This is a genomic window from Microlunatus ginsengisoli (genome assembly GCF_039537205.1).
Lineage (GTDB): Bacteria > Actinomycetota > Actinomycetes > Propionibacteriales > Propionibacteriaceae > Microlunatus > Microlunatus ginsengisoli.
This window is the reverse complement of the sequence record NZ_BAABAB010000005.1, coordinates 255,315-310,603: the sequence shown is the minus strand read 5'-3', so window position 1 is coordinate 310,603 and position 55,289 is coordinate 255,315. Positions and strand designations below refer to the sequence as shown.

The 55,289-nt window shown below is 70.1% G+C and carries 54 protein-coding genes and 4 tRNA genes (2 of these 58 cut by a window edge); 26 read left to right on the top strand and 32 right to left on the bottom strand.

Annotated features, from left to right (window positions below; translation table 11 throughout):
- Both ABD747_RS03720 and ABD747_RS03715 read left to right on the top strand, forming a co-directional pair.
- Positions 1-1,090, top strand: partial view of an FAD-binding and (Fe-S)-binding domain-containing protein gene (locus ABD747_RS03720; protein WP_425562477.1) — the 3' portion only. The gene continues 1,724 nt to the left of window position 1, outside the view; the window shows 1,090 of its 2,814 coding nt (coding positions 1,725-2,814); its start codon lies beyond the left edge, outside the window; it ends in the stop codon at positions 1,088-1,090.
- 43 nt (positions 1,091-1,133) lie between these two features.
- Positions 1,134-1,526 carry a RidA family protein gene (locus ABD747_RS03715; RefSeq protein WP_344801737.1) on the top strand — a complete coding sequence of 131 codons (393 nt, stop codon included), beginning with the start codon at positions 1,134-1,136 and terminating at the stop codon, positions 1,524-1,526.
- 26 nt (positions 1,527-1,552) lie between these two features.
- Here ABD747_RS03715 and ABD747_RS03710 read toward each other — a convergent pair whose 3' ends face one another.
- The 6 genes from ABD747_RS03710 to ABD747_RS03685 all read right to left on the bottom strand — a co-directional run bounded on the left by ABD747_RS03710 (position 1,553) and on the right by ABD747_RS03685 (position 10,209).
- Positions 1,553-2,314 carry an SDR family NAD(P)-dependent oxidoreductase gene (locus ABD747_RS03710; protein WP_344801736.1) on the bottom strand — a complete coding sequence of 254 codons (762 nt, stop codon included), beginning with the start codon at positions 2,312-2,314 and terminating at the stop codon, positions 1,553-1,555.
- 128 nt (positions 2,315-2,442) lie between these two features.
- A complete protein-coding gene (locus tag ABD747_RS03705; RefSeq protein ID WP_344801735.1) occupies positions 2,443-2,904 on the bottom strand; it encodes a hypothetical protein in 462 nt (153 codons plus the stop codon).
- Positions 2,905-3,133: 229 nt separating this feature from the next.
- The gene (gene ettA, locus ABD747_RS03700) at positions 3,134-4,813 is read right to left on the bottom strand and encodes an energy-dependent translational throttle protein EttA (RefSeq protein ID WP_344801734.1); all 1,680 of its coding nucleotides are present in this window, start codon (positions 4,811-4,813) and stop codon (positions 3,134-3,136) included.
- Positions 4,814-5,196: 383 nt separating this feature from the next.
- Positions 5,197-5,724 carry a single-stranded DNA-binding protein gene (locus ABD747_RS03695; protein ID WP_344801733.1) on the bottom strand — a complete coding sequence of 176 codons (528 nt, stop codon included), beginning with the start codon at positions 5,722-5,724 and terminating at the stop codon, positions 5,197-5,199.
- Positions 5,725-5,889: 165 nt separating this feature from the next.
- Positions 5,890-8,919 carry an alpha-mannosidase gene (locus tag ABD747_RS03690; protein WP_344801732.1) on the bottom strand — a complete coding sequence of 1,010 codons (3,030 nt, stop codon included), beginning with the start codon at positions 8,917-8,919 and terminating at the stop codon, positions 5,890-5,892.
- 69 nt (positions 8,920-8,988) lie between these two features.
- A complete protein-coding gene (locus tag ABD747_RS03685) occupies positions 8,989-10,209 on the bottom strand; it encodes an ROK family transcriptional regulator (protein ID WP_344801731.1) in 1,221 nt (406 codons plus the stop codon).
- Positions 10,210-10,414: 205 nt separating this feature from the next.
- On the opposite strand from ABD747_RS03685, the gene ABD747_RS03680 reads away from it, so the two are divergent.
- Genes ABD747_RS03680 through ABD747_RS03670 form a run of 3 tightly spaced genes read left to right on the top strand, consistent with a single transcriptional unit; the run spans position 10,415 to position 13,607 of the window.
- On the top strand, positions 10,415-11,806 hold the full coding sequence (locus ABD747_RS03680; RefSeq protein ID WP_344801730.1) for an extracellular solute-binding protein: 1,392 nt from the start codon (positions 10,415-10,417) through the stop codon (positions 11,804-11,806).
- Positions 11,806-12,720 (top strand): carbohydrate ABC transporter permease, encoded by a 915-nt coding sequence (locus ABD747_RS03675; protein ID WP_344801729.1) that lies wholly within the window; start codon positions 11,806-11,808, stop codon positions 12,718-12,720. Before ABD747_RS03680 ends, ABD747_RS03675 begins: the two co-directional genes overlap by 1 nt.
- Positions 12,717-13,607, top strand: coding sequence for a carbohydrate ABC transporter permease (locus ABD747_RS03670; protein ID WP_344801728.1), 891 nt, complete (start codon positions 12,717-12,719; stop codon positions 13,605-13,607). The genes ABD747_RS03675 and ABD747_RS03670 overlap by 4 nt, the downstream gene beginning before the upstream one ends.
- A 174-nt stretch (positions 13,608-13,781) precedes the next feature.
- On the opposite strand, the gene ABD747_RS03665 is transcribed toward ABD747_RS03670, so the two are convergent.
- From ABD747_RS03665 to ABD747_RS03655, 3 genes are read right to left on the bottom strand one after another with little or no spacing between them, the layout of a single operon-like run.
- On the bottom strand, positions 13,782-15,440 hold the full coding sequence (locus tag ABD747_RS03665; RefSeq protein ID WP_344801727.1) for a GTPase: 1,659 nt from the start codon (positions 15,438-15,440) through the stop codon (positions 13,782-13,784).
- Positions 15,440-17,326 carry a GTPase family protein gene (locus ABD747_RS03660; RefSeq protein WP_344801726.1) on the bottom strand — a complete coding sequence of 629 codons (1,887 nt, stop codon included), beginning with the start codon at positions 17,324-17,326 and terminating at the stop codon, positions 15,440-15,442. Before ABD747_RS03660 ends, ABD747_RS03665 begins: the two co-directional genes overlap by 1 nt.
- Before the next feature lie 58 nt (positions 17,327-17,384).
- Positions 17,385-18,869 (bottom strand): PrsW family intramembrane metalloprotease, encoded by a 1,485-nt coding sequence (locus ABD747_RS03655; RefSeq protein WP_344801725.1) that lies wholly within the window; start codon positions 18,867-18,869, stop codon positions 17,385-17,387.
- Between the two features lie 118 nt (positions 18,870-18,987).
- On the opposite strand from ABD747_RS03655, the gene ABD747_RS03650 reads away from it, so the two are divergent.
- The 5 genes from ABD747_RS03650 to ABD747_RS03630 all read left to right on the top strand — a co-directional run bounded on the left by ABD747_RS03650 (position 18,988) and on the right by ABD747_RS03630 (position 21,685).
- A tRNA-Arg gene (locus ABD747_RS03650) sits at positions 18,988-19,060 on the top strand.
- An 18-nt stretch (positions 19,061-19,078) separates the two neighbouring features.
- The gene (locus ABD747_RS03645) at positions 19,079-20,326 is read left to right on the top strand and encodes an MFS transporter (RefSeq protein ID WP_344801724.1); all 1,248 of its coding nucleotides are present in this window, start codon (positions 19,079-19,081) and stop codon (positions 20,324-20,326) included.
- Between the two features lie 80 nt (positions 20,327-20,406).
- Positions 20,407-21,024: an oligoribonuclease gene (gene orn, locus ABD747_RS03640; protein WP_344801777.1), complete on the top strand. Its 618-nt coding sequence runs from the start codon at positions 20,407-20,409 to the stop codon at positions 21,022-21,024.
- Between the two features lie 103 nt (positions 21,025-21,127).
- Positions 21,128-21,203, top strand: a tRNA-His gene (locus ABD747_RS03635).
- 281 nt (positions 21,204-21,484) lie between these two features.
- The gene (locus ABD747_RS03630; RefSeq protein ID WP_344801723.1) at positions 21,485-21,685 is read left to right on the top strand and encodes a S1 domain-containing protein; all 201 of its coding nucleotides are present in this window, start codon (positions 21,485-21,487) and stop codon (positions 21,683-21,685) included.
- Positions 21,686-21,793: 108 nt separating this feature from the next.
- Here the strand turns inward: ABD747_RS03630 and ABD747_RS03625 are convergent, their stop codons facing one another.
- Both ABD747_RS03625 and ABD747_RS03620 read right to left on the bottom strand, forming a co-directional pair.
- Positions 21,794-22,276, bottom strand: a complete 483-nt coding sequence (locus ABD747_RS03625; RefSeq protein WP_344801722.1) for an anthrone oxygenase family protein — start codon at positions 22,274-22,276, stop codon at positions 21,794-21,796.
- The gene (locus tag ABD747_RS03620) at positions 22,273-23,151 is read right to left on the bottom strand and encodes an NmrA family NAD(P)-binding protein (protein WP_344801721.1); all 879 of its coding nucleotides are present in this window, start codon (positions 23,149-23,151) and stop codon (positions 22,273-22,275) included. Before ABD747_RS03620 ends, ABD747_RS03625 begins: the two co-directional genes overlap by 4 nt.
- Before the next feature lie 147 nt (positions 23,152-23,298).
- Here ABD747_RS03620 and ABD747_RS03615 point away from each other — a divergent pair, with 147 nt between their 5' ends.
- From ABD747_RS03615 to ABD747_RS03580, 8 genes are all read left to right on the top strand, one after another.
- Positions 23,299-24,318 (top strand): AraC family transcriptional regulator, encoded by a 1,020-nt coding sequence (locus ABD747_RS03615; protein ID WP_344801720.1) that lies wholly within the window; start codon positions 23,299-23,301, stop codon positions 24,316-24,318.
- 83 nt (positions 24,319-24,401) lie between these two features.
- Positions 24,402-24,974: a superinfection immunity protein gene (locus ABD747_RS03610; protein WP_344801719.1), complete on the top strand. Its 573-nt coding sequence runs from the start codon at positions 24,402-24,404 to the stop codon at positions 24,972-24,974.
- Positions 24,975-25,180: 206 nt separating this feature from the next.
- Complete coding sequence (locus tag ABD747_RS03605) at positions 25,181-26,329, top strand: DUF1727 domain-containing protein (RefSeq protein ID WP_344801776.1); 1,149 nt, start codon at positions 25,181-25,183, stop codon at positions 26,327-26,329.
- 49 nt (positions 26,330-26,378) lie between these two features.
- Positions 26,379-27,122 (top strand): type 1 glutamine amidotransferase, encoded by a 744-nt coding sequence (locus tag ABD747_RS03600; protein WP_344801718.1) that lies wholly within the window; start codon positions 26,379-26,381, stop codon positions 27,120-27,122.
- Between the two features lie 270 nt (positions 27,123-27,392).
- Positions 27,393-28,070, top strand: a complete 678-nt coding sequence (locus ABD747_RS03595) for a lysoplasmalogenase (protein WP_344801717.1) — start codon at positions 27,393-27,395, stop codon at positions 28,068-28,070.
- A 10-nt stretch (positions 28,071-28,080) separates the two neighbouring features.
- Entirely contained in the window at positions 28,081-28,968 is an 888-nt protein-coding gene (locus tag ABD747_RS03590; protein ID WP_344801716.1) for an aldo/keto reductase, read from the top strand.
- 1 nt (position 28,969) lies between these two features.
- Positions 28,970-30,514, top strand: a complete 1,545-nt coding sequence (locus ABD747_RS03585) for a phytoene desaturase family protein (protein ID WP_344801715.1) — start codon at positions 28,970-28,972, stop codon at positions 30,512-30,514.
- Between the two features lie 61 nt (positions 30,515-30,575).
- Positions 30,576-30,648 (top strand) — tRNA-Lys (locus tag ABD747_RS03580).
- Positions 30,649-30,711: 63 nt separating this feature from the next.
- Here the strand turns inward: ABD747_RS03580 and ABD747_RS03575 are convergent.
- Positions 30,712-31,833 carry a Gfo/Idh/MocA family protein gene (locus ABD747_RS03575; RefSeq protein WP_344801714.1) on the bottom strand — a complete coding sequence of 374 codons (1,122 nt, stop codon included), beginning with the start codon at positions 31,831-31,833 and terminating at the stop codon, positions 30,712-30,714.
- A gap of 144 nt (positions 31,834-31,977) precedes the next feature.
- On the opposite strand from ABD747_RS03575, the gene ABD747_RS03570 reads away from it, so the two are divergent.
- A complete protein-coding gene (locus ABD747_RS03570) occupies positions 31,978-32,352 on the top strand; it encodes a VOC family protein (protein ID WP_344801713.1) in 375 nt (124 codons plus the stop codon).
- A 16-nt stretch (positions 32,353-32,368) separates the two neighbouring features.
- Here ABD747_RS03570 and ABD747_RS03565 read toward each other — a convergent pair whose 3' ends face one another.
- A complete protein-coding gene (locus ABD747_RS03565) occupies positions 32,369-32,962 on the bottom strand; it encodes a carboxymuconolactone decarboxylase family protein (protein WP_344801712.1) in 594 nt (197 codons plus the stop codon).
- A gap of 75 nt (positions 32,963-33,037) precedes the next feature.
- On the opposite strand from ABD747_RS03565, the gene ABD747_RS03560 reads away from it, so the two are divergent.
- On the top strand, positions 33,038-33,670 hold the full coding sequence (locus ABD747_RS03560) for an IMPACT family protein (RefSeq protein ID WP_344801711.1): 633 nt from the start codon (positions 33,038-33,040) through the stop codon (positions 33,668-33,670).
- 70 nt (positions 33,671-33,740) lie between these two features.
- Positions 33,741-34,313 carry a DedA family protein gene (locus tag ABD747_RS03555; RefSeq protein ID WP_344801710.1) on the top strand — a complete coding sequence of 191 codons (573 nt, stop codon included), beginning with the start codon at positions 33,741-33,743 and terminating at the stop codon, positions 34,311-34,313.
- Between the two features lie 95 nt (positions 34,314-34,408).
- Here ABD747_RS03555 and ABD747_RS03550 read toward each other — a convergent pair whose 3' ends face one another.
- The 5 genes from ABD747_RS03550 to ABD747_RS03530 all read right to left on the bottom strand — a co-directional run bounded on the left by ABD747_RS03550 (position 34,409) and on the right by ABD747_RS03530 (position 38,689).
- A complete protein-coding gene (locus ABD747_RS03550) occupies positions 34,409-35,218 on the bottom strand; it encodes a carbohydrate ABC transporter permease (RefSeq protein ID WP_344801775.1) in 810 nt (269 codons plus the stop codon).
- 122 nt (positions 35,219-35,340) lie between these two features.
- Positions 35,341-36,405: a carbohydrate ABC transporter permease gene (locus ABD747_RS03545; RefSeq protein ID WP_344801709.1), complete on the bottom strand. Its 1,065-nt coding sequence runs from the start codon at positions 36,403-36,405 to the stop codon at positions 35,341-35,343.
- Between the two features lie 103 nt (positions 36,406-36,508).
- Positions 36,509-37,843 carry an ABC transporter substrate-binding protein gene (locus ABD747_RS03540; protein ID WP_344801708.1) on the bottom strand — a complete coding sequence of 445 codons (1,335 nt, stop codon included), beginning with the start codon at positions 37,841-37,843 and terminating at the stop codon, positions 36,509-36,511.
- 185 nt (positions 37,844-38,028) lie between these two features.
- Positions 38,029-38,325 (bottom strand): GroES family chaperonin, encoded by a 297-nt coding sequence (locus ABD747_RS03535; protein ID WP_344801774.1) that lies wholly within the window; start codon positions 38,323-38,325, stop codon positions 38,029-38,031.
- Between the two features lie 46 nt (positions 38,326-38,371).
- Positions 38,372-38,689 carry a DUF3618 domain-containing protein gene (locus tag ABD747_RS03530; RefSeq protein ID WP_344801707.1) on the bottom strand — a complete coding sequence of 106 codons (318 nt, stop codon included), beginning with the start codon at positions 38,687-38,689 and terminating at the stop codon, positions 38,372-38,374.
- 179 nt (positions 38,690-38,868) lie between these two features.
- Here ABD747_RS03530 and bcp point away from each other — a divergent pair, with 179 nt between their 5' ends.
- Together bcp and ABD747_RS03520 are read left to right on the top strand one after the other, a co-directional pair.
- Positions 38,869-39,348 (top strand): thioredoxin-dependent thiol peroxidase, encoded by a 480-nt coding sequence (gene bcp, locus ABD747_RS03525; RefSeq protein ID WP_344801706.1) that lies wholly within the window; start codon positions 38,869-38,871, stop codon positions 39,346-39,348.
- 49 nt (positions 39,349-39,397) lie between these two features.
- Positions 39,398-39,479 (top strand) — tRNA-Leu (locus ABD747_RS03520).
- Positions 39,480-39,604: 125 nt separating this feature from the next.
- Here the strand turns inward: ABD747_RS03520 and aqpZ are convergent.
- The 14 genes from aqpZ to clpS form a co-directional block, all read right to left on the bottom strand.
- Entirely contained in the window at positions 39,605-40,411 is an 807-nt protein-coding gene (gene aqpZ, locus ABD747_RS03515) for an aquaporin Z (RefSeq protein ID WP_344801705.1), read from the bottom strand.
- Between the two features lie 110 nt (positions 40,412-40,521).
- Positions 40,522-41,040 (bottom strand): dihydrofolate reductase, encoded by a 519-nt coding sequence (locus ABD747_RS03510; RefSeq protein ID WP_344801704.1) that lies wholly within the window; start codon positions 41,038-41,040, stop codon positions 40,522-40,524.
- Positions 41,041-41,051: 11 nt separating this feature from the next.
- A complete protein-coding gene (locus ABD747_RS03505) occupies positions 41,052-41,846 on the bottom strand; it encodes a thymidylate synthase (RefSeq protein WP_344801703.1) in 795 nt (264 codons plus the stop codon).
- A 19-nt stretch (positions 41,847-41,865) separates the two neighbouring features.
- Entirely contained in the window at positions 41,866-42,501 is a 636-nt protein-coding gene (gene rdgB / locus ABD747_RS03500) for an RdgB/HAM1 family non-canonical purine NTP pyrophosphatase (RefSeq protein ID WP_344801702.1), read from the bottom strand.
- A gap of 4 nt (positions 42,502-42,505) precedes the next feature.
- Positions 42,506-43,240 carry a ribonuclease PH gene (gene rph, locus ABD747_RS03495; RefSeq protein ID WP_344801701.1) on the bottom strand — a complete coding sequence of 245 codons (735 nt, stop codon included), beginning with the start codon at positions 43,238-43,240 and terminating at the stop codon, positions 42,506-42,508.
- A gap of 68 nt (positions 43,241-43,308) precedes the next feature.
- Positions 43,309-47,670: a LamG-like jellyroll fold domain-containing protein gene (locus ABD747_RS03490; protein WP_344801700.1), complete on the bottom strand. Its 4,362-nt coding sequence runs from the start codon at positions 47,668-47,670 to the stop codon at positions 43,309-43,311.
- Positions 47,671-47,865: 195 nt separating this feature from the next.
- Positions 47,866-48,645, bottom strand: coding sequence for an MBL fold metallo-hydrolase (locus tag ABD747_RS03485; protein WP_344801699.1), 780 nt, complete (start codon positions 48,643-48,645; stop codon positions 47,866-47,868).
- Between the two features lies 1 nt (position 48,646).
- Positions 48,647-49,456: a glutamate racemase gene (gene murI, locus ABD747_RS03480; protein ID WP_425562472.1), complete on the bottom strand. Its 810-nt coding sequence runs from the start codon at positions 49,454-49,456 to the stop codon at positions 48,647-48,649.
- 32 nt (positions 49,457-49,488) lie between these two features.
- Positions 49,489-50,148 (bottom strand): YoaK family protein, encoded by a 660-nt coding sequence (locus tag ABD747_RS03475; RefSeq protein WP_344801697.1) that lies wholly within the window; start codon positions 50,146-50,148, stop codon positions 49,489-49,491.
- 302 nt (positions 50,149-50,450) lie between these two features.
- Positions 50,451-51,401, bottom strand: coding sequence for a PLP-dependent cysteine synthase family protein (locus ABD747_RS03470; RefSeq protein ID WP_344801696.1), 951 nt, complete (start codon positions 51,399-51,401; stop codon positions 50,451-50,453).
- Between the two features lie 39 nt (positions 51,402-51,440).
- On the bottom strand, positions 51,441-51,716 hold the full coding sequence (locus tag ABD747_RS03465) for a MoaD/ThiS family protein (protein WP_344801695.1): 276 nt from the start codon (positions 51,714-51,716) through the stop codon (positions 51,441-51,443).
- Between the two features lie 58 nt (positions 51,717-51,774).
- Entirely contained in the window at positions 51,775-52,194 is a 420-nt protein-coding gene (locus ABD747_RS03460; protein WP_344801694.1) for a M67 family metallopeptidase, read from the bottom strand.
- An 82-nt stretch (positions 52,195-52,276) separates the two neighbouring features.
- Positions 52,277-52,834, bottom strand: coding sequence for a DUF2017 domain-containing protein (locus ABD747_RS03455; protein ID WP_344801693.1), 558 nt, complete (start codon positions 52,832-52,834; stop codon positions 52,277-52,279).
- 9 nt (positions 52,835-52,843) lie between these two features.
- Positions 52,844-53,170, bottom strand: coding sequence for an ATP-dependent Clp protease adapter ClpS (gene clpS / locus ABD747_RS03450; RefSeq protein WP_344801692.1), 327 nt, complete (start codon positions 53,168-53,170; stop codon positions 52,844-52,846).
- A gap of 69 nt (positions 53,171-53,239) precedes the next feature.
- On the opposite strand from clpS, the gene ABD747_RS03445 reads away from it, so the two are divergent.
- The 3 genes in view from ABD747_RS03445 to ABD747_RS03435 are tightly spaced (each overlapping or abutting the next) and all read left to right on the top strand, a layout consistent with a single transcriptional unit that may run on beyond the window.
- Entirely contained in the window at positions 53,240-54,505 is a 1,266-nt protein-coding gene (locus ABD747_RS03445) for a nicotinate phosphoribosyltransferase (RefSeq protein ID WP_425562476.1), read from the top strand.
- Positions 54,498-55,094 (top strand): isochorismatase family protein, encoded by a 597-nt coding sequence (locus tag ABD747_RS03440; RefSeq protein WP_344801690.1) that lies wholly within the window; start codon positions 54,498-54,500, stop codon positions 55,092-55,094. Before ABD747_RS03445 ends, ABD747_RS03440 begins: the two co-directional genes overlap by 8 nt.
- On the top strand, positions 55,066-55,289 hold the beginning of the coding sequence (locus ABD747_RS03435) for an oxidoreductase (protein ID WP_344801689.1). It continues 670 nt past the right edge of the window; only the first 224 of its 894 coding nucleotides appear in the window; it begins with the start codon at positions 55,066-55,068; the stop codon falls past the right edge of the window. The genes ABD747_RS03440 and ABD747_RS03435 overlap by 29 nt, the downstream gene beginning before the upstream one ends.

The following is a 55,289-nucleotide window of genomic DNA, read 5'->3' as shown; positions in this document are numbered from 1 at the left end:
TTCCTCCGGGCTGGCGCCCGGGGGCACCCTGGTCGACGGCTGGCGCTCGCCGGAGGTGCACGCCGCGCTCGACCTCTGCCTGTCCTGCAAGGGCTGCGCCCGGGACTGCCCGACCGGGATCGACATGGCGACGTACAAGTCGGAGGTGCTGGACCGGACCTGGAAGGGACGGCTGCGCCCACGCAGCCACTACGCGCTCGGCTGGCTGCCGCGCTGGGGACGGTTGATCACCCGCGCCCGGGTGCTGGCGCCGCTGGTCAACGCCGTCACCGCGACCCCGGGACTGCGCAACCTGGTCCGCTGGAGCGCGGGGGTGGACCAGCGGCGGAACCTGCCGCGGTTCTCGGCGCGATCGGCCCGGTCCCGGATGCCCAAGATGGTCGGCGAGGGTACGCCGGTGGTGGTCTGGGTCGACTCGTTCTCCGACTGCTTCACCGGCGGCGGTGTCGAGGCGGTCGTCGCGGTGCTGGAGTCGGCGGGCTATGCGCCGCGGTTCCTCGAGCGAAACGCCTGCTGCGGGCTGACCTGGATCTCGACCGGTCAGCACGACGGGGCCCGGCGCCAGCTCCGGCACGCGCTGGACGTGCTGCACCCGATCGCGGCCGCCGGCACCCCGATCGTCGGCCTCGAGCCGTCCTGTACGGCGGTCTGGCGCAGCGACGCGGCGGAGTTGCTGCCCGGTGATCCGCGCGTGCCGACCGTCGGTTCGGCGGTCGTCACCCTGGCCGAGCTGCTCAGCGCCACGCCGGCCTGGGCGCCGCCGGACCTGTCCGGGGTCGAGCTGGTGGTGCAGCCGCACTGCCACCACGCGTCGATCCTGGGCTGGCAGACCGATGCCGCGCTGCTCGCCCGGACCGGGGCAACCGTCACCACCGTCGGCGGCTGCTGCGGGCTGGCCGGCAACTTCGGGGTCGAGAAGGGGCACTACGAGGTGTCGGTCAAGGTGGCCGAGCACGACCTGCTGCCCGCCGTGCGCGCCCGGCCCGATGCCGTGGTGCTCGCCGACGGGTTCTCCTGCCGGACCCAGCTCGCCGAGCTCGCGGACCGCACGGCCGTCACGCTGGCCGAACTGCTGGCGGGCCGGTTCTGAGCGCGGTCGCACAAGTGTCGGCGCCGTCGGGAAGAGTGTCGGGATGTCCATCACGAGGATCAATCCCGACGGTCTGCACAAGAGCCCGGCGTTCGCCCAGGGCGTCCTGGTCGAGGGTGGCCGCACCCTCTACATCGGCGGTCAGAACGGCACCGACGCCTCCGGGGCCATCACCGGCGATCTCGCCGCCCAGTCCGAGCAGGCGGCGCGCAACGTGCTCGCCGTGGTGGAGGCGGCCGGCGGCGGGCAGGCCGACATCGTCAAGCTGACCATCCTGCTGGTCGAGGGCAGCGACGTGATGGCGGGATACCAGGCGTCGTCGACGGTGCTCGGCGACGTGAACGCGGCTGTCACGGTGGCGATGGTGCGCTCGCTCGGCCGGCCGGAGGCGCTGGTCGAGATCGAGGCGATCGCGGCGCTGGCACACGTGCTCTGAGCCGCACCGGGCGGCCCGGGTCGAGCTCAGTCGACGAGCGCTCCGCAACTCACGTTGACGGTGGCGGCCGTCATCGTCGCGGCCCGGTCGGAGGCGACGAAGGCCGCTACGGCGGCCACGTCCGCGAGCGTGGCCGTGCGCCCGAGCAGCGAGTCCTGGGCCATCGATGCGACGATCGCCTCCCGTCCCTCGAAGTCGGCGGGCAGCGACTCCGGGATGCCGCCGGTGCGCAGCGAGACGACCCGGATGCCGTCGCGGCCGAGCTCGCTGGCCAGCTGCCGCCGCATCGCCTCGACGGCCTCGAACGCGGTCAGCACGCCGCCGATGTAGTAGTCGGTGAACGGTGCCCGGTTGGGAGCGCCGCCGAAATAGAGGATGACTCCGCTCCGCTGCGCCCGCATCGGCCGCGCGGCGGCTCGCGCCGTGATGAATTTGGACCGGACGTTGGTGACGATCGGCGCGAGGTAGTCCGCGACGTCCATCTCCACCATCGGCGTGCCCTGGACGTCGTTGTCGGCGATCGCGGTGAAGGAGATGTCCAGCCCGCCGGACGTGGCGACCACCCGCGCGACGTGGGCATCGACCGCCGTCTCGTCCAGTGCGTCGACGACATCGGCCTGCGCCTGCCCGCCGCCGGCCCGGATCTCCTCGGCGACGACCTCCAACGACTCCAGGGTCCGTCCCGCCAGGAACACGCGGGCACCCTCACGGGCGAATCCACGGGCCACCGCGCCGCCGATGGAGCCGGCGCCGCCGTACACGATCGCGGTCTTTCCCTCGAGCATCATCGCGGCTCCTCACTCGTCGGTTCTCGGTGTGGACCCGCCGGACGCCCAGAACTCATCGAGCCCAGAACTCATCGAGCCCAGAACTCATCGCCCGTGCTCCCGCCCCACCGTGCCGGGCAACGGCCGGCTCAACGTTCGGGCGGTGTGGCCTCGTGACCCGGCTCGCCCACGGTTCGCTCGAACTCCTTCAACCGCGCCTCGTAGAGGTGCCGGATGCCACCGGCCAGCTCGTCCCGCGCCGTGCGTTCCAGGTCGCGGAACAGGCTCCAGTACTCGTCGTCGTATTCCTCGACCACCTGGAACGTCCACCGGCCGGCGATGACGTTGCGGCCGACCAGTTCGTGCTCGAGCCGCTCCGCGATCTCGACATGACCCGCCTCCCGGAGGGCAGCGACGGCCTGACCCAGCTTGTAGTCCGCCGAGCCGGTCAGCTGGTGGAACGCGTACAGGTGGCCGCGAGCCCGTTCGCACGTCTCGAGCGCCTCGGACAGCTTGCCCAGGGCGCCGACCGTCGCGTCGCTCACCCCCGCCGGCGTCGTGTGGCGCGGGTCGGGCAGGTCGTCGTGCGGTACGTCCGGCAGCTCGCTCATGCCCTCCAGCCTGCCGCACCTCGGCAATGCCGGGGGAAGCCCCAGCGCGGGTGCTCCACGCCGCGTGATCGCGGCGCACCTCGAACCACTGGACCGACCCCTCAGCTGCCCCCAAACCCCACTTCGCGCATCCAAGCGCGAAGTCGCATCCGGCGCGGGAGGTTGCACGAAGGCGCGCATGAGTCGCCGGGCCGACCGGCCCAGCCGGTGCATCGCCGGGCCGGCCGGCTCAGCGGGTGAGGCGGCGGTGGGTGGCCCGGTGCGGGCGGGCCGCCTCGACGCCCAGGCGGGCGATCTTGTTGGCCTCGTAGTCGGCGAAGTTGCCCTCGTACCAGAACCACTTGGCCTGGTCGGCGTCGTCGCCCTCCCAGGCCAGGATGTGAGTCGCCACCCGGTCCAGGAACCAGCGATCGTGGGAGATCACGACGGCACAGCCCGGGAACTCCAGCAGTGCGTCCTCCAGCGACTGCAGCGTCTCGACGTCCAGGTCGTTGGTCGGCTCGTCGAGCAGCAGCAGGTTGCCGCCCATCTTCAAGGTGAGCGCCAGGTTCAGCCGGTTCCGCTCGCCGCCGGACAGCACCCCGGCCGGCTTCTGCTGGTCGGGTCCCTTGAAGCCGAACGAGGCGACGTACGCCCGCGACGGCATCTCGAAGCTCGCGACCTTGATGTGGTCCAACCCGTCGGAGACCAGCTCCCAGACGTTCTTCTTCGGATCCAGCCCGGCCCGGCTCTGGTCGACGTAGGACACCTTGACCGTGTCGCCCAGCGTGAGCGACCCGCCGTCTGGCTGCTCCTCGCCGATGATCATCTTGAACAGCGTCGACTTGCCGACGCCGTTGGGACCGACGATGCCGACGATCCCGGCCCGCGGCAGGTCGAAGCTGAGCCCGTTGAACAGCTTCCGGCCGTCGAAGCCCTTGACCACTTTCTGCACGTCCAGCACGTTGCTGCCCAGCCGCGGGCCCGGCGGGATGTTGATCTCCTCGAAGTCGAGCTTGCGGTTCCGCTCGGCCTCGGCCGCCATCTCCTCGTAACGGGTCAGCCGCGCTTTGTTCTTCGCCTGGCGGGCCTTCGGGTTGGAGCGCGCCCACTCCAGCTCGCGCTCCAGGATCTTGGCCCGTTTCGCGTCCCGCTTGCCCTCGACCTGCAGGCGAGCCTTCTTGGAGTCCAGATAGGTCGAGTAGTTGCCCTCGTACGGATGGGTACGTCCCCGGTCCAGCTCGAGGATCCACTCCGCCACGTTGTCCAGGAAGTAGCGGTCGTGGGTGACGGCGAGCACGGCGCCCGGATAGCTCTTCAGGTGGCCCTCCAACCAGTTCACCGACTCGGCGTCGAGGTGGTTGGTGGGCTCGTCGAGCAGCAGCAGATCCGGCTGGGCCAACAGCAGCTTGCACAGCGCCACCCGGCGCCGCTCGCCACCGGACAGCACATCGACCTCGGCCTCCGGAGGCGGGCAACGCAACGCGTCCATCGCCTGGTCCAGCTGGCTGTCGAGGTCCCACGCCTCGCGGTGGTCAAGGTCGGTCTGCAGGTCGCCCATTTCGGCCAGCAGTGTGTCGTAGTCCGCGTCGGGATCGGCCAGTTCCTCGGAGATCTGGTTGAACCGAGCGAGCTTGGCCTTGGTGTCGGCGACCGCCTCCTCGATGTTCTCCAGCACCGTCTTGCCTTCGGTCAGCGGCGGCTCCTGAAGCAGGATGCCGACGCTCGCCTCCTTGGCCAGGGCGGCGTCGCCGTTGTTCGGCTTCTCCAGGCCGGCCATGATTTTGAGCAGGGTCGACTTGCCGGTGCCGTTCGGACCGACCACGCCGATCTTGGCGCCGGGATAGAACGACAGCGTGACGTTGTCGAGGACGACCTTGTCGCCCAGGGCCTTGCGGACGTTGTGCATCGTGTAGATGAACTCAGGCATGGTGCAGCGGAACCTTTTCGCGTGTCTGTCTCGGTGCGTGTCGTGCTCGCGCTCGTCGTGCGGGTGCACGAGCACGCGGGCGCCTGTGGCGGTCGCCCGATCCGAAGGACAAACCTAGCCCAGATCCGCTGATTATCGGCTACTGCGCGCCCCCATCCGGGCACGACGGCCGCGTGACCGACGCTCGATGGACCACCAGTCCACCCTCGCGCCGGTGCCTTGCCGGCGCACCCGCCAGGTGCCGCTCGCAACGCCGAACTCAGCGGGTCAGGGCTCCGCGGTCGGTGCTGCCAGTCCCAACCCGCGCCGTGCCTGACGGCTGGCGCGAGGGTCCCCCGACCCCGACCGGCAGCACCGACCTGTCCCGTGCCCGGCGCCGGCCGCTACACCCCCGGCACCGCGAATGCCCCCTCCAACTCCCTGCCCTCCAGTTCGCCGGTCCCCGGCTCCCCGCCCGTCTGCTCGCGACTCGCCAGCTCGTCGGGCGCCCCCGAGCCGTCGACCTTGATCTCGCCGGTCTCGGGGTCGATCTCGTCGACCCCCTCGTCCTCGGGCCGGGCGGCCCTCGGGTTCTTGTGGAACATCGACGAACCTCGTCGCAGGTCCGGCCCGACCGTCACGGCATCGAGTTCGAGCCGCTCCTGGACCTGCCCGTCCCGCTCCCAGGTCGCCGTCCGCAGCCGGCCGATCACGATCACGGGATCCCCGCGTCGCAGGCTGAGTGCCAGGTTCTTGGCCAGCACCCGGAATGCCTTCACGGTGATCCAGGTCGTCGGTCCGTCGACCCACTCGCCGCCGCGCTGCACCCTCGGCGTCGACGCCAGCCGGAAGTCCGCGACATACATCGTCGGGGTCTCCCGCAGCGCGACGTCGCCGCCGACGTACCCCGTCATCTGGACGAACGCTTCCATCAGTCCTCCTCCTCGTCCCCCTGCCGGGGACCTCAGCTACACACTGCGGAGGAGGAGCCGGATCGTGCCGCCCGCGCGGAAATCTGTGGACAACGCTTCGAGACGCGCCGAACCTGTGGACAACGACCGCCCGAAGGCCGGCCCGTCGACCGGCTCAGGGCACGGTCAGCGGGCGAACCGCAGGGTGACGATCTGGAACGGACGCAGCGTCAACTCGATCGACGGGCCGTCCGTCGCTGCACCGCCGAGACCCCCGCCGTCGGCGAGGGGACGCTCCAGCAGGTCGGTCGCCCGCACCGAACGGACGTCCGCGTCAGCGGTCACCGTGGCGGTCGCGCGCGCGCCCCAGGCCTCGTACAGCCGGACCACTAGGTCGCCGCTACCGTCCTCGGCCAGCTTGACGGCTTCGACCAGCACTCCGGGGTGGCTGACGGTGACCACCGGGTCCACGCCGCGGTCACCGCGGACGTGGCGCAGCGGCAGGTTGGTCCGATAGCCCTCCTCGATCGCCTCGGCGATCGCGCTGGTCGGACGGACGGTCGTCCGGAGCACGTGCCGTCCCTGGTCGGCCCCGGGATCGGGATACAGCGGCGCGCGCAGCAGCGACTGCCGGACGGTGGTGGTCGTGCCGCCGTCGGGTCGGGTCCGCCGGGTCACATCGTGGCCGTAGGTCGAGTCGTTGCTGACTGCCACCCCGTAGCCCGGCTCCTCGACGTGGAGGAAGCGGTGGGCGCAGATCTCGAACCGGGCGAACTCCCACGACGTGTTGACGTGCGTCGGCCGGAAGACGTGCCCGAACTGGGTCTCGGCCGCGGACCGCTCGGCATGCACGTCGAGGGCGAAGCCCAGCTTGAGCAGCTTCTGCTTCTCGTGCCAGTCCACCGTGCTGGTGATCTCCAGCGAGGGCGAGCCGGCCGCCAGGGTGAGGCGCTGCTCGATCCTGGACGCTCCGAACGAGCGGACGACCACGACGGCCGCTTCCTCCGGCTTGCTCTCCAGCCGGATCTCGTCCACGGCGTCGAGCTCGCGGACGGTTCGCCGGTAGTGCTCGTCGACGTCCCAGGCATCCCACTGGTTCGGTACGTCGCGGTGCAGCTGGAGTCGGTTGCCGCGCTCTCCGGGGGCGATCGCCTCCCGGCCGCTGGCGGCGTCGACCAACGAGGTGATCTGGCCCGAGGAGTCGATCACCACCCTCAGCAGCCCGTTGTCGAGGACGAAGTCCCCGTCTTCCGACGCCAGCACCTCGTCCGGCTCCGACCGCCGCGCGGCGGCGCCGAGGGCGGGCACCCCGTCCCGCCCGTACGGCGACGCGTTCAGCGCGATGTCGCGGTCGCCGTCTCCGACGAGCGCCTGCGCGGCGGCGGCGATCAGCCGCTCGGCTCGTTCCGCGATCGCGGCGTAGTTGCGCTCGGCGTCGCGGTGCACCCAGGCGATCGAGCTGCCCGGCAGGATGTCGTGGAACTGCTGCAGCAGCACCAGCTCCCACAGCTGCCTCAGCTCCTGCGCCGGATAGGTCGCGCCGGTCCGCAGCGTCGCCGTCGCCGACCACAGCTCGGCCTCGCGCAGCAGGTGCTCGCTGCGCCGGTTGCCCTGCTTGGTCCGGGCCTGGCTGGTGTACGTCCCCCGGTGCAGCTCCAGGTACATCTCTCCGCGCCAGACCGGCGCATCGGGATACTCCCGCTCCGCCACGGCGAAGAACGCGGACGGCGGGTCGACCCGGACCGTCGGCGAGCCCTCCAACGACTCCAGCCGGTGCGCGGCGGCCATCATCTCCCGGTTCGGCCCGCCGCCCCCGTCGCCGTAGCCGAACAGCATCAGCGAGGTGTTGCCGCGGCCCTTCTCCCGGTAGTTGCGCTCCCCACGGGCCAGCTCGGCGCCGGACATCGTCGAGTTGTAGGTGTCCGACGGCGGGAAGTGGGTGAACACCCGGCTGCCGTCGATCCCCTCCCACCAGAACGTGTGGTGCGGCATCGTGTTGATCTGGTTCCAGGAGATCTTCTGGGTGAGGAACCAGCGCGACCCGGACGCGGCGATGATCTGCGGCAGCGCAGCGGAGTAGCCGAACGAGTCCGGCAGCCAGACAACGTCGGTGTCGATGCCGAAGTTGTCGAGGAAGAAGCGCTTACCGGCGACGAACTGGCGCGCCATCGCCTCGCCGCCGGGCATGTTGGTGTCGGACTCGACCCACATCCCACCGACCGGGACGAACTGGCCGGTGCGCACCTTCTCCGCGATCCGCCCGAACAGCTCGGGATAGAACTCCTTGATCCAGGCGTACTGCTGGGCCGAGGAGCAGGCGAATGTGAAGTCCGGGTCGGCGTCGGCGAGCTGGACGACGTTGGAGAACGTCCGCGCGCACTTGCGGATGGTCTCCCGGACCGGCCACAGCCACGCGCTGTCGATGTGGGCATGGCCGACCGCCACCGTCCGGTGGGCGCTCGCCGTGGCCGGCCGGGACAGCACCTCGGTCAGCTCCGCGCGCGCGTCGGCGACCGTGCCCGGCAGGTCGTCGGGGTCGGCGACGTCGATCGCGCGTTGCAGGGCGAGCAGGATGTCGGCACGGCGGCCGGAGCCGATCGGCAGCTCGTGCATCAGCCCGGCCAGCGTCCAGATGTCGGCGTTCAGCTCCCACGCCTCGACGTCGCGGAGCACCAGGTCGATCTTCTCGATCACGTAGAGCGGTACGTCGACCGCGGTCGCCAGGTCGCCGTTCGGGGTCGGGCGGAAGCCGGTGTTGCCGACATCGGGGTTCGCCGCGGCCTCCAGATAGAAGTCGATCGGCTCTCCGAGCACCACCGGCAGATGGTTGTTGAACGGCGACACCGCCTTGATCGTGGTGCCGTCCGGCCGCCAGGCGAGCGCCTCCGCCTGGAAGCCCGGGCCGCCGGTGAAACCGAGATCCACCTGCACCTCGACCTCGGTGCCGGACAGCGCCTGACCGTTCGGACCGAGCCAGTCGGCCGGGATCTCGCCGGTGACGTGGATCCACAGCGTGCTCCACGGTTTGCCCCAGGCGGCCCCGATCGCGATCGGCTCGAAGGGCTGCCGGACTGCCTCGGCGAACGGCACCGGCTCGCCCGGCACCGACCAGGCGGTCAGGGTCAGTGGCAGGCTCGCTCGTTCCACCGCCCGACTCAGATGATCATGGACGAACCGGTTCAGGCGTCCTTCGAGCAGGAGTCGGTCGTCATGCATGCGGTCCTCGCTTCGACTGGATTCCGGAGCCGGGTGAAAGATTAACTCAATCGAATGGACTTGACGAGATCACTCGACCACCAGCACCGTCGGATGGGGTGAGAGGTAGTGGTCCAAGATCAGCGCGGCCGCTCCCTGGGCGGCGACGTGCTCGCCGACCGCCGAGCCCTCGACCGCCAGGGTCGAGCGGGCGTTGACCCGGGGCCGGATCGCGTCCGGGAGGACCGCCAGCACATGGCTGCTGATCCGCGACCAGATCGGCCCGCCGAGCACGACCCGATCCACGTCCAGGGCGTTCACCAGCACCGCCAGACCGGCCGCCAGGCCGGCCGACGCCTCGTCCAGCAGCCGGAGGCACTCGGCCTCCCCGGCGTAGGCCCGTTCGCACAGCCGGGTGAACGCGTCGTCGAGGGCGACGAAATCGCTCCGGGACACCTCGTCGGTGATCAGCCCGCGGCGCTGGGCGTGTACGACCAGGGCCTGCGGCATGCAGGTCGAGGCCAGGCTGCCGGCCGGACCGATGCCGATGTCCGGCGCGGAGGGGTCCACGATGATGTTGCCGATCTCGCCGATGTTGTTGCTGGCGCCCCGCAGGACGACGTCGTCCATCACCACGCCGGCGCCGACCCCGGACCCGAGATAGCAGAAGACGAAGTGGTGCCGCGCCCCGCCGAGTGCCCACCGCTCGCCGGTGGCCGCGGCCGTCACATCCTTGTCCATCAAGACGTGCAGGCCGGTGGCGCGGTGCAGGTCGGCGCGCAACCGGACTCGTTCCCAGCCGGCGAGCTGCGGCGGTTTGATCAACACCCCCTCGTCGATGTCGATCGGCCCGGGAGCGGCGACACCGAGCCCGAGGATGGCGCCCCGGTCCACGCCGGCCGCGTCGATCAACCGCTCCACCTCCGCGGCGATCGCGGCGACCACCTGGTCCGGCCGGCCGACATCGGGGGTGTGCCGGCGGACGTATTGCCGAACCCGGCCCTCCAGGTCGATCAGGACGTAGGTCAGGGTGGCTGGGTCGACGTGCACGCCGACGGCATACCGGGCCGATGCGCGAACCCGGAGCTGCATCCGCGGCTTGCCCCGGGTAGTGGGCTTGACCCGGCCGGTCTCGGCGACGAACTCCTCGTGGATCAGTCGTCGCACGATGTTGCTCACCGTCTGCGCGGTCAGCCCGGTCTCGGCGACCAGCTCGACCCGGCTGATCCCGGCCGGCGCCCGGCGGATCGCGTCCAGCACCACCACCTGGTTGAAGTCGCCGAGCCGGCTGAGGTTGGAGCCGCGAGCCACGCCGGACGCTCCTTCCTCGATCGCCCAGCAGCGACCGTTGACGAGGGCAGCACCATACCGTACGGTGATCGATGAATAATTCCATCAAAGTTAGGTAATCATCGCCATCGATTGACGGCTCGTGTCAAGAACCATCAGCGAGCCGCCCCGCACCCTTCGACATCCTCGACCGATCCCCGAGATGTCCCGTCCCCCAAGGAGAGCTGTGCGCAGACGCGAGTTCCTTCTCACCGCCGCCGGGCTCGGTGCCACGGCCACCCTCGCCGCCTGTGGCGGCAGCAACAGCGGAAGCACGTCGCCGAGCGGCGGCGGGAGCAGCGCAGGGGCGATCACCGGCGAGGTCAAGGTGACCTTCCAGCAGTTCGGCAACTCCAAGATCCAGGCGAACTTCCTGAACGAGATGGCGGGCAAGTTCAGCAGCGCGCATCCCGGGGCGACCATCAAGCTGCAGCCGATCGTCGCGTCGGAGAACGACTACTACACCAAGCTCCAGCTGTCGATGCGCTCGCCGCGGACCTCGCCGGACATGTGCTACGAGGACACATTCCTGATCAACTCCGACATCTCCGCCGGTTACCTGACCCCGCTGGACGACCGGATCAGCGGCTGGTCGGACTGGAGCCAGTTCAAGGACACCGCCAAGACCGCCGCCCAGGCGCTGGACGGCAAGACGTACGGCATCCCGGACGGCACCGACGTCCGCGCACTCTGGTACAACAAGCAGATCTTCGAGAAGGCCGGCCTGCCCACCGAGTGGCAGCCGAAGAGCTGGGCGGAGATCATGACCGCCGCGCAGGCCATCAAGGCGAAGGTTCCCGACGCGATCCCGCTGAACATCTACGCCGGCACCGGCGTCGGCGAGGCGGCGTCCATGCAGGGCTTCGAGATGCTGCTCTACGGCACGCCGAACGGCACCCTGTTCGACAAGCAGAGCCAGAAGTGGGTGGTCGGCTCGAAGAACTTCGTTGACGCCCTGACGGTCTATCAGCAGGTCTGGACCGGCGGCCTCGGCCCGACCGCGCAGCAGGCCCTCGCGCCGACCTGGGGCAACACGGTCAGCCAGGAGATGCTGCCGAAGAGCAAGCTGGCCATCGACCTGGACGGCAGCTGGCTGTCCGGCAACTGGCTGGACAGCGGCGCCGCGCCCTGGAAGCAGTGGAACGACGTCCTGGGCAACGCGTACATGCCGACCCAGAACGGCGAGGGCAGCGGCAAGGTCACGATGTCCGGCGGCTGGACCTGGGCGATCCCGAAGAACGCTCAGAATCCCAACGCTGCCTGGGAGTTCATCAAGATGCTCACCTCCAAGGAGGGCGAGCTGGAGTTCGACATCAAGAACGTGCAGATCCCGGTCCGCAGTGACGTGGCCGCCGATCCCAGCTACGTCAAGGCGAACCCGACCAACAAGTTCTTCTCCGACCTGGTCGAGTCGACGATCTACCGGCCCGCCTACGCCGAGTACGCGAAGATCTCGCTGCTGCTCCAGCAGGCGACGGAGAAGGTCGTCACCGGTACGGCGGACCCGGCGACCGCTGCCAAGTTCTACGACGACGGCGTCAAGCAGATCGTCGGCGCGGACAAGGTCACCACCAGCTGATGGCGAGCTGGGCCGCGACCCGGCCGACGGCGCCACCGCGGCGGCACCCGGAGCGGACCCTGCTCCGGGGGCTGCCGATCGTCCCCTCGCTGATCTTGCTCGTGGTGTTCCTGGCCGGGCCGATCATCTACTGCATCTACGCCGCGTTCACCAACATGGCGCTGACCGGCCAGGAGGGCACTCAGTTCGTCGGGTTCGAGAACTTCACCCGAGCCTTCACCGACGACGCGTTCTGGAACTCGGTCGGGTTGACGCTGGTCTTCACCATCGTGTCCGCGATCATCGGCCAGAACGTGCTGGGCATGCTGCTCGCCCTGCTGATGCGATCGGGCTGGGCGCTGATCCGGGCGCTGACCTCGGCCGTGGTGATCGCCGCCTGGGTGCTGCCGGAGGTGGTGGCCGCGTACCTGTGGCAGGCCGTGCTCGGACCCGACGGTTCCTGGAACTCGATCACCGGCTTCTTCCACCTGCCGCCGCAGAACTGGCTGTTCACCACGCCGATCCTGGCGGTCTCGATCGCCAACATCTGGCGCGGCACGGCCTTCTCGATGCTGGTCTATTCCGCCGCTCTGTCGGAGGTGCCCCGCGACCTGGAGGAGGCGGCGCTGGTGGACGGCGCCGGCCGGTTCCGGCTGCTCGCCTACGTCACCATTCCGCTGGTACGCCGGACGATCGCGACCAACCTGATGTTGATCACGCTGCAGACGCTCTCGGTGTTCGGCCTGATCTACACCATGACCAAGGGTGGCCCGAGCAACAAGAGCATGACGCTGCCGCTGTTCGCCTACAACGAGGCGTTCGTCTCCTCCGACCTCGGCTACGGCACCGCGATCGCCCTGTTGCTGCTGCTGATCGGCGGCGTCTTCTCGGTGATCTATCTGCGTGCCCTGAGCAAGTCGGAGCCGATCCGATGAGTCTCGTCACCGAGGAAGCCGCAGCACAGACCGGCGCTGTCGCCACCCACCACCCGGGTCGGCACCGGCTGTCGGGACGGCTGCTCGCCAGCCTGATCCTGCTGCTGCTGGCGGCCTGCTTCATCGTGCCGCTGCTCTGGGTGGTGCTGGCCGCGTTCAACGGCGACCCGTCGCAGGGCATCCAGATCATGTGGCCGCACCCGTTCACACTGGACAACTTCAAGGCCGTGCTGACCCCGGAGACGACGTACATCCCGCTGCTCAACGGGGTCGTGCTGTGCGTCGGCGGAACCGTGATCACCATGATCTGCGCGACCCTGGCGGCCTACCCGCTATCTCGCTACCGGTCGCGGCTGAAGCGGCCGTTCCTGGTCACCATCCTGTTCTCCACCGGGCTGCCGATCACCGCGATCATGGTCCCGGTGTACGGGCTGTTCGTCCAGTTGGCCATCGACGACTCGATCCCGGCGACCATGGTGTTCATGGCGACCACGGCGCTGCCGATCTCCATCTGGCTGTGCAAGAACTTCATGGACGGGGTGCCGATCGAGCTGGAGGAGGCGGCCTGGACCGACGGCGCCAGCCCGATGCAGGGCCTGCGCCGGATCATCCTGCCGCTGATGGGCCCCGGTCTGTCGGTGATCGCGATCTACACCTTCATCGGGTTGTGGGGGAACTTCTTCGTCCCGTTCATCCTGCTGTTGACCCCGGAGAAGCAGCCGATGTCGGTCACCATCTACACCTTCTTCGGGCAGTACGGCCAGGTCGTCTACGGCCAGCTGGCGGCGTACTCGCTGCTCTATTCCCTGCCGTCGGTGCTGCTCTACCTGCTGTTGAACCGCCGCCTCGGCGGCGCCTTCGCCTTCGGCGGCGGCGTCAAGGGCTGATTCGTCTGCGCACTCGACGCCCCACCACTCCCCACCCGGAAACTGTGCTGCTGTTGCGGTTTCCCCCGGCGTGTCGCTGCAACAGCCGCACAGTTTCCGGGCCGGGGTCGGGCGGATGGGGGCCGGGGTCGGGCAGATGGGGGGCGGCGGCGAGCTGGAGCTGGGGCCGGAGGGTCAAGCCCGCGCGCGGTCGAGGGCGGAGCGGGCGCGCTCGTAGCGGTCCAGCTCGGCCTGGACGGGCGCGACGACCAGCTCGGCGGTGACCGCGCCGATCGAGCGACGCAGTCTCCGGGCCGCAGCCCGCTCCCGCCGGCGGGCGCCGACCTCGACGCCGATCCGGGCCAGCCCGGCGGTGATCAGGCCGGCCAGCACGCCGCCGACCAGCAGCACGGTCGGCGCGGGCAGACCCCACCAGCTGACCTTCGGCAGCGGCGGCAGCTGCAGGAAAGCCAGCACGAACGCCGAGGCGAGCCAGCCGAGGCCGGCCAGCACGACCAGCACGAACAGCCACTGCAGCACGCGGACGGCCTGCCACCAGCCCCGGTGCCGGTCCAGGTCCAGGTCTGTCTGCGCGATGGCCCGGTCGAGGCTGTCCGGAAGGACGCCGGCCTCGGCCCGGGCGGCTGCCTTGATCGCGTCCGCCCAGCCCCGGGACGTCCCTCGTGACGCTTCGTCGGCGAATGCCCGGACCGCCGAGTCCACGCCGGCCTGCTGGACGCCGGTGGTCGCCGGCAACGACGTACGCCCCGGTGGGCCGGCGTCGATCGCGGCCTGCTTCTTCGCGCCGCGGCCGCCGGTGATCCGGTCCAGGTGCAGGCGGCGGAGCGGGTCGGGACGGAACCGGCCCAACCACGCCAGCACCGGCCAGCCGGTGGCCAGCGCGCCGCGGTGGCGCCAGGCCTTGCCGACCGCCTCGGTGACCACCGGCACGCCGGCGGCCTTGCCGAGCGCGGCGTTCATCCGCTCGGTACCGGCCCGGCCAAGCTCGGGCGTGGCTGCCGTCCCGGACGCCGCGCTCAGCCGGTCGGCCGCCACCACGACGTCGGCCGCGAGCCGGCGTGCGGCCGCCTTCTTCTCGCTCACCAGCCCGGCCAGCCGCGTCCGCAGCCGGTCGACCCCCTCACCGGTCTCGGCCGAGACGGCCAGCACGTCGACCCGACCGAGTCCCTCGGAGTCGAGCAACCGGCCGAGATCGCGGGCGCAGGCCGCCCGATCCTCCGCGGCCAGCCGGTCGATCTGGTTCAGCACCACGGTCATCACCTCGGCGTGCTGGGCCAGCGGCACCAGATAGCGCTCGTGCAGCGCGGCGTCGGCGTACTTCTGCGGGTCGACGACCCAGATCATCGCGTCGACCAGCTCGACCAGCCGATCGACCTCCAGCCGGTGCTCGACCTCGGTCGAGTCGTGGTCGGGCAGGTCGAGCAGCACCAGCCCGTCCAGCGCGGATGCCGATCCGCCGCCCAGCGCGTGCCGGCGCGGGATGTCGAGCCACTCCAGCAGCTGCTCGTCCACCTCGCCGCCCCACACCCCGGCCAGCGCCGTCGAGGTGGTCGGCCGGCGGATCCCGGCCAGAGCGACGTCGGTGCCGGTGAGCGCGTTGAACAGGCTCGACTTGCCCGATCCGGTCGCGCCGGCCAGCGCGACCACCGTCGCGCCGCCGGAGAACGCCAGCCGGCGGTCGGCCTGCCGGACCAGCCGGCGGGCGGCGGCCACCGCCTCCTCGTCGACGCGGCCGGCGCACTCGTGCGCCGCCTCGTCCAGTGCCCGGATCCGGACGGCCAGCCTGTCGGCCGGGTCGGACCGCGTCATCAGCCGGCCGAGCGGCGAGGCCATCAGCGAAGATCCTCGGGGCGGGCCGGCGCCTGCTCGACCGACTCGACCAGTTCCGCGTCCACGATGTCCTCACCCGGCAACAGGCCGGACGGCAGCTGCCGGACCCGCGGAGCCTCCAGCGCGGGGTGCTCCTCGGCTCCGGCCAGGGAGCGGTCCGGCTCTGCGCCGGCGGCGCCGTTCGGCACCCCGGCTCGTTCGCTCTCGACGGCGCGACCGGCCGCGCGGAGCCGGGCGGCGAGATCGGCGTCCACGCCCAACGCGTCCAGCACGGCGTGGTAGCGGATGAGCTCGGCCGACATCAGCACCTGCACCCGGCCGTCGAGCTCGTCCTTGGCGGTCTTCGCCAGCCGACGGACGGCCTGGTCGCCGAAGACCGCCTCCAGCACCCGCTGCGCCAGCACGGCCGTACCGCCGGCGACGCCGATCTCGGCCCCGACCAGGCCGCCGGTGTGCGCGAAGACCACGATCATCAGCGCGACCCCGACCCCGTTCACGCCGAGGGCGAGGAACCGAGCCTTGGCGCGGCGGCTCATCCCCTCGTCGGCGACGAGGTCGAGCACCGCGCCCTGCCAGTCGCGGACCATCCGCGCGCTGGCGGTCGCGAAGCCGTCGGAGGACCGGGTCAGATCCTCCGCCGTGCCCGCCAGGATCGCCCGGCCGGCGGCGTTGGCCTGCCACGACCCCTCGGCCCGCTCCGCGGCCGCGTCCGCCTCGGCGTTGAGCAGCGTCTCGAGGCCCGACTCGACTGCGACCTTCACGTTCGCCGCACTCGGTGGCTCGGCCCGGAACGCCGCGGTGATCCGGTCGCGCAGCCAGCTGACCTTCTGGTCCAGCGCCCGGAAGAACTCCCCCGTCCCGACAAAGTCCTGCCAGCGGGCGAGCACCTCACCGCGGAGCAGGGTGCCATCCTCGGTCTGCACCTGAACCGTACGCACCGCCTCCGCATAGGAGTGGTCCACCTCGGCGCGCAGCTGATCGACCACCTGGGCCTGCTCGGCCACGGCGTCGGCGATCCCGGCGGTCCGGGCGGCGACGGAGGCGATCGCCCCGTCGAGGGTCTGCCGGACCACCGCCGCCCGACTCGCCTGATCGCGGGCCAGGGCCGCCAACCAGCTACGGATCGGCTGGACCGCGGCGATCGGCAGCAGCCCGTCGGCGTCCACGTTGGTCTCGGGTACGGCGAACAGCGGCGCCGCGCCGAGCCCACGCTCGGTCATCAGCTGGCCGAGGTGCGGCGGCACCTCGCGCATCGCCCGGGGCGGGACGCGGTCCAGCACCACCGCGAGCGCGGCACTTCGCTCCGCGGCGTGACGAAGGAACTCCCACGGCACTGCGTCGGCATAGCGAGCCGCGGAGGTGACGAAGAGCCACAGGTCTGCCGCGGCGAGCAGCTGACCGGCCAGCTCGCGGTTCTCGCTCACCACCGAGTCGATGTCGGGTGCGTCGAGAATCGCCAGGCCGCGCGGGATGGTGTGATCGGCGACCAGCTGGAGCGAGCGGCGGTCGGTGCTCGATCCGGTGGATCGGGCCAGCCCGGGCAGGATCCGGGCGCTGGTGAACCACTCCGCGTCGTCGACGTGGTGCACCAGGACCGGTGCCCGCGTGGTCGGCCGGATCACGCCGGGCGCGCTGACCCGTCGGCCCACCACGGAATTCACCAGGGTGGACTTGCCGGCGCCGGTGGAGCCGCCGACGACGGCCAGCACCGGGGCGTCGATGCTCGCGAGCCGGGGCAGCACGTAGTCGTCCAGCTGCTTGATGATGTCCCGCGCGGAGGTCGCCCGGTCGGTGGCACCCGGCAACGGCAGCGGGAGCGCGACCGCCGACAGCGCGTTCCGGGTCTCGGTCAGGGCGGCGACGAGCGCACTGTCCCGCCGACCGCTCATGGTCCTCCCGCGTCCAGATCCAACCGTGTCGAAACCCATCGCCACGACGACGCCCGGCTCAGCCCTCCGGCGGCTTCCAGTTCGGATCGACCGTGGAGTATTGAGTAGCAGTCTGCCCCAACGGCGCGAGCCCGGCGACCGGCACGCCGCCGGGTGCGGTCGGGGCCGGCGGGTTCTGGCCCGGATAGTTCGGGGCCGGATAGTAGCCGCCGATCCCGGCCGGTCCCGGGTACGTCGGCGGCGGGAACGCGGGCGCCGCCTGTTGCGCTCGGCGCCGCAGGCGCGGGTACGCTGCCCGCCCGACCGGCGCGATCACGGCGGCCGGACGTACGGTGCGGATCGTGGCCAGCAAGGCCTTCTCACGCGCCAGGCCCGCCTGGTCGATCAGGCCGCGCGCCATCGCGTCACGCAGGTAGGCGAGTTCGGTAGCGGCCCGCTGCATCCGGATGGTGGCGAGGAAGGTCGCGGGGCCGAGGAAGACCGCGTGCCACAACGCCTTGAACCGAGTCCGCAGCCGGGACAGGCGGGCCGGGTCGTCGGCCGGCAGCCAGCCGACCCGGACGTAGTCGATCAGCCGCTCCCGGATTAGCCGGCCCTCCCGGAACTCCTGCCGGACGATGAAGACGACCAGCAGGGCGACCAGCGGCAGCGCGACCCCGAAGTAGATGATCAGGAGCATGCTGCCCTCGGCCAGCGACGCGGTGGTGTTGAACAGCATGTGCAACAGGGCCGCGCAGCAGTAGCCGGCGAGCGGGGCGACCACCCGGACCACCTTGCTCTTGCTGCGCAGCGCGATCGCCAGCCCGATCCCGGTCATCGCCGTGAACAGCGGGTGACCGAAGAAGGTCAGCAGACCGCGCTGGAACGCGAGCGCTTGCAACGCCTCCATCGGCGACACCTCGCCGAACGTCTGCGCGGCATAGCGATAGGCGCGGCCGTAGTAGAGGATGTTCTCCACGAAGGCGAAGGCCGCCCCCGAGAGCCCCGCGAGCACGATCCCGGTGAGCCGGCTGACCCACTGATAGCGCATCAAGATCGCCAGCCAGAACAGCACTGTCGCCTTGGACGCCTCCTCCACGAACGGCGCGACATAGATCGCCGCGCGCGGACCGGTGGCCGGATCGCCGTCCCCGACGATGCTCAGGTGGCCGGCCGCCCAGGTGTTGATCTGGGCCGAGACGAAGGTCGCCACGCAGGCGCCCCAGCCGAACGTCATCAGCCACACCCAGAAGCGTTGCGGGCGGAAGCGGTCCGCCCACAAGAAGGCCACGGTCAGCGGGATCACGGTCAGCGCCGCGTACTTGGCCGCGATCGGGATCGCCTCGGTGCCGAGCCCGACGACCCGGCCGCCGGGAACCTGCTGGTCCGGCACGACCTGCCGATAGAGCAGCACCAGCAACGTGGCGTAGACCACCAGCATCACCACGCTCAGCCAGAACAGCGGCCGCTTCAGCAGCCGCTTGGGATACGGCTGGCTCAGATCCTCCGCGCGCGGGATGCCGGACTTCGCGAGGGCGCGGCGCTCTGCGCGGGTCGACGACATGGCCACAAGGCTACCCAGCCGTCCGGGTCGCCCCGGGTCGCGCGGAGCGGCCGCTCCCCGCTCGGAACGACCGCAGGTCGCCGGGGCCGTGGCCGTAAGGTGGGACACTGCCCGACGAGCCCCCGTAGCTCAGCGGATAGAGCAGGAGCCTTCTAATCTCTTGGTCGTAGGTTCGATTCCTACCGGGGGCGCATGAGCGAACGAGAACGATGAGTTCATCCTCACCCCCGCCGGTGAGGTGGCGCAGCATCGCGCTCACCGCCTACGGGCCGACGGCGCTGGTCTCGATCGGCACCGGCGCGATCGTCCCGCTGATCGCCCTCAGCGCCCGCGACCTCGGTGCGAGTGTCGGGGTCGCGGCCCTGATCGTGGCGCTCGCCGGCATCGGGCAGCTCGTCGGTGATCTTCCGGCCGGGGCGTTGGCCGCCCGGATCGGGGAGAAGTACGCGTTGATGGCCGCCTGTGCCGTCGACGCCGTCGCGCTGCTCGGCGCCTTCCTGTCCGGCCGCGCGGACTCGCTCCCCGGCCTCGGCGCGGCCGTGTTCGTCACCGGGCTGGCGAACGCCGTGTTCAGCCTGGCGCGGCAGGCATACCTGACCGAGGCGGTGCCGATCCACGCCCGGGCCCGGGCGATGTCCACCCTGGGCGGGGTGTTCCGGTTCGGCTCGTTCGTGGGTCCGTTCGTCGGAGCGCTGGTGGTCAGCCGCTCCTCGATCGGCGCGGCGTACGCGTTCGCGGCGGCGATGAGCCTGCTGTCGGCGGTGCTGGTCGGCTTCCTGCCCGACGTCGGGCGGCGGCACCGCGGCCAGAGCGCCGGGCCCTCCGCACCGGCGGCGGCCGAGCCGAGCGTGCTGTCGGTGTTGGCCCAACACAGGCGGGTGCTGCTGACGCTCGGCGCCGGCGTGCTGATCATCTCGGCGGTCCGGGCCACCCGGCAGGTGATCATCCCGCTGTGGGGCGAGGCCGCCGGGATCAGCCCGGCCGCGACGAGCCTGATCTTCGGCATCTCGGCCGGCGTCGACCTGCTGCTGTTCTATCCGGGCGGCGCGGTGATGGACCGGTTCGGCCGGGTCTGGGTGGCCGTACCCAGCATGATCATCATGGGCATCGGACTGATGCTCCTGCCGCTGACCGCGACCGCGCTGGGGATCACCGCGGTCGCCTGCGTCCTCGGCTTCGGCAACGGGATCTCGGCCGGGATCGTGCTGACCCTGGGCGCCGACACCTCCCCGGTGGTCGGGCGGGCCCAGTATCTCGGCGGCTGGCGGCTCTGCGCCGACCTCGGCAACACGCTCGGGCCGTTGATCATCAGCGCGATCGCCGCGGTCGCCTCGCTGGCGGTGGCCTCGCTCGCCCTGGGTGGGCTGGCCTGGGTCGGAGCGGCCTGGCTGGCCCGGCTGGTGCCGCGCTATGCCCATCCGGGCCGGGCACGCATCAGGCCCGTCCCCGGTGACTGATGCCGGCGGCCGGCCGGCCGGGCGCGGAGCGTGCGCGAGCCGAGCAAGAACCGAACCGTAGAGTGGCCAGGGTGAGCGACCTGCTGGTCTGGATGGACTGCGAGATGACCGGCCTCGACCTGGAGCACGACGAGCTCGTCGAGGTGGCGGCCCTGGTCACCGACGGTGAGCTGAACGTGCTCGGCGAGGGCGTCGACCTCGTGATCAAGCCGAGCCAGGCGGCGCTGGACCAGATGGGCGACTTCGTCCGCGGCATGCACGCCGCGTCCGGCCTGCTGGACGTGCTGGCCGACGGGTTGAGCCTGGCGGAGGCGGAGCAGCGGGTGCTCGGCTACGTCAAGGAGCACGTGCCCGAGAACCGCCGGGCGCCGCTGGCCGGAAACACCATCGGTACCGACCGCGCCTTCCTCGCTCGGCAGATGCCGGCCCTGGAGTCGTACGTCCACTACCGCAACGTCGACGTCTCCTCGATCAAGGAACTGGTCCGCCGCTGGTATCCGCGGGTCTACTACTCCGCCCCCGCGAAGTCGGGCAACCACCGCGCGCTCGCCGACGTGCAGGAGTCGATCGAGGAACTGCGCTACTACCGGGAGGCTGTCTTCGTGCCGCAGCCGGGTCCGGACAGCGCGACCGCGAAAGAGATCGCCGCCCGGCACGAGGCCGCGCTGACCGGCGGTGCCCCCGGCGCCGCGGTCTGAGCCCGGCCCGGTTCCGCGCCCGCCCGCGGGCGATTCCGATGCGGTACGAGGGGCTCGGCTCCGCTACACTTCCTCAGGTTGTCCGGCCCGTCCGGCAACGATGGTGGGCGTAGCTCAGCTGGTAGAGCCCCTGGTTGTGGTCCAGGATGTCGCGGGTTCGAGTCCCGTCGCTCACCCCACACGAGTCAGATCGAGCCTCCGGCCGAGGGATTAGACCCCTGGCCAGGGCCGGCCGTTTTCGAGGCCCGACGTCCGGGCTGGCGACCCGTCCCAGCCGGCGGTGCTGATCGCCGTCCGAACCCGAGCCCGTTCGGCGGACTTCTCGTGGTCGCAGGGTGAGAATGGTGCCGTGAAGATCGGGACGGCGCCGGACGCGATGCGCGGCGCGATACGGAAGGGCAACCCGACCGGCCCGTGATCTGCCCGTCCCCCTTCACCCGATCTGAGGGAGAGGGGGTGGATGATGAACGATCAGCCTCTCGTCGTCGGTGACGTGCTCACGGGCACGGTGACGAAGCGCCTGGCGTTCGGCGTCCTGGTGGAGTCGGCCGGCACGCCCGGTCTCGTGCGCGGCGCGCAGGCCGAGCCCGGTGCGGAACGCCGCGTACGCGTGACCGAGTTCGACGCCGACCGGGGTCGCTTCGCGGCCGAACTCGCCTGAGTGGACAGGTGTGGGTGCGTGCTGCGGCACGCACCCACCACCGGACCTTTTGGCGTCGCGCTGACGCGGAGATCGCTCCCCTGCCCTCGCGACCACTGTTCGCTCCGTTCAACTGGCCGACCTGGTCGCGGCGACAGCGAGCAGCGTCAGCGCGCCGACGCTGGTGATCGCGCGAGCGACGTTCCAGCGGTTCCAGCTGGTCTCGAAAGCGGCCCGGGCCTCGTGCCACTGCGCATCGGTCGAGGTGAGCGCGGTGCCGAGCGCGTCGTTCAACGGCACATTGGCCGCCGCGGTGATGCCAAAGGACAAGACCGCGCACACCGCGGCGAGTGCGACCCACCACAGTGACGGGTGATGAAACACCCCGCCCAGCACCGCGGCAACGATCGCCGCCGCCGGGGCGACCAGGAACACCGCGAGGAACCATCCGTTGAGGATGGTCGTGTTGATCGATCGGAACGACTCGACGTACGCACGGTCGTCGAGGCGACCGAGTGCCGGACTCACCGCGCAGGCAAAGACGAAGAACACGCCCGCCAGCAGGCCGTTCGCGACGAGTGCGGCCATCACCACCTTGACGTACACGGTCACGAGACCAGCCGGCTCGCCGGCGCGAGCATCGCGGCAATGGTGACGTCCAGCTCGGTCTCGGTCCGGACCCGGCGGTCACCGCGGGGCGCCAGCAGGCCCCGCTCGTCGGCGCGGTACAGGGCGGCCAGGCTGCGAGCGACGTGCGGCCCGAAGCCCGCATCGGCCAGCGCGTCCACCCAGGCCGCCTGCGGGATCGTGAGCACCCGGAGCGGGTGTCCGAGCGCGTCACCGAGCGCCGCCGCGACCGCTCGCTCGGAGTAGGCGGGACCGAGGACGTCCACGACCTCGCTGTTCCCCGGCGGCGAGAGCAGGGCGCTCGCGGCGATCGCACCGATGTCCCGGGTGGCGACCATCGGTCGCGGCACGTCGGCGCTGCCCGCGAACACCGGGTAGACGCCGCTGTCGCGCGCGAGGTCCAGCACGTCGCCGAGCTTCTCCTGGAAGTGTGCCGACCGGAGAGCCGTGACCGTGGTGCCGGTGCCGAGGAGCGCCTGTTCCAGTCGGTGCAGCCCGGCGATCGGGCCGGTGCCCGTCGGCAGGTCTGCGCCGCCGGAGGACAGCAGCACGACGTGCGGCACCCGCGCGTCGGTCACCGCGCCCGCGATCGACGCGATCAGGGTGTCGGCATGCGCGTCGAGGTCGTCGACGGTGAGATCGAAGGGCAGCAGCACGAAGAATCCGGAGCTGTCCTCGATCGCCTCGCCCAGCGCCGTCCGGTCCGCGAGGTCGGCGATCCGCGCCTCGGCTCCCCGCGCCACCCACGACTGCGCGTCGACACCGCGCCGAACCACGACCCGAACCTGTCGACCCAGGGCCAGCAGGTTGCTCGCCGTGGCCGATCCGACGCGGCCTGTTGCGCCGGCGATGACGTACATGGTGGTTCCTCTCGGTCGAATCCGATTGATTGTGAGTTCGACGCTACGAGTCATCTGCCGGCCGATCCATGCTCGAATACCCTCCTCTCTTGCTCGTTCGTCCGCGACGACCGGAGTCTCGCTGGTGCGATGTGGAACCATGGCGCCATGCAGGCGCCCGGCACCGAGGTTCAGGACCGGCTCGCCCGCGCCTTGCACACGCTCCGGATGCGCAGCACGTTCTATTGCCACGCCGAGCTCACCGACCCCTGGGCGCTGGAGATGCCGGCCATCGCGGACTCGGTGAGCTTTCACGTCGTCACGGCCGGGACGTGTTGGCTACGGCTCCCCGGTGACGAGCCGATCGAGGTGCGTGCGGGCGACCTCGCCCTCGTACCGCACGGCCTCGGTCACGACCTGCTCAGTGAGCCGTGGGCCGGGCCCGGCCCACGTGTCGATCTGCTTCCGCAGCAGTATCTGAGCGCGAACTACTCGATCCTCCGCTACGGCGGCCGGGGCCGTGCCGCCCAGCTCATCTGCGGCATCGTGTCGTTCGACGATCCGGCCGCCCGCGAACTGATCCGCACCCTGCCCGCCGTCTTGTTCGTCGGCGGCGACACCGTCTCGGCGGCGTCCTCGGTCCGCGACACCTTGCGCTTGATGGCAGGCGAGCTCTCCCACCCGCAGCCCGGCGGGGAAGCCGTCGCGACTCGCCTGGCCGACATCCTCGTGGTCCAGGCGATCCGAGCCTGGCTCGCGACCGAGCGCGGCGCCACCGCCGGCTGGCTCCGCGCTCTCCGGGACGATCGGATCGGACGGGTGCTCGAGTCGATCCATGACGACCCCGGCCGCGACTGGAGCGTCGATCGGCTCGCCCGCGCCGCGACCATGTCACGATCCTCTTTCAGCGCCCGGTTCACCGAGCTCGTCGGCGAGGCCCCGGTCGCCTACCTGACGCGCTGGCGGATGAACCTGGCCCACTCCCGGCTGCTTGAGGAAGACATCAGCGCAGCCAGGCTTGCCACCGAGCTCGGCTACCAGTCCGAGGCGGCCTTCAACCGGGCGTTCACCCGCGTCGTCGGCCGAACCCCGGGCTCGATCCGCCGGCAGAAGCGCTCCTCTCTTGCCCGTCAGGACAGCGGGGCGCCGGCGACGGGCCCGGGCGCCCGCTCTGATCGGTACGGTTGAGGACGTACGGTCGCGGCAGCCAGCCCGTGACCCTGGAAGGAGACGTGGGAGATCGTGCGACACCACCGACCTGGGGAGGCACGATGAGCGGCTGGCCGGACCCGTACGTCGCGCCGGGCTATCCGCAGACCTACGTCTACCTGCCGCCGGTCCACCGCTCCTCCACCGCGCACCTGGTGGTCGCCTGGCTGGGCGCGGTGCTCACCGCCGGCTATCTGTTGCCGTGGGCGATCGGCGCCACCCGCAACCGGACGAACTGCGTCGCCACCGCCCTGGTGAACGTCTTCCTGGGCTGGACCCTGATCGGCTGGGTCGTCGCCCTGGTGATGGCGTGCGGCTCGGAGCCTCAGCAACCGGTCGTCGTGCGGACCGTACCGGCACCGTACGTCCCGCCGGCCCAGCCGCCGTACCCGCTCTATCCCGCCCATCCGTCTCCCGGCCATCCGCCTGGTCTCCATCAGCCTGTTCTCCATCAGCCTGGTCTCCATCAGCCTGGTCCTGGCTACGGCTCGGCGTTGACGCCGGCACTGCCGGCGCCCGCCTCGATGCCGGTCCGGCCGGGCGCCGCGGAAGTCACGATGCCGCTCCCGGCCTATCCGGACCATCGGGCGGATCAGGACGACCGGGCCGCCGGTGACCGACGCCACCTGCGCTGACGGCGCGCAGACGCTCGTCCCGGGTCGCGTCCGGGCAGAATGAGCGCATGCCCGGCCCCGATCTGCTCGCCCGCGCCCCCGGCCGCCCGCGGGCGCCGCTGCCCGTCCGCGCCCGGCTGACCGCGGCCACCGCCGCGGGCCGGCTCGCCGCCGTCGCGTCCCGGCTGGCGGGGCGCGGCAGCGGCACGGCGATCAAGGGCCAGGTGATGCTCCGGCTCGACCCGGCAGCGCTGGCAAAGCTGCTGGCGGGTCGGCGGATCGCGATGGTGACCGGCACCAACGGCAAGACCACAACCACCCACTTCCTGGCCGCAGCCGTCCGCCAGGCGCTCGGGCCGGACGCCGACCGGCTGGTGCACAACGCCGACGGCGCCAATCTGCACGGCGGCATCGCGTCCGCGTTGTCGGACCGGCCGCACGCGGACCTGGCCATGATCGAGACCGACGAGCGAGTGGTGGCCGACGTGGTCAGGCTCGGCCGGCCCGAGGTGCTGGTGCTGCTCAACTTCAGCCGCGACCAGCTCGATCGGCACCACGAGATCACCGCCCTCGGCAGGCGCTGGCGCACCGCCCTGACCGAGGCCGGGGCGTCCGGGCCGGTCGTCGTCGCGAACGCCGACGAGCCGTTGATCGTCTGGGCCGCGCAGACCGCCCGGCAGGTGGTCTGGGTGAATACGGCCGGCAGCTGGATCCAGGACGCCTCGCTCTGCCCCAACTGCGGCGCCGTGCTGGTCCGGCATCAGCCCGACGACACCGGGCGGTCCAGCTGGGCCTGCTCCAGCTGTGAGCTCGCCCAGCCGCCGGGTGACTACACCGTCCTGAACGGCACGATCACCGACCCGGACGGCCGGGTCTGGACCCCCGAACTAAACGTGCCCGGGGCCTTCAATGTGAGCAACGCCGCCTGCGCGTTGGCGGCTGCCAACCTGCTCGGCGTGCCGACCGACCTGGCGCTCGCCGGGATGAGCGCGGTCACCTCCCCTGCGGGCCGGTTCGCCACCGCGACCTTCGGTGACACCACGGCACGGCTGCTGCTCGCCAAGAACCCGGCGGGCTGGGCCGAGGCACTCCCGTTGGCGACCACCGAGACGGTGGTGCTGGCCATCGACTCGGCCGCCGCCGACGGCCGCGACGTGTCCTGGCTGTGGGACGTCGACTACGAGCAGCTGGCCGGCCGGAGCGTCGTCGCGACCGGGCCCCGGGCGCAGGATCTGGCGGTCCGGCTGCTGTACGCCGGGGTCGAGCACCGCTGTGTCCCCGACCTCGCCGCCGCGCTGGCCGGCCATCCCGAACCGGTGGACGTGATCGCGACCTACACGCCGTTCCAGCGGCTGCGCAAGATGGGTGGAGTATGAGCGAGCGTCGGGTAGGCGCGCCGGGCGCGAGCGAACGAGAGCAGGTGTGATGGCCGCGACGGTTCCCGACGGTGGTCGGGTGGAGATCGTGCTGATCTATCAGTCCCTGCTCGGGATCTACGGCGACCGGGGCAATGCCGCGGTGCTGGCGAAGCGGCTCGCCTGGCGCGGCTTCGACGCAGTGGTGACCACCGTCGAGCCCGGTGACCGGCTGCCCGACTCCGGCCACGTGTACCTGCTGGGCGGCGGTGAGGACGCGGCCCAGATCACGGCGGTCCGCGAGCTGCGGGCCGACGGCGCGCTGCACCGCGCCCGGGACCGCGGGGCGGTCGTGTTCGCGGTCTGCGCCGGCTATCAGATCATCGGGAACTCGTTCACCGTCGGCGACCGGGACGAGGTGATCGAGGGCCTCGGCCTGCTCGACGTGACCACCACCCGCGGCCCGGTCCGCGCCGTCGGCGAGATCCTGACCCGCTGGCGCGGCCGCGGCGGCGACGAGGCGATGATCACCGGCTTCGAGAACCACGGCGGCTACACCGTGGTCGGCCCGGACGCCGAGCCGCTGGCAGATGTCGAGGTCGGCGTGGGGAACTGTGCCGACGGCACCGAGGGTGCCGTGCACGGCACGGTGCTCGGGACGTACCCGCACGGGCCCGTGCTGGTCCGCAACCCGGCGCTGGCCGACCACGTGCTGGAGCTGGCGCTCGGCCGCGAGCTGGCTCCCCTGTCCCGGCCCGAGATCGCCGAGCTGCGCCGGCAACGGCTGACCGCCGCCCGGCGTACGTCCCGCTGACCCGCGCCCGACCCTCCCGGAAACTGTGCAGCTCCTGCACCGACACGCCGGTCGCGGGTGCAACACCCGCACACTTTCGCGTGAGGTCGGGGCGCAAGTCCCGCTGGCGCCCCGACCCCTCCCGGAAAAGGTGCAGCTCCTGCACCGACACGCCGGTCCCGGGTGCAACACCTGCACACTTTTCGGGTGAGGTCGGGGCCGGACAGCCTGCGGACAGCCGGCGAACGGAGAGCGAAGAAATCAGGGTGACCGCCTCCCTACCCTGGAGACATGGGACTGGGGCGTCCGGCGCGCGGCTGGCTGATCGCGTACGTCCTCGTGGCCACGCTCGATCTCGTCGCCGAGCTCGCACACTGGCGGCTGGTCGCGCTGATCGCCCTCGCCCTGTGCATGCCCGCCCTGCTCGGCTTCCTGCTCACCGCCAGCCCGGTTCGTGACCGGCTGACCAAGCTGGTCGCGATCGCCCTGGTGTTCTCCTGGTGCGGCGACGTGTTCGGGTTCGACATCTTGGTCAAGATCGCGTTCTTCCTAGTCGCCCAACTCTGCTATGCCGGCGCCTTCTGGCCCTATCGGGCGCGCAGCGTGCTGCGTCGCAGGCCACCGATCGCCGCGCTGTACGGCCTGGTCGTGCTCGCGATCATCGTGGTCGTCGCGCCGCCGGCCGGCCCGCTGGCCCCGGCGGTGATCATCTACGCCGCGGTGATCGGGACGATGGCGGTCCTGGCCACCGGGCTGAGCCGGTTGACGGCGGTCGGCGCCGTCGTGTTCATCGGCTCCGACACGATCATCGCGCTGACCACCTTCGTGGTGCCCGGCCGCTTCGCGCTGGACACGTTCGCGATCATGGCGACCTACCTGCTCGCGCAGCTGCTGATCGTGCTCGGCGTGGTCCGCACGCCGGCCGTGATGGCGGTCCCTCCGGCGAAGGTGTCGGCCGCCGCTGAGTAGTGTCACGGACATGCGGACACGACGACTCGGACCCTTCACCGTCTCGGCGATCGGCCTCGGCGCGATGCCCCTCTCGATGAACAACGACCGGGTCTACCCGAGCGCCGACGAAGCGATCGCGACCATCCATGCGGCGCTGGACGCGGGCATCACGTTCATCGACACCGCCGACATCTACGCCCCGACCTGGGACGCGATGGGGATCAACGAGCAGCTCGTCGGCGAGGCGCTGCGCAGCTACGGCGGCAGCACCGACGGCGTCGTGGTGGGCACCAAGGGCGGCGTGACCCGCGGCGCCGGAGAGACCTGGGGCCGCAACGGCTCCGAGGCCTACCTGCGCGACGCGGTCGAGAAGTCCTTGCGCGCGCTGCGGGTCGAGGCGCTCGACCTCTACCAGTGGCACCGGGTCGACCTGTGGCAGCCGTACGGCGAGGTGATCGGCACGTTCGCCAAGCTCCGCGACGAGGGCAAGATCAAGGCGATCGGCATCTCCAACGTGAACACCGAGCAGATCGAGGTCGCCGTCGAGGTGCTCGGCGACGGCGGCCTGGCGAGCGTGCAGAACGAGTTCTCGCCGAAGTTCCGGTGCAGCCTGAAGGAGCTGACGTTGTGCGGCGAGCTGGGCGTCACCTTCTTGCCCTGGAGTCCGCTCGGCGGCACCGGCGGCGGCGCTCGCGAGGTCGGCGACCGGTTCGCCGCCTTCGGCGAGATCGGGGAGGCGCACGGGGTCAGCCCGCAGCAGGTCGTGCTCGCCTGGGAACTCGCCCTCGGCGAGCACGTCATCCCGATCCCCGGGTCGCGGCGGCCGGCGTCGATCGGCGACTCGGCCAAGGCCGCAGACCTCTTGTTGACCGACGACGAGATCGCGCGCTGCTCGGCGACGCCGGGAGCGCACTGAGATGCCGGAGCCGGAGGTGATCATCGTCGGCGGCGGCCACAACGGGCTCGTCGCGGCGACCTACCTCGCTCGGGCCGGCGTGCCGGTGACCCTGCTGGAGGCGACCGACCGGTTCGGCGGCGCGGTCGCATCCGCCCGGTTGTTCGAGGGTGTGGACGTCGCGCTGTCGCGGTTCTCCTACCTGGTCTCCCTGCTGCCCGAGACGATCGTCACCGATCTGGGGCTGGAGCTGGAGCTGCGGTCGCGCCGGGTGGCGTCGTACACCCCGTTCGACGGCGGCGACCTGCTGATCGAGCGAACGCCCGGCGACGCCACCCGGGAGTCGTTCCACCGGCTCACCGGGAGCTACGAGGAGTGGAACGGCTGGCAGGACCTGGAGAGCTTCCTGCACCGCTTCGCCCAGGTGGTCGCGCCGACGCTGACCGAACCGCTGCCGGTCGAGTCGTCCCTGCGCGAGGCGTTCGGGGACGACCAGCTCTGGGACGCGCTCACCGGCCACCCGATCGGCAACCTGATCGAGTCGATCCTGGCCGACGACATCGTCCGCGGCGTGGTGCTGACCGACGCGCTGATCGGCACGTTCGCGACCGCGCACGACCCGTCGCTGCGGCAGAACCGCTGCTTCGCCTACCACGTGATCGGCGGCGGCACCGGTGAGTGGAAGGTGCCGGTCGGCGGGATGGGCCGGGTGGCCGAGGAGCTGGAGCGGGTGGCCCGGGAGGCCGGCGCCCAGCTGATCGCCGACGCGCGGGCCGAGGCCGTGTTGCGGGTGCCCGGCGGCGGCTGGGACGTGGTGCTGGCCGACGGCACCCACCATCGCGCCGAGTACGTCCTGGCCGGCTGTGCGCCGTACACCCTGGACCGGCTCCGGGCCCGTCCCGGGCACAAGCCGCAGGGCAGCCAGACCAAGATCAATCTGGTGCTGCGCCGGCTCCCCCGGTTCGCGTCGGGGATCGATCCGGCGACCGGGTTCGCGGGAACGCTGCACCTGCATCAGTCGTACGAACGCCTGCAGCGGGCGTTCGAGGAGGCCTCCGCCGGCCGGATCCCCGATCCGCTCCCGGCCGAGGTCTATTGCCACACGCTCACCGATGACTCGATCCTCGGCCCCGCACCGCAGTTCTCCGGCTGGCACACGCTGACCATGTTCGCGCTGCACACCCCGCCGGAACTGTTCGCGGCCGACCCGGCCGGGTCGCGGGCGCGGGTCGGCGAGGCGGCCCTCCGCTCGCTGCAGTCGGTGCTGGCCGAGCCGCTGGCGGACTGCCTGGCCCGGGACACGTACGGCCGGCCCTGCGTGGAGGTGATGAGCCCCGACGACGTCGAGGCGGCGATCGGCCTGCCCGGCGGCAACATCTTCCACGGCGACCTCAGCTGGCCGTGGCTGCCGGACGGATCCGCCGACGACGACCCGGCCCACCGCTGGGGCGTCGCCACCGCCGACGAGGGCATCCTGCTGTGCGGCTCGGGGGCCGTCCGCGGCGGCGCCGTGAGCGGGCTCGGCGGCCACAACGCGGCCCATGCGCTGCTGGAGCTGATCGGCTGATCCGGCTCGGCGGGGTTTCGATTCGCGAGGCAGACGAGCGTTTGCTAGTGTTTCTCCTCGCGCGCCGCTAGCTCAATTGGCAGAGCAGCTGACTCTTAATCAGCGGGTTGGGGGTTCGATTCCCTCGCGGCGCACCCATCACCCCTAGTCGGAGCCGAGATCATGCGGCTCCCTCTTCGCCTCCACGCCGACGTCGCTCACCGTGCGGCTGCCGCGCGCACTTGATCGATCAGCCGGTTGGCGACATATCCGTCGCGGAAGGTCGGATAGCCCTCGCCCCCCGAGCCAGCGATGTCCGCGACGAGGTCTGCGGCCAAGCGCTTCCATCCCCATTGGATCGGATCATCCACCGCAGGGATCGCGATCTCCGTCCACCGACCGCTCGCGGTGGTCAGGTGCTGCAAGCGGTGGAACCACGGATAGCCGTCGAAGTGCAGGGTCCCGGTCGTCCCGTAGATGGCGAAGTAGCCGTCGGCGCGCGCGCTGGTGAAGGCCGACGCACGAAACAGCGCACTCACCTTCCCCCCGCCGGCCAGGTCGAGTTCGGTGATCACCGTCGCGGCGAGCTCAGCATCGTTGTCCCGCCACTCGCCGGCAGCCGCTTCGGTTGCGTCCAGTGGCTCCCAGGTCCGAAAGTCGTGCACCGCCGGCCCGGCCGGAACCCGAGTGACGACCAGGTCGGTGTGCCCGGACGCCCACTGCGGAATCCCGGCCGTCACATACTGTGCCTGGGCGAGGAAGTGGGTGTACACATTCCCGAGCACACCCCCGCCCTGCTCGAGACTGTGGATCCAGCAGTACGGCTGCAGGGGTGACATCCCGAAGTGCGAAACCACCTCGACCTCGCGCACCTCACCGATCGCCCCGTCGGCGACGAGGGACCGCGCCTGTGACAACCCGGGTGCATACCGCGTGGTCGCGCCGTACGCATGCTTGACTCCTGCCCTCTCGACGGCCGCCACCATGCGCCGGGCTTCGTCGGCGCTGCGCCCCAACGGCTTCTCACAGATCAGGTGGGCTCCCCGCGCCGCGGCGTACTCGACGATCTCGCAGTGCGGTCCGGCCGGGGTGGCCACCACCACGATGTCGGGGGCCAGCTGGTCGATGGCGACTCGCCAGTCCGTCCGTACGTCCTCGATCCCGAGTCGCGCCCCCAGTGCGTACGCGGGTTCCGGGCTCCGTCCACACAGCGCCACCACCCTCACCCCCGATGAGCGCAGCGCGGCGACATACCCCTCACCAGCCCAGCCGGTCCCGATCACCATCGCGCGCAGCATCCTGGCCTTCGCCTCCTCCGAGCCCTCGTGCGATGATCCCACCCGGGCCGTTTCTGAAATATGACCTACCGGACGATGGCTGTACAGCGCCGTGCGACATGCCCTCCGGCGGGGCTTCCGGGGTCGATCAGCGACGCGATGCTCGCCGCGCGCGGGACTGTCGGCCCCGCCTGCCAGGATCGATCCATGATCGACCACTTCGGGGTGCAGTGCACCGACCTGCCGGCCAGCTCGGCGTTCTACGACAGCGTGTTGGGCGCGCTCGGGTTCGGGCGGGTGATGGATTTCGGGGTGGCCATCGGCTATGGGGAGCCGAGCCACCCGCAGTTCTGGATCAGCGCGTTCGACTCGGGCGAGGGCTTCCGCGAGTCCCACATCGCCTTCGCCGCCGCGGACCGGGCCTCGGTCCGGGCCTTCTTCGAGGCGGCCACCGCGCTGGGGGCGGAGGTCCTGCACGAGCCGAGACTCTGGCCGGAATACCACGAGAACTACTACGGCGCCTTCGTCCGCGATCCCGACGGCAACAACGTGGAGGCGGTCTGCCACCGGCCGGAGGGCTGATCCGCGACCGGGCCGCTCAGCCGGCAGACTCCTCGATCGGGCGCCCGACGGTGAGCTCGCCGACCAGCGCGGGCGAGAGCGCCGACGCGTAGGCGGCGTCGGGCAGCGTCCCGGTCGCGTCCAGCACGGTGCTGAAGAAACAGCGAGCCGCGGCGGCCAGCACGACGTCGAGGATGCCCGCGTCGTCGACGCCGAGTCCCCGGAGCTCGGCGTAGTCGTCCGGGGTGATCGATGACGCGTCGGTGGCGACCTTGGCGGCCAGCCGGGCCACGGCCCGGTCGCGGGCGTCGAGCGCGCCGTCGTCGCCGGCGACCAGCTCGTGCACGCCGGTCTCGCCGACGATCCCGGCCAGCACCGAGCCGTGGGCCAGCAGGCAATAGCTCGACCGCAGCTCGCGCGCGGCGGCCACTGTCGCGACCTCGTAGGTCCGCAGGTCCGTGGCCGCCTTCACCGAACCGTTCAGCGCCTGCCAGGCCCGGTAGACCGCCGGCCTGGCCGAGAACGTACGGGTGTAGTTCGCCACGTGCCCGAGCCGGGCCCGGTCCTCCTCATACAGCCGGGCGACCTCATCGCTCGCCTGCAGTTCGTCCACCTCGTGCAGATAGCTCATCCCGCCACCCCTGACGCAAGCCTGGATCCATTGACAGACTTACCACTTCCGACCAGCCGGGACAAAGGAACCGCCATGTCCGACCACGGCTACGCCGCGATCGCCCGGTCCGCCGATGCCGAGATCGAGGCGAGACGTTCGCGCTTCCTCGCCCACGCCGAGCGGGTCGAGGACGAGGACGCGGCACGCGCCGTCATCGCGACGGCTCGCCGGGACCACTTGGACGCCCGGCACCACTGCTCGGCGTACGTGCTCGGACCGGATCGGGCGCTCCAGCGCAGCAGCGACGACGGCGAACCGGCCGGCACGGCCGGCGCGCCGATCCTGGCCGCGATCGACCAGGTGCGGGTCAGCGACGTGGTCGTGGTGGTCACCCGGTGGTTCGGCGGCACGCTGCTCGGCACCGGCGGTCTGGTCCGGGCGTACGGGGATGCCGCACGGGCCGCGCTCGCCGTGGCGGGCAGGATCGGCCGGACGCGAGCGGTCCGGGTCGAGGTCGTCGTCGGTCACCATCAGGCGGGCCGGGTGGAGACGGAATTGCGGGCCGCCGGGCGGCAGGTCGTCGATGCCCGGTACGACGCGTCCGGGGTCGTCCTCACCCTCCTCGTCGGCGCCGCTCGCGTGGACACTCTGACCGCCGAGATCGCCGCGCTGACCGGCGGCACCGCACGGGTCACCGCCGGCGAGTCGACCTGGATCGACGGCTGACGGAGCGCGCGGCGGCGGCGCGCCGGGTCTGCTGGGCGATTCCACAGGCCGGCGACCTACGGTGAAGCGCATGGACCCGGTACGCGGACACCTGACCCTGGCACTGTGGGTGCTGGTCGGGTCGGCGATCCCGTTCGTGCCGACCGGGGAGGTCGTGAGTGCGGCGGCGGCAGTGGGGTCGTACTCGAAGCTGAACGCCTGGCTGATCTTCCTGATCACCTGGGTCTGCTCGATCATCGGCGACTGCCTGCTGCTGCTCCAGGTGCGGTTCGGTGCCCGCTGGGTCGGGCCGTGGGTGGAGCGCAGCAAGTTCGCGCCGCGGGTCGCCCAGGCTCAGCAGGGGCTCACCCGCAACTCGTTCCACGCGATCGTGACCGGCCGGCTGATCCCGGGCGGGCGAACGCCGGTGATCGCCGCTCTCGGCCTCTCTCACTTCCCGATCCGCCGCTTCCTCCCCGCGACCGTGCTGGCCTGCGGGTTGTGGGCGGGGATCTATTCCTCGGTCGGCACGATCGGTGGCAGGATCGCCCACCACCCGGTCTGGGCGACGGTCATCGCCATCACCTTCGCGATCTCGATCGGGGTCGGGGTCCAGCAACTGCAGCGACTCTGGCAGGAGCGCCGGGCGCGCCGGGACAACTGAACAGGATCACAACGCAGTTCTGGCGCAGTCGCCGTGAGCGACTGCGCCAGATCTGGCATTCGGCGCCCTTCGACGAGCTCAGGGCACAGGGACTACTACTTCACGCCACCCGCGGTGAGGCCGGCGACGATGCGGCGCTGGAAGATCAGCACCGCGAGGAGCAGCGGCACGGTGACGATCACACCGGCCGCCATGATGGTGCCGTACGGGGTGTCGAACCCGGACGAACCGGTGAACTTGCTGATCGCCACGGTCGCGGTCTGCTTGGACGGATCCTGCAGGAACGTCAGAGCCAGCAGGAACTCGTTCCACGAGCCGATGAACACGATGATCGCCGTGGTGAACACACCGGGTGCCGCCAGCGGGAGGATGACCTTCCGGAACGCGACACCAGGGGTGCAGCCGTCGACCATCGCGGCCTGCTCGAGCTCGACCGGCAGCTGCTTGAAGAACGCGGTCAGGTTCCAGACCGCCAGCGGCAGACCGAAGCTCAGGCCCGGGATGATGACCGACTGGTAGGTGTTGATCCAGTACGGGAACCAGGTGAACGGCTCGGTCGAGGAGAACATCTTCAGCAACGGCGGCAGCAGCACCACGATCGGGAACATGGAGCAGGCCATGATCAGCCAGAGCACGCCGCCCTTGCCCCGGAAGTTCAGCCGCGCCAGGGCGTACGCCGCGACGATGCCGAACAGCAGGGTCACGATGGTCGTCGTCCCCGACACGATCAGGGAGTTGACCAGGGAGCGGCCGAAGTTGTTCTGCGGCCCGAACACGGCGGCATAGTTCGCCGTCGACGCCGGGTTGGGGATGAACGAGGTGTCCCGGCCCATCGTCGGGAGCCGGAGCGAGGACACGATCATCCAGTAGAACGGGATGATGCAGTACAGCACGATCGCCGCCATCCCGATGTAGGAGGCGATCTTGCCGATCCGCGCCTTCGGGCTCGGCTTCGGGTGGGCGAGAGCGGCGACCTCGTCGGACGTCAGGTGCGACTCGGTCGGAGCTGCGGGTGCGGTAGTCGACATCAGTGCGCCCCTCCTGCCATCTCCAGCGCCGTGGCGGGCACCGGGAGATCGTTGTCGCCCTTCTTGTTCTTCTTCTTCTTCGGCATCCCGCTGTCGCCGATCACGTCAGCACCGAGCAGCCGGACGAACAGGAAGGCCACCAGGAGCACGTAGATGAACAGCACGATCGCATAGGCCGCCGCAGGACCGTACCGGTTCTGGGTCGCCTCCAGGTAGGAGAAGATCGACAGGGTCTCCACGTGGTATTTGCCCGGCCCGATCATGCCGTACGGCAGGTCGAACATCCGCATGGTGTCGAGCGTGCGGAACAGCACCGCGACGATCAGGGTCGGCTTGACCATCGGCAGCGTGATCCGAACGAACTGCTGCCAGGTGGTGGCCCCGTCGACCTTCGCGGCCTCGTAGACCTCGGCCGGAATGGTCTGGAGCCCGGCCAGGGTGAGCAGCCCGATGAACGGCGCCGTCTTCCACACATCGGCGATGAACACCGCCCAGAAGGCCGGAGTGTTGTCGGCGAGCCAGAGGATCTGCGTGCCGAGGATCCGGTTCATCACGCCGGCCTCGTCGAAGATCAGCTTCCACATCAGCGCCGAGACGATGGTCGGGATGGCCCACGGCACCAGGATGCCGGCTCGGACCAGGCCCTTGCCGCGGAACGCCTTGGCCATGATGAGGGCCATCGCGACACCGATGATGGTCTCGGCGATGACACAGACGATGGTGATCGCGGTGGTGTTCCAGAACGCGTTCCAGAACCGGCCCATCTGGCCCCAGTTGCCTTGGACCAGGTCCTGGCCGGTGAAAACGTTAGTGAAGTTCTGAAGCCCGACGAACTGTTCCCCGGCCGCGATCAGGCCGGTGTTCGGGTCCACACCGCTGTTGGTCTGGAAGAACGACTCCCGGATCGACATCACCACGGGGATACCGGCGACGACGATGATGACGATCAGGGTCGGCGCCAGCAGGATCCAGGCGAGTTTGCCCTGACCGTCGCTGAGCGCGTTCTTCTTGTGCTTGTGACCGTCTCCTTGGACGGCCGGTGATGCCGCCGTGGCAGTCGCCATGCGGTCAACCCTCCTTACCTGGCTTGCAGCCGCAGTCCCCGGTGCCGCGCTTGCGCAGCACCGGGGACTCGACTGACCATCGGTCGGGACTGTTCGACTGTGCCTACTTGATCAGAGTCTCCAACTTGCTCTGCATCTGCTGCAAGGCCTGATCGGTAGGAATCTGGCCCTGGAGCGCCGAGTAGGACGAGTCCTGGATGGCGAGGGTGACGTCACCGTAGTTCACGACCTTCGGACGCGGCTTGGCGCTCTGGATCGACTTCAGCAACGTCGGGTACATCGGGAACGCCTTCACCAGGTCGGGGTCGTTGTACAGCGACTCCAGCACCGGTGCACTGGAGGTCGCCAGCGCCTGGGCCTTCTGATTCTCGGCAGTCGTCATGTACTTGACGAAGTCGAGCGCGGTGCCCTTGTTCTCGCCGGTCGAGGTGATGCCGAAGCTGTGACCACCGAGGCTCGAGACACCCGGGGTGACCGTGATGCCCGGCAGCGGCGCGACAGCGAACTTGCCGGCAACCTTGGACGAACCGTCGGTCTTGTTGGCCAGGTTGTAGACGTAGCCCCAGTTGCGGTGGAAGACGAGCTGTCCGGCCTGGAACGCGCGCCGGCCGTCCTCCTCCTGCCAGGTGATGGCACCCTTGGGGATCGTGCCGTCCTTGAACCAGTCGACCAGCGTGCCGAGGCCCTTCTGAGCCTCCGGCGTGTTCACGTTCGGCTTGCCGTCGTCGCCGACGATCACGCCACCGGCGCTGTTGATCGCCTCGGCGACGTTCACCGTCAGGCCCTCGTACTTGTTGTACTGACCGGCGAAGCAGTTGAGCTTGGAGTCCTTCTCACCGGCGATGATCTTGTCGCACTGCTGCTTCATCTCGTCGAAGGTGGTCGGCGGAGCCGAGAAGCCGTACTTCTTCAGCAGGTCGGTCCGGTAGTACAGCAGGCCGCCGTCGGACGTGCTCGGAATCGCGTACAGCTTGTTGAAGTAGGTCGCCGCGTCGACGGCCGCCTTCAGCCACTTGCTGGTGTCGATCGAGCCCTCCGGCGGAGCGACGATGTAGCTGTTGGCCGCGAACTCCGAGGTCCAGACCACGTCGACGCTCACCACGGCCATCTTCGGGTTCTTGATCTGGACGTTCTGGATCATCTGCTGACGCTGCTGGTCCGCGTTGTCCGGCAGCTCGTGCACGGTCACCTTGCCGTTCGGGTGCTGCGCGTTGAAGGCGTCGATCGTCTTCTGCAGCCAGCCGCTCTGCGAGGTGTCCTTGCCCTGCCAGTACTCGATGTCGCCCTGCTTAGTCCAGTCCGCGCCACCTGCGGAACCGGAGGCGCTGCCACCACCGCTCGGCGATCCGCCGCTGCCACCACACGCGGCCGCTACGAAGACCGCACTCAACGCCGCGGCTGCGATGAGTCCGCGCCGCGCCTTCCTCACGAATGCCATGAAGCCTCACTTCTTCGACGAGGCGCCCAGCGGACGCTGGACCCATCTCGACACCCTAGGACGCAAACCGTGAGTTGGACCACATTTTCTCACGTTGAGTTCAGATTCGTTATCTACATCTGACGCAAGATCATCTTCCGGGCTCGCGCGACCCGCGGCGGGATCGAAATCGGAGGCTGGATCGTTCAGAGATACAGGCCCGTGCGTCCGTCGGAGGTTCGTTCGGCCGAGACCGCATGCAGATCGCGCTCGCGCAACAGCACGTAGTCCTTGCCGCGGATCTCGACCTCGGCGCGGTCCTCGGGATCGAACAGCACCCGGTCGCCGACCTTCACCGACCGGACGTTGGCGCCGGCCGCGACGACCAGCGCCCAGGCGAGCCGGCGTCCGATCGCCACCGTGGCCGGGATGACGATGCCGCCTCCGCTGCGGCGCTCCCCCGACTCGCCCTCGGTCGAGACCAGCACCCGGTCGTGCAGCATCCGGATCGGCAGCGCCTCGGACGCGTCGCTGTCGCTCACGAGTGGCTCAGGCTCGCTGCCCGCGTTGCGCGATGCCGCGCAGGACCAGCACGAACGCGATCGCGCCGGCCACGGCGCCGGCGATCCGGATGACGCGCCCGGTGCGCAGGTCCCCGCGCGCGGTGAACACCAGCGACCTGGCCTCCTCCACCTGGTCGCGGGCGAACTGCTTGGCATCGGCCACTGTTCGCTGCTTGATCCGATTGGGGTGAGTGGTGTCGATCAGCGATTCCACCGAGTCGGTGAGCCGGGAACGCGTCGCTGCCAGGTCGGCCTCGATCTGCGACTTGGTGCGCGGCGGGCGCGACGGGTTGCTGGCTGACACGGCGTGGTCCTCTCCTTGTGGTGCGGTCTGCTCCACACGGCCTCGAGGCATGGCTCGCCTCGTCTGGAGTCTGGTGACGACTCGCTCACAGCGTATTGCAGCCCGCGCAGCCGGCTGCGAGGTGGAGCGGCCTGTCGCCCGTGGCAGGCGGTCTCGGGGGCCCGGCTAGGGTGGCGGCCATGACCGTCCGACTCGCCGCCGGCGACCCCGCTCCGGCCTTCACCCTGCCCGACGCCGACGGGAACGAGGTGTCGCTCGCCGACTTCGCCGGGCGCCGGGTGATCGTCTATTTCTACCCGGCCGCGATGACACCCGGCTGCACCACCCAGGCGGTCGATTTCACCGCGGCGATGGACGAGCTGGGCGACGCCGGCATCGCCGTGCTGGGGATCTCCCCCGACCCGCAGTCCAAGCTCGCCCAGTTCCGCAACCAGCAGTCGGTGTCCTTCCCGCTGCTGTCCGACGAGGACAAGACCGTGCTCGGTGCGTACGGCGCCTACGGCGAGAAGCTGCTCTACGGCAAGTTGATCGAGGGCGTGATCAGGTCGACCTTCATCGTCGACGTGGACGCGGATGGCACGGGCACGATCGCCATCGCGCAATACAACGTCAAGGCTGTCGGCCACGTCGACCGGCTCCGTCGCGAGCTGGCCGTCTGACCCGTACGATGTGAGGCCGCGACGAGCGGCGGCCCGCGCCGCGAGCTGCGCCGGAGTGGTGGAACTGGCAGACACGCAGGATTTAGGTTCCTGTGCCTTCGGGTGTGAGGGTTCGAGTCCCTCCTTCGGCACCGTGGTGAATACCCAGCTGTGGTCCATCGCGAGCTCCATCCCGGTGCGCCGGGTGGACGATCCAGGGCCGGAGAACGCACGTGCCCGCCCGGAAGATCCGGGCGGGCATCGACGGAGCGTGTGGTCAGGCGGTCGGCGCCGTCCCGACATCGGGGTTGTTCGCGATCCCGACGTCCACCGGATCCTTGGCCCCGGTGATCGCCGCGTACGTCGCACCGGCGATCACCGCACCGGCGATCGGCGCCACGATGAACAGCCAGACCTGCGCCAGCGGCGGGCCGCCGACGAAGAATGCCACCGCCAGCGACCGGGCCGGGTTCACCGAGGTGTTGGTCACCGGGATGGACACCAGGTGGATCAGTGTCAGGCAGAGCCCGATGGCGATCCCGGCGAAGCCCTTCGGCGCCCGGGCATCGGTCGCACCCAGGATGACGAAGACGAACACGGCCGTCAGCACGACCTCGGTGATCAGACAGGCCAGCAGCCCGTAGTCGCCGGGCGAGCCGAAGTTGCCGGGAAGCGCCCCGTAGCCGTTCGTGGCGAAGCCGCTCAGCCGCACCGCGGTCGCGCCGACCCCGGCCTTGCCGGAGGCGATCACGAACAGCACACCGGCAGCCACGGTCCCGGCCACGATCTGGGTGATCGCGTACGGCCCGACGAGCTTCCACTCGAACCGCTTCGCCACCGCCAGCCCGATGCTGACGGCCGGGTTGAAGTGGCCACCGGACACGTGACCGAACGCGTACACGCCGGTCAGCACGGTCAGACCGAACGCGATCGCGACACCGACGAAGCCGATGCCCAACTGCGTGTTGTTCGGGTCGACCAGGAACTTAGCTGCCAGCACCGCGCTTCCACAGCCCCCGAACACCAGCCAGAAAGTCCCCAAGGCCTCGGCGCCGAGTTTGGCGCTGAGCTTTGGCTCGGACATGTAATGCTCCTACTCGTGCTCCGATCCGCCCGTTGCGGACCGATCGCGACGAACCCTAGGCAGCGAGGCGGCGAGACGGCGGCACGACTCGCCCGGTGGAACCGATTCGTTCACCGATCGTCATGTCGGCGTGACGTGCGCCGCCGGTAGCTGACGAACGCGTAGCCGTCGTGTGGCTCCCGCGCCGTCTCGGTCCACTGCTCCGGCGCGATCGGCGGGAAGGTCGCGTCACCGTCGGGCGCCGCATCGACCTCGGTGATCTCGAGCCGGTCCAGCCGGTCCCACGCCGCGCGATACACCTCCCCGCCGCCGGCCACCCAGACGACCGCCGGCTCGGACCCGGAGGACCCGTCCACCTCGGCGCGGGCCGCGTCGACCGCCTCGCCGACCGTCGGAAAGGTCCGGACGCCGTCGCCGCGCCAGCGGCGGTCCCGGGTGACGACGTACGTCGTCCGGCCGGGCAGCGGCCGCCCGATCGAGTCGAACGTCTTCCGGCCCATCACCAGCGGCCGGCCCATGGTCAGCCGCTTGAACCTGGCCCAATCCTCGGGAACCCGCCACGGGATGTCGCCGTCCGCGCCGATCACCCCGTTCCGGGCGACGGCGGCGATGGCGACGATCTCGGTCATCCGGCTCGGCCTCAGACGGCGATCGGCGCCTTGATGCCCGGATGCGGGTCGTAGCCGACGAACGCGATGTCGCCGAGCTCGAAATCGTCGATCTCCGTACGATCCGGGTTGAGCTCCAGCGCCGGCAGCCGACGCGGCTCGCGGGTCAGCTGGAGCCGGGCCTGGTCGATGTGGTTGGTATAGAGGTGCGCATCGCCGAGCGTGTGCACGAAGTCGCCGACGCCGAGCCCGGTGACCTGCGCGACCAGGTGGGTCAGCAGCGCATACGAGGCGATATTGAACGGGACGCCGAGGAAGATGTCGGCCGAGCGCTGGTAGAGCTGGCAGGACAGCTTCCGGTCGGCGACATAGAACTGGAACATCGTGTGGCACGGCGGCAGCGCCATCTGGTCCAGGTCGGACACGTTCCAGGCGCTGACCAGGTGGCGTCGCGAGTCGGGGTTGGTGGTGATCGATTCGATCACCCGGGCGATCTGGTCGACGTGGCCGTCGTCGGGCGTCGGCCAGGAACGCCACTGATAGCCGTAGATCGGACCCAGCTCGCCGTCGTCGTCGGCCCACTCGTCCCAGATCGTCACGCCCTGCTCGTGCAGCCACTTGACGTTGGTCGAGCCCTGCAGGAACCAGAGCAGCTCCGCGACGATCGACTTGGTGTGCAGCTTCTTGGTGGTCAGCAGCGGGAAGCCCTGCCGCAGGTCGAACCGCATCTGGTGGCCGAAGACGCTCAGCGTGCCGGTGCCGGTCCGGTCGGACTTGTGCACTCCGCTGGTGAGCACGCGGTCGAGCAGGTCGAGGTAGGTCTGCATGGCGCGTCGTTCCTTCCGGCTAGCTGGTGGCGAGCTCGTCGATCAGGACCGGCGCGATCGCCCGCAGCGCCTGGGCGCGGTGGCTGATCGCGTCCTTCTCCTCCGACGTCAGCTCCCCGTTCGACCGCTCCTGGCCGAGCGCGACGAACATCGGGTCGTAGCCGAAGCCATTGTGCCCGCGCAGCTCGCTGATCAGCGCACCCGGCATCTCGCCACGCCGGACGTGCTCGGTCCCGTCCGGCAGCACCAGGGCGACGGCACAGACGAAGCGGGCCGCCCGCCGCTCGGCCGGCACGTCGGACAGCTGGCGGAGCAGGAGCTCGTTGTTGTCGTCGTCGCTCGCCTGCGGACCGGCCCAGCGGGCCGACCGGACACCGGGCATGCCGTTCAGCACCTCGACCGACAGGCCGGAGTCGTCCGCCAGCGCCGGCAGGCCGGTGCTGCGGGCACAGATCCTAGCCTTGAGCAGCGCGTTCCCCTCGAACGTCGACTCGGTCTCCGCCGGCTCCGGATAGCCGGGTACGTCGGCAAGCCCGAGGATCTCGATGGCGTTCGCGGCCCCGGCCCGATCCTCCGCCGCCGCCGCGGCGGCCAGGATGCGCCGCAGCTCGAGCAGCTTCTTGGCGTTGGTGGTGGCCAGCACGACCCTCGTCATGCCGTCACGTGCCCTGAACCTGTCGAAGGGCCTGGTCCTGGAGCCGGGTGAGCTCCGCGCAGCCGTCGGCCCCCAGCTCCAGCAGCCGGTCCAGGGTCGACCGGTCGAACGGCACCCCCTCGGCCGTGCCCTGGATCTCGATGTAGGACCCGGTCCCGCTCATCACCACGTTCATGTCGGTGTCGGCGGCGGAGTCCTCGACGTAGCAGAGGTCGAGCATCGGCTCGCCGCCGACCACGCCGACCGAGACCGCCGCGACCGAGCCGGTCAGCGGTTCCCCGTTCAGCGCGTTGCGGGCGCGGAGCCACTCGACGGCGTCGTGCAGCGCGACGTACGCCCCCGTGATGGAGGCCGTCCGGGTGCCGCCGTCGGCCTGCAGCACGTCGCAGTCGATGACGATGGTGTTCTCACCGAGCGCGGCGTAGTCGATCACCGCGCGCAGGCTGCGACCGATCAACCGGCTGATCTCGTGCGTGCGCCCGCCGATCCGGCCCTTCACCGACTCGCGGTCGGAGCGGGTGTTGGTGGCCCGCGGCAGCATCGCGTACTCACTCGTCACCCAGCCCAGTCCGCTCCCCTTGCGCCAGCGCGGGACCCCCTCGGTCACGCTCGCGGCGACCAGCACCCGGGTCGAACCGAACTCCACCAGGACCGACCCCTCGGCCTGCTCCAGCCAGCCCCTGGTGAACCGGACCGGACGAAGCTCGTCGGGGCGTCTCCCGTCACTGCGCGAAACCATGCCGGCCACCTTAGGTCGTTCAACCGACAATGCTGCGCAGGGCTCGAGAGGTTCGTGCTCCGATGGGATCAGAGCGGAGCGTCGCGGATCGTGCCGACCTCGGCGGCGCTCAGCGCACGGCTGTACACCCGCACCTCGTCGATCTGCCCCGTGAACCACTCACCCCAAACCGCATTGCCCCCGATTCGCAGTGGGCCCGTTCCGTTCGGCGCGCTCCCGGTCTGGGCTCGACTTGCGACCTGCGTGCCGTTGACGTACAGCCGCATCGTGGTTCCGTCGTAGGTCAACGCGACGTGGGTCCAAGTGTTCGCCGTGAGCCCCGTCGTGCCGTTGACCTCGCGATCCTGCGTACCGATCGCCAAGGTCCCGTTGGGTCGGTTGCCGGTCGCACCGTTGGCATAGAGGGCATAAGTGAGACCGCTGGTTCTCTCCTTGAGCACGGCGGTTCTCCAGGCCCCCTGCGCGGTGGGCCGCACCCAGGCCGCGACGGTGAGATTGTTGCTGAGGTCGAGACTGTTGGCGTCCGGGATGGCCACCATGTCGTTGACTCCGTCGAACGTGATCGCGCCGCCGTACTTCCCGGCCGAGGTCCAGGTCGGCCCGCCGCTGAGCGTTCCGTTGTTGCCTTGACCAGAGCTGTCGGCGGCCGTCGTGCCGGTGCCTTCGTTGAACGACCACGCCCCGACGAGACCGCTCGGGCCAGTGTTTGCAACCGATACGGAAACTATGGCCGAGACCGTGGTCTTTCCGGCGGTGTCGCGGGCGACGGCAGTGATCTGGTGAGTGCCGTTGGCGGCGGCTGCACTGCTCCAGGACACCGCGTACGGCGGGCTGGTGTCCTCGGCGCCTACCGACGTCCCGTCCACCCTGAACTGGACACCCGCGATCCCGACGTCATCGCCGGCAGTCGCCGTCAGACTCACCGCGCCAGAGACCGTCGCTCCGGAAATCGGGGATGTCACCGTGACCGTCGGGGGCGCCATGTCTATCACGACGGTAAGCGTTCTGCTAGGCGAGTAGGCCGACCAGTTCCCGGCTAGGTCCCTCGCCCGCACCGAGTAGTCATAGGTGCCAGCCGGAAGGTTGGTGTCGGTGAGGCTGGTGGTCGGCGACACAACGGCGAAGGTCGTGCTGCCATCAGGACCAGTCCGGAGGACCTGATACTCGGTCACTGCGACGTCGTCGGTGGACGCACTCCAGTTCAAGGTTGCCGTCGTCCCGGTCAGGGTCGCCACGAATGCTCCCGGGGCGCTGGGCGACGTTGTGTCGCCGGTGACTGTCGCAACCGCCTGAGACGACGGTGAACTGAGGTTGACGCCGTCCGAGGCGATCACCCGGTAGTAGTAGGTTCCGGCGGCGAGCGGAGCGTCGCTGTAGGTGGTGCCAGACACTCCGCTAGCGATGCGGGTGGCCGCGGCAGGGCTGAATCCGGATACCTGACTGCGGTGCACCTCGTACGTCGGAGTCGACCGGTTGTCGGTCGACGCCGTCCACGCCAGCGCGACCGACGACGTCGAACCGGTCGCGCTCAGTCCGCCCGGGGTCGTCGGAGGGACCGTGTCGGGGGCGCCGGCCGTCGTCGAATCCATGCCGACCTCGGTCGCGCTCAGCGCCCTGTTGTAGACGCGTACCTCATCGATCTGACCGCTGAACCACTCACCCCAGACCGCGTTGCCCCCAATGCGCAGCGGATTGGCGCTGACCGGGACCGCGCCGGACTGAGCACGGGAGGCGACTTGCGCGCCGTTGACGTAGAGACGCATCGTCGAGCCGTCGTAGGTCAGGGCGAGATGTGCCCAGGTGTTGGCACTCAGCCCTGCCGTGGCGTCGATGTAACGGTCGGCTCCGCCGATCGACAGCGACCCGTTTGGGCGATTGCCAGTTTCCCCGGTCGCATACAGCGCGTACGACAGACCGTTGCCGTTCTCCTTCAACACAGCCTGGCTCCAGCTTCGCAGCGTCGTCGGACGAACCCAGGCACTGAGAGTGAGGTTGGTGGTGAGGTCCAGACTCGCTCGATCAGGGATGTCGACCCGGTCGTTCACGCCGTCGAAGGTGAGGGCGCCGCCGTACTTCCCGGCGGCAGTCCAGGTGGGTCCGTTCACCGTCCCGCTGTTGCCCTGACCCGACCCGTCGAAAGCAGTCGAGCCGGTGCCCTCGTCGAAGGACCACGCCCCGACCAGTCCGGCTATGGGCCACGATCCCGTCCCCGACTGGTCGAATCGCGCCGTGTAGGTCGTAGAGCTGTTCGCAACGACATTGTGTGACACCGCGCCGTTGTCGGACCAGGAGGAGAAGGTGTATGTTGCGCCGGCTGTCTGCGGACTCGGGACGGCGATGGTGTTCTCGGATCCCTGCACGACCGGCACCGTGAACGGAGTGGTCCGCTGGTCCGAGCCCACGACCGCCTGCAGACCGCTGGGCTGGGAATCGATCGTCAGATTGACCACGGACGGATCGAGCCTGAGATTGGTCGTCGTCGTGATGCCGGAGGAGTCGGTGGCCGACGATTCAAGCTTCAACCAGCACGGATACTCGTGATCCGGTGCGATGAAGGAGCCGCTTGCCACACCGGGGAAGGTCTGCTGCACGTGTTCGTGACAGTTGGCGCCGCCCGGACAGTGCTCGATGATGAGCCTTGTGTTGATCGCGGACGGCTTGAGAACGCCGTCTTCGGCATCTGCGGCCTGCACGGTGAACCCGACGTCGTCACCGACCTTCCACGGGCTCGCGGTAGCCGTGGAGCTGATGGTCACGACCGGCGCCGAACTGCCCGCGGTCACCGTCACCGACGCCACGGAACGGGCGCCGTTCTCGTCGGTGACCTGCAATCGAGCGGTCACCGCCCCGGTCGCGGAGTATGTCCAGGTCGGACTCACAGCGGTCGAGTCGTCGAACGCGCCGTCTCCGTCCAGATCCCAGGCAAAGCTGATGCTGCTGCCGGCGTCCGGATCGCTGGAACCAGATCCGTCGAACTGGACGGTCAGCGGGATCGGGCCATTGGTCTTGTCGGCTCGGGCGATGGCGATCGGCGGGGTATTGCCGCCTGCGTTGTACCTGATCCGCTTGATGGCATTGGCGACGATGTCCACCACATATACGTCGCCGTTGGGCCCGGTCTCCAGTTCCGCCGGCCATGCCGTCGCATCGAACGTCGTGATCGAGCCGGTGTCTATCGTCGAACCGGTCAGATTGGCATACCAAATGCAGCGGCGGGAGTAGTCACCGAAGAAGACACCGCCGCGATACGCCGCCGGGTAGGCGGTCGCGTTGACCGGGAATTCGATCGCCGAGACGGCGGACCCTCCGGTCGGGCAGGCGCTTCCCCCGACCGTCGAGCCGTGGTTGTAGGTGAACAGCGGCGCGCTGACGGCGGCGGGGCCAGCCGTGTATAGCGACTCGCACAGTGGCGTATTGGCTGAGTCGTAGCCGCTCTGTCGAGCGTCGCCCTCATAACAGGGCCATCCGAAGTTCTTCGCAACGCCGTCGACGTCGATTCTGTTGATCTCCTCCCAGGCGTTCCACCCGACGTCCGCGACCCACATCTGATTCGTATTGGGTCGCGGCGCGATGCGGAAGGGGTTACGCATGCCGTAGGCGATGATTCGCTGCCGGATCGGGTCCGGATCGGAGGCAAACGGATTGCCTGGGGCGGGAGCGCCGGTGTCGGGCACCAGACGCAGAACTGCGCCGTTCAAAACAGCGGCTGTGCCGGCGGGTCGCCGGACTGACTGGGACCGCAGCGCACCGCCGTAGGGCGACGGATCGTCGCAGCGCTCGCTGCCGATCGTGCCAACATCAGTGTTGTTGTAGGAGGCGCCGTCACCCGCGCTCACATAGAGATAGCCGTCAGTGCCGAAGGTCACGGTACCGATGGAGTGGCTGCCGTATTGCTGGCACCACCCCGACAGGAGCACCGACTCTTGGTTGGTCCAGGTCCCGTCTGCGGGATTCAAGGTGAGCCTGCTCAGTTCACCCGAGACCCGACAGTCGTTGGCGCCACCGTCGGGGCAGGAGTCGTAGTCGCTGGTCGCATTGCCGTACTTCGGCACGGTGCCGCCGACCTCAGCGTCCTTCGCGTAGAGCACCCACAGGTACGGACGCGTGGGATATTGAGGATCCAAGGCCATCCCGAGCAGTCCGCGGTCGCCGCCGTTGAAGACCCGGAGACGCAGGTCTGCCACGGTACGGCTGGAGCTGTCGTCGAGGTTGTCGAAGACCTTGATCACGCCGCGCCGCTCGGCCACGAACACCTGTCCAGTGTCCGCGAACTCCACACCGACCGGCTCGATCAGACCCGTGAACGGAAGGTTCTCCAGGCTGAAGCCAGTGGGCGCCGCCTGGGCGGGCGCCGAACCGGCCGCGAGCCCGGCCAGGACCAGTCCGAAGGTCGCCACGCCAACGACGAGCCGATTGCGCCAACCATCCATGCCGTCCTCGCTCCCCGACGGCAGCCGTCTCCCAGTTCACGCGATCAGCAGGACAGGTCGCAGGGAATCGGCTGCGTGACACGACCACATCGCTCCGGTCACGACCAGCGCTCGATCCGGATCATGGCAGTCACAGGGCCTTCGCTGTGTGGAAACTGTGAGTTTAGGCTGTAAAGGTTGGGTAATCGGGCTGGCTTAGGTCCTGAGGGCAAACGAAGATCCGGGGGCGGCGAGATCGATCGGGCCGGCGAAGTGCGGTCTGGCCTCGGCGAGAACGAGCTCGCGATCGTTCCAGGCCGGGATGTGGGTGAGCACGAGCCGGCTCACGCCGGCGGCGGCGGCGACCTCGGCCGCGTCGCGGCCCGACAGGTGGATCCCGGGCGGGTTGTCCGGCGAGTCCATGAAGGCCGCCTCGGACAGCAGCAGGTCCGCACCACGGGCGAACCCGGCCAGGGCCGGGTTCGGACCGGTGTCGCCGGTGAAGACCAGGCTGCCTCCGTCGGAGTCGGTCACCCGCAGCGAGTACGCGTCCACCGAGTGCGCGGCAGCGATCGTGGTCAGGACGAACGGGCCGATCCGCTGGCTCGGCCGCCAGGTTCGGTAGTCGAACCGGTGGGCGATCCCCGGGCCGGGTTCCGGTCCGGCGCCCGGGACGTCGTACGCGGCGGCGATCCGGCCCGCGGTGCCGGCCGGGCCGAAGACCGGAATCGTCGGCCAGGGCGCGCTCGGCGCGTACGTCGCCGCGACGTAGAAGCCCGTCAGGTCCAGGCAGTGGTCGGGGTGCAGGTGGGAGAGCCCGATCGCGTCGACGTCGGCGGGGTCGAGATAGCGGTAGAGCCGGCCGAACGAGCCGGGGCCGAGGTCGAGGACCAGCGAGAACGTGCGGCCATCGTACGGCGCCTGGACGAGGTAGCAGGACGCGGTCGAGTCCGGCCCGGACGCGGATCCGCTGCACCCGACGACGATCAGCCGCATGTCAGGCGAACTGCTCGACGCCGGTGACCAGGCCGCCCATCAACCGGTGCCCGATGCCCTCGAACGTCTCGGGGCTGCCGGTGGTCAGGAAGCGGTATGTCGGTGTTCGCGGGGTGTCGTGGGTGAGGCCCAGCCGGGTGAGCACCGCGTACACCTCCTTGGCGCACTCGTCGGCGCTGGACACCAGGCCCACGCCGTCGCCCAGCACGTAGCTGATCACGCCGGTGAGCAGCGGATAGTGCGTGCAGCCGAGGATGAGGGTGTCGATCCGGGCGTCCTGGAGTGGCCGGAGATAGTGCTCCGCCGCGGAGAGCAGGTCCGGACCGCCGGTGATCCCCGCCTCGACGAAGGAGACGAACCGCGGGCAGGCCGAGGTGGTCAGCGTGACCTGCGGCGCGACGGCGAACGCGTCGTCGTAGGCCTGGGAGGTTGCCGTCGCCTCGGTACAGATCACCCCGACCCGGCCGGACCTGGTGGCCGAGACGGCCCGGCGGGCGGCCGGCAGGATCACCTCGACAACGGGCACGGCGTAGCGTTCGCGGGCGTCGCGGAGCACGGCGGCGCTGCCGGAGTTGCAGGCGATCACGAGCATCTTCACGCCCTGCTCGACGAGGTGGTCCAGGCACTCCAGCGCGAACTCACGGACACTGGCGATCGGTTGCTCGCCGTACGGCGCCCTGGCCGTGTCGCCCAGATAGACGATGTCCTCGTTGGGCAACTGGTCGATCACCGCGCGGGCGACCGTGAGGCCGCCGAAGCCGGAGTCGAAGATCCCGATCGGCGCCTCGGAGTCAGCTCTCACGGCTGGCAAGCGTACTTCTCCCTCGAGTCGGCACGGCCGGGTCAGTCGACCCGCTCGTCGATGACGAACAGCACCAGCGTCAGGGCGAGCACCCCGCCGGCGACCCAGGCCGCGCGGACGTCCAGCCACTGGGTGGCGACCGCGCCGACCACGGCACCGCCGGCGAACGCGAGCACGACCAGGGAATAGACCCGGACCGCATGGCCGGAGTCCGCGGTGGGCTCGACCAGCCGGGTATAGCCGGCTTCGACCCAGCGCATCAGATTGCCCGTGGTGGCGACCGCGACATAGTTCAGGCCACCGATGCTGCGGAACAACTCGATCTGCATCGCGGCCAGGAACGCAACCGGCACCGTGACGAAGGAGTGCGGCACGGATGCGGGCACGAAACCGATGATCGCGAGCACCAGCACCTGGAGTCCGACCGTCCACCGGATGGGGTACGGCAGCAGGGCGTCGAGCTTGCCCCGCTTCACATGGGTGGCGATGGCGACGCCGAGCACGAAGGCCAGGATCGGCCAGAGGTGCTGCGACGCCTGGCCCCACTGCCGCTCGGACAGATCCAGCGCCAGGAAGATCACGTTCCCGGTCTGGGCGTTGGCGAACACGCCGCCTCGGCACAGGTAGGTATAGGCGTCCAAGAACCCGCTGACCCCGGTGACCATCAGCGCGAAGCGCAACGACGACGCGGTTCCGGCCACGGCGCTATCCTTCCCGATTCCAGGCCGGCCATGGCGCGACACCTCTGCCCGATGTCGCCGATCGACCTCGCAATCGCGAAAACGGCCGAAGTAGACGCTTTCCGACCAGCGCGAGGTCGATTCGCGACACGCGATCTCCGCGACGCGTTCCCGGCGACCCGCCATCACGCGAGCGGAGCGAGCCCGTCCGAGCGGAGCGAGGACAGTCAAATATCAGCGTGACGCGCCGTCAGGAGTGATGAGGAGAGAGTGGAGGCGCCTTTTCCTCCACGAACGACGAAGAACGAGTGACGCTTAGCGCGTCACGCCCAGACTTGGGTGTCCAGGAAGTCCTCGGTGGCGTCGATGTCCTCGTTGTAGGCGCCGGTGGACAGATACTTCCAGCCCGCATCGGGGACGATCACGACGATGTCGGCGGCCTCGCCGGCCTTGACGGCCCGGGCGGCCATGCCGAGCGCGGCGTGCACGATCGCGCCGGTGGACAGGCCGGCGAAGATCCCCTCGCGCTCGAGCAGCTCGCGGACCCGCCGAATCGCATCGCGGGCGCCGACGGAGAACCGGGTGGTGACGTAGGCGGCGTCGTACAGCTCCGGCACGAAGCCCTCGTCGATGTTGCGGAGCCCGTAGACCAGCTCGCCGTAGCGCGGCTCGGCGGCGACGATCTTCACCGATGGCTTGTTCTCGGCGAAGAACCGGCCGATCCCCATCAGGGTGCCCGTGGTGCCGAGCCCGGCGACGACGTGCGTGACCTCGGGCAGGTCGGCCAGGATCTCCGGGCCGGTGCCGAGGTAGTGGGCTTCGGCGTTGGCCGGGTTGCCGTATTGATACAGCATCACCCAGTCGGGATGCTCGGCGGCGAGCTGCTTGGCGATCGCGACCGCCTGGTTGGATCCGCCGGCCGCCGGGGAGGAGACGATCTCGGCGCCCCACATCCGCAGCAGCTGGCGCCGCTCGGGCGAGGTGTTCTCCGGCATCACGCAGATCAGGTGGTAGCCGGCGAGCTTGGCCGCCATGGCCAGCGAGATGCCGGTGTTCCCGCTGGTGGGCTCCAGAATGGTGCAGGCCGGCCGGAGCGTGCCCTCGGCCTCGGCGGCGCGGATCATCTGCAGCGCGGCGCGATCCTTGATGGAGCCGGTGGGGTTGCGGTCCTCCAGCTTCGCCCACAGCCGTACGTCCCCGCCGGGGGACAGACTCGGCAGTCCGACTAGCGGTGTGTTGCCGACCGAGTCGGCCAAGTCCGCATAACGCGTCACGAGATCAACTCGGTCGCGACGTCGGTCGGCCGGCGTCGGTCACTGGCCGCCGGCGACCGCAGGCAGCACGACCACGACGTCACCGTCGGCGGTCGGGGCGCCCAGACCGCCGGTGAACCGGACGTCCTCGTCGTTGACGTAGACGTTCACGAACCGGCGCAGCGCGCTCGACTCGACCAGCCGGTCCTTCAGTCCGGGGTGGCGGCTCTCCACGTCGTCGATCACCTTCAGCAAGGTGTCGCCGTCGCCCTCGACGATCTTGGCGCCGCCCGTGAACGTACGCAGGATCGTCGGGATCCGTACCTCTACCGCCATAGCTCAACTCTCCTCGTACGCGAAGCTTGTTGTTGCTTCAACCGACCGGTCCCGGAGGCTATTCCGTGATCCGGATCTCCTCTTCGAAGACGTCGCCGTCGGTGATCCGATACGACCGCACCGGAACATCCGCATTCCCACTCGTGTCATCGGCCAGCGAAACGAGCACGTAGTGGGCCTGCGGCTCGACCGCGAGGCCGATGTCGGTGCGCGAGGGGTACGCCTCGGTGAAGGTGTGCGAGTGATAGACGACGACGATCTCCTCGTCGTTCGCGTCCATCTCCTTGTACAGCGCCAGCTGCTCGCCTGGGTCGAACTGGAAGAACGTCGGCGACCGCTCGGCGTTGGTCATCTTGACGTAGCGCACCGGATCGTCCGAGCCCTCCGGGCCGACGACCACCCCGCACGCCTCGTCGGGATAGTCCGCGCGAGCGTGAGCGATGATGGCGTCGACGTGCGCCCGCGCGATGGTCAGCACGCCGCCGAGCGTAGGTGGCGCCCTCGCCGCGGCTGTCCGGCGCCCGCACTCTGAGATGGCCGTCTCAGTGCTCGACCCTTCGCTACAGCGCGGAGATCAGCGTCTCCTCGGCGAAGCCGAGCCAGTCATAGACGCTGGCCATAAACGCGCGCGGATCGTCGTCGGGCAGATCGGACAGCTCGTCGGCGGTGTCGGCGTCGGTGATGCCGAGCCGGATGGCCACGGCCAGTCGCAGGCTGGTCAGCGTGCGCAGCCACAGGTCCGCGTCGTCGACCGGGATCCGGACCTCGTACGCACCGCCCTGGGTCTGCTCCAGTCCGGTGCGGACGACCAGCGCCTCGGTCACCTTCTTGTCGCTCAGCTCGCGCTGGGTGAAGCGCCGGAAGTCGGCCGAGGCCTCGGGGTCGCCCGGGTACGCGTCCGGGAAGAGCCGGCGCAGCACCGGATCCTCGGGCGGATCGGCCTTGTCCTCCAGATCGCGCGCCAAGGCCTCGAACGGGTCCTCGTCGGCCGCCGGAGCGGCCGGCTTCTCCTCCGCCACCATGCCGATCAGCTGGTCGACGAGATTCGTCAGCAACGACACCTCGTACTCACTCAGGTGACTGCTGATCACCCCGCCGCGCCGTTTGAACTTCTTCATCGACCCCGATCAACCCTCGGACTTGTCCATCGTCGCCCACAGACCGTACTCGTGCATCGCCTTGACGTCGCGCTCCATCTCCTCCCGGGTGCCGCTGGAGACGATCGCCTTGCCCTCCAGATGCACCTGGAGCATGAGCTTGTGAGCCTTCGCCTTGGCATACCCGAAATAGGACTGGAAAACGTGGGTGACGTACGACATCAGGTTCACCGGGTCGTCCCAGACGATCGTCACCCACGGCGTCTGCAGCAGCGCGTCCTCGACCGGACGCTCGGCGACAGCCGTGCCCCCGGCGGGGGTCACGGTCGGAGCGTCGGGATCAGGCACGCCGACCATTGTCGCAAAGCGCCACCTAGGGTGTGGATCGTGACCACCGCGCTGCTCACCGACCACTACGAGCTGACCATGCTCCGCGGTGCGCGGCAGGCCGGTACGGCCGACCGGCGCTGTGTCTTCGAGCTGTTCGCCCGCCGATTGCCGGACGGACGCCGGTACGGCGTGGTGGCCGGGGTCGACCGGGCGCTGGACGCGATCGAGCAATTCACGTTCGACCAGCCGGACATCGACTATCTCGCCGAGCATCAGGTGGTCGACGACGAGACGCTGGGGTGGCTGGCGGACTACCGCTTCACCGGCGACGTGTGGGGCTATCCCGAGGGCGAGATGTACTTCCCCGGGTCCCCGGTGCTGGTGGTGGAGGGCAGCTTCGCGGAGTGCGTGCTGCTGGAGACGGTGCTGCTGAGCATCTACAACCACGACTCCGCGATCGCCTCGGCGGCGTCGCGGATGACCGGGGCGGCCGGCGACCGCCCGTGCATCGAGATGGGCTCGCGGCGGACGCACGAGCAGTCGGCGGTGGCTGCCGCCCGGGCGGCGTACGTCGCGGGCTTCCAGGCCACCTCGAATCTGGAGGCGGGCCGCCGGCACGGGGTACCGACCACCGGCACCGCGGCGCACGCGTTCACCCTGCTGCACGACACCGAGCGGGACGCGTTCGCCGCCCAGCTGGCCGCGCTCGGCGAGGACACCACGCTGCTCGTCGACACCTACGACGTCGAGCAGGCCGTCCGGCTCGGGGTCGAGCTGACCGAGGGCCGGCTGGGCGCGGTCCGGCTGGACTCCGGCGATCTCGGCGCGCTGGCCGCCGAGGTGCGCGAGCAGCTGGACTCCCTGGGCGCCGAGCGCACCAGGATCATCGTCACCAGCGATCTGGACGAGTGGCAGATCGCGGCGCTGGCCAGTGCGCCGGTCGACGGCTACGGCGTGGGGACGTCCCTCGTCACCGGCAGCGGCCACCCCACCTGCGGCTTCGTCTACAAGCTGGTCAGCCGGGCGACCTCGACCGGGCCGGACGCTGCCCTGCTGCCGGTGGCGAAGAAGAGCAAGGACAAGACCAGCATCGGCGGTCGCAAGCTGGCGCTGCGCCGGCTCACCGGCGGGGTCGCCGAGGCCGAGATCATCGCCATCGACCGGCCGGTCGAGGGCGACCACGACGACCGGGACCTGCTGGTGCGGTTGGTGGTCGGCGGTGAGGTGGTCGGCCGGGAGCAGCTGGCCGCGGCCCGTGAGCGGCACGCCCGGTCCCGCGCGGAGCTGCCGATGGACGCGATGAAGCTCTCCCGCGGCGAACCGGTGATCAAGACCAGCTATCTGGAGGCGAGAGATGCCTGACCGGTCCCGCGCGCTGATCGTCGTCGACGTCCAACGCGACTTCTGCGAGGGCGGATCGTTGGCGGTGGCCGGGGGCGCCGACGTCGCGGCCCGGATCAGCGCGCTGCTGTCGGGGCCGCACCCCTACGCCGCCGTGGTCGCCACCCGCGACCACCACATCGATCCCGGTGACCACTTCGCCCACGATCCCGATTTCGTCGACTCCTGGCCGGCCCACTGCGTGGTCGGCACGGGCGGTGCGGAGTTCCACGACCGGCTGGTCTTCCGCGACTTCGACGCGGTCTTCGACAAGGGCGAGTACGCCGCCGCCTACTCCGGCTTCGAAGGCACCGACGCGGGCGGAAGCACGCTCGCCGAGTGGCTGCGTGCGCGCGCCATCGATCGGGTCGACGTCTGCGGCATCGCCACCGACTACTGCGTCCACGCCACCGCCCGGGACGCCGCTCTCGAGGGGTTCGCCACCACCGTTCTGCTCGACCTCTCCGCCGCGGTGGCACCCGACAACCTGCCCGAGATCCGCCGGGCCTGGCACGACGCCGGCATCGACGTAGGTTTGGCGAGTGACGTGGACGACGAACGAGATTCCTGAGCAGAGCGGCCGCACCTTCGTCATCACCGGGGGCAACAGCGGTATCGGGTTCGAGGCGGCCAAGGTGCTGGCCGGCAGGGGCGCGCGCGTAGTGCTCGCGGTCCGGAGCACCGAGAAGGGCGACCAGGCGGCGCGGGAGATCGGCGGCGCCACCGAGGTACGCCAACTGGACCTGGCCGATCTCGCGTCGGTCCG

Excerpts from the sequence above, each read along its gene's own strand:
- ABD747_RS03445 (WP_425562476.1), top strand. The coding sequence starts at position 53,240 with ATGCTCCGCGGTGCGCGGCAGGCCGGTACGGCCGACCGGCGCTGTGTC.
- ABD747_RS03645 (WP_344801724.1), top strand. The coding sequence starts at position 19,079 with ATGAGTTCATCCTCACCCCCGCCGGTGAGGTGGCGCAGCATCGCGCTC.
- ABD747_RS03595 (WP_344801717.1), top strand. The coding sequence starts at position 27,393 with ATGGGACTGGGGCGTCCGGCGCGCGGCTGGCTGATCGCGTACGTCCTC.
- ABD747_RS03600 (WP_344801718.1), top strand. The coding sequence starts at position 26,379 with ATGGCCGCGACGGTTCCCGACGGTGGTCGGGTGGAGATCGTGCTGATC.
- ABD747_RS03715 (WP_344801737.1), top strand. The coding sequence starts at position 1,134 with ATGTCCATCACGAGGATCAATCCCGACGGTCTGCACAAGAGCCCGGCG.
- ABD747_RS03465 (WP_344801695.1), bottom strand. The coding sequence starts at position 51,716 with ATGGCGGTAGAGGTACGGATCCCGACGATCCTGCGTACGTTCACGGGC.
- ABD747_RS03660 (WP_344801726.1), bottom strand. The coding sequence starts at position 17,326 with ATGAGCGGTCGGCGGGACAGTGCGCTCGTCGCCGCCCTGACCGAGACC.
- ABD747_RS03710 (WP_344801736.1), bottom strand. The coding sequence starts at position 2,314 with ATGATGCTCGAGGGAAAGACCGCGATCGTGTACGGCGGCGCCGGCTCC.
- ABD747_RS03535 (WP_344801774.1), bottom strand. The coding sequence starts at position 38,325 with ATGCTGCACGACCGGGTGCTGGTCTCGACCGAGGGCGAGTCGGGGGAG.
- ABD747_RS03570 (WP_344801713.1), top strand. The coding sequence starts at position 31,978 with ATGATCGACCACTTCGGGGTGCAGTGCACCGACCTGCCGGCCAGCTCG.
- ABD747_RS03590 (WP_344801716.1), top strand. The coding sequence starts at position 28,081 with ATGCGGACACGACGACTCGGACCCTTCACCGTCTCGGCGATCGGCCTC.
- ABD747_RS03610 (WP_344801719.1), top strand. The coding sequence starts at position 24,402 with ATGAGCGGCTGGCCGGACCCGTACGTCGCGCCGGGCTATCCGCAGACC.
- ABD747_RS03540 (WP_344801708.1), bottom strand. The coding sequence starts at position 37,843 with ATGGCATTCGTGAGGAAGGCGCGGCGCGGACTCATCGCAGCCGCGGCG.
- clpS (WP_344801692.1), bottom strand. The coding sequence starts at position 53,170 with ATGGTCGGCGTGCCTGATCCCGACGCTCCGACCGTGACCCCCGCCGGG.
- rph (WP_344801701.1), bottom strand. The coding sequence starts at position 43,240 with ATGGTTTCGCGCAGTGACGGGAGACGCCCCGACGAGCTTCGTCCGGTC.
- bcp (WP_344801706.1), top strand. The coding sequence starts at position 38,869 with ATGACCGTCCGACTCGCCGCCGGCGACCCCGCTCCGGCCTTCACCCTG.
- ABD747_RS03505 (WP_344801703.1), bottom strand. The coding sequence starts at position 41,846 with ATGCAGACCTACCTCGACCTGCTCGACCGCGTGCTCACCAGCGGAGTG.
- ABD747_RS03585 (WP_344801715.1), top strand. The coding sequence starts at position 28,970 with ATGCCGGAGCCGGAGGTGATCATCGTCGGCGGCGGCCACAACGGGCTC.
- ABD747_RS03605 (WP_344801776.1), top strand. The coding sequence starts at position 25,181 with ATGCTCCGGCTCGACCCGGCAGCGCTGGCAAAGCTGCTGGCGGGTCGG.
- rdgB (WP_344801702.1), bottom strand. The coding sequence starts at position 42,501 with ATGACGAGGGTCGTGCTGGCCACCACCAACGCCAAGAAGCTGCTCGAG.
- ABD747_RS03510 (WP_344801704.1), bottom strand. The coding sequence starts at position 41,040 with ATGACCGAGATCGTCGCCATCGCCGCCGTCGCCCGGAACGGGGTGATC.
- ABD747_RS03490 (WP_344801700.1), bottom strand. The coding sequence starts at position 47,670 with ATGGATGGTTGGCGCAATCGGCTCGTCGTTGGCGTGGCGACCTTCGGA.
- ABD747_RS03565 (WP_344801712.1), bottom strand. The coding sequence starts at position 32,962 with ATGAGCTATCTGCACGAGGTGGACGAACTGCAGGCGAGCGATGAGGTC.
- ABD747_RS03620 (WP_344801721.1), bottom strand. The coding sequence starts at position 23,151 with ATGTACGTCATCGCCGGCGCAACAGGCCGCGTCGGATCGGCCACGGCG.
- ABD747_RS03690 (WP_344801732.1), bottom strand. The coding sequence starts at position 8,919 with ATGCATGACGACCGACTCCTGCTCGAAGGACGCCTGAACCGGTTCGTC.
- ABD747_RS03705 (WP_344801735.1), bottom strand. The coding sequence starts at position 2,904 with ATGAGCGAGCTGCCGGACGTACCGCACGACGACCTGCCCGACCCGCGC.
- ABD747_RS03455 (WP_344801693.1), bottom strand. The coding sequence starts at position 52,834 with ATGAAGAAGTTCAAACGGCGCGGCGGGGTGATCAGCAGTCACCTGAGT.
- ABD747_RS03695 (WP_344801733.1), bottom strand. The coding sequence starts at position 5,724 with ATGGAAGCGTTCGTCCAGATGACGGGGTACGTCGGCGGCGACGTCGCG.
- ABD747_RS03485 (WP_344801699.1), bottom strand. The coding sequence starts at position 48,645 with ATGCGGCTGATCGTCGTCGGGTGCAGCGGATCCGCGTCCGGGCCGGAC.
- aqpZ (WP_344801705.1), bottom strand. The coding sequence starts at position 40,411 with ATGTCCGAGCCAAAGCTCAGCGCCAAACTCGGCGCCGAGGCCTTGGGG.
- ABD747_RS03615 (WP_344801720.1), top strand. The coding sequence starts at position 23,299 with ATGCAGGCGCCCGGCACCGAGGTTCAGGACCGGCTCGCCCGCGCCTTG.
- ABD747_RS03550 (WP_344801775.1), bottom strand. The coding sequence starts at position 35,218 with ATGGCGGCGATCGTGCTGTACTGCATCATCCCGTTCTACTGGATGATC.
- ABD747_RS03670 (WP_344801728.1), top strand. The coding sequence starts at position 12,717 with ATGAGTCTCGTCACCGAGGAAGCCGCAGCACAGACCGGCGCTGTCGCC.
- ABD747_RS03665 (WP_344801727.1), bottom strand. The coding sequence starts at position 15,440 with ATGGCCTCGCCGCTCGGCCGGCTGATGACGCGGTCCGACCCGGCCGAC.
- ettA (WP_344801734.1), bottom strand. The coding sequence starts at position 4,813 with ATGCCTGAGTTCATCTACACGATGCACAACGTCCGCAAGGCCCTGGGC.
- ABD747_RS03630 (WP_344801723.1), top strand. The coding sequence starts at position 21,485 with ATGATGAACGATCAGCCTCTCGTCGTCGGTGACGTGCTCACGGGCACG.
- ABD747_RS03440 (WP_344801690.1), top strand. The coding sequence starts at position 54,498 with ATGCCTGACCGGTCCCGCGCGCTGATCGTCGTCGACGTCCAACGCGAC.
- ABD747_RS03555 (WP_344801710.1), top strand. The coding sequence starts at position 33,741 with ATGGACCCGGTACGCGGACACCTGACCCTGGCACTGTGGGTGCTGGTC.
- ABD747_RS03545 (WP_344801709.1), bottom strand. The coding sequence starts at position 36,405 with ATGGCGACTGCCACGGCGGCATCACCGGCCGTCCAAGGAGACGGTCAC.
- ABD747_RS03675 (WP_344801729.1), top strand. The coding sequence starts at position 11,806 with ATGGCGAGCTGGGCCGCGACCCGGCCGACGGCGCCACCGCGGCGGCAC.
- ABD747_RS03655 (WP_344801725.1), bottom strand. The coding sequence starts at position 18,869 with ATGTCGTCGACCCGCGCAGAGCGCCGCGCCCTCGCGAAGTCCGGCATC.
- ABD747_RS03560 (WP_344801711.1), top strand. The coding sequence starts at position 33,038 with ATGTCCGACCACGGCTACGCCGCGATCGCCCGGTCCGCCGATGCCGAG.